61 protein-coding genes (2 of these 61 running past the window's edge) are annotated in these 54239 nt (G+C 58.8%); 20 read left to right on the forward strand and 41 right to left on the reverse strand.

The genetic code is table 11. From position 1 onward, the window contains the following. From C4J84_RS07775 to C4J84_RS07890, 25 genes are all read right to left on the reverse strand, one after another. A protein-coding gene (locus C4J84_RS07775; protein WP_256681398.1) for a phage tail tape measure protein crosses the window boundary here: on the reverse strand, positions 1-2172 show its 5' portion. Its footprint begins 1515 nt before the window's first position; 2172 of the gene's 3687 nt are visible here — the first part of the coding sequence; it begins with the start codon at positions 2170-2172; the stop codon falls past the left edge of the window. Beyond that, positions 2162-2281: a GpE family phage tail protein gene (locus C4J84_RS07780; RefSeq protein WP_082430453.1), complete on the reverse strand. Its 120-nt coding sequence runs from the start codon at positions 2279-2281 to the stop codon at positions 2162-2164. Before C4J84_RS07780 ends, C4J84_RS07775 begins: the two co-directional genes overlap by 11 nt. A gap of 8 nt (positions 2282-2289) precedes the next feature. Further along, complete coding sequence (locus tag C4J84_RS07785; protein ID WP_124435139.1) at positions 2290-2625, reverse strand: phage tail assembly protein; 336 nt, start codon at positions 2623-2625, stop codon at positions 2290-2292. A 49-nt stretch (positions 2626-2674) separates the two neighbouring features. Next, a complete protein-coding gene (locus C4J84_RS07790; protein ID WP_124435140.1) occupies positions 2675-3190 on the reverse strand; it encodes a phage major tail tube protein in 516 nt (171 codons plus the stop codon). Positions 3191-3247: 57 nt separating this feature from the next. Then, positions 3248-4417 carry a phage tail sheath protein gene (locus C4J84_RS07795; protein WP_124435141.1) on the reverse strand — a complete coding sequence of 390 codons (1170 nt, stop codon included), beginning with the start codon at positions 4415-4417 and terminating at the stop codon, positions 3248-3250. A 105-nt stretch (positions 4418-4522) separates the two neighbouring features. Beyond that, positions 4523-4867 carry a phage tail assembly chaperone gene (locus C4J84_RS07800; protein WP_124435142.1) on the reverse strand — a complete coding sequence of 115 codons (345 nt, stop codon included), beginning with the start codon at positions 4865-4867 and terminating at the stop codon, positions 4523-4525. 55 nt (positions 4868-4922) lie between these two features. Next, positions 4923-6809: a phage tail protein gene (locus C4J84_RS07805; RefSeq protein WP_124435143.1), complete on the reverse strand. Its 1887-nt coding sequence runs from the start codon at positions 6807-6809 to the stop codon at positions 4923-4925. Further along, positions 6806-7507, reverse strand: coding sequence for a phage tail protein I (locus C4J84_RS07810; RefSeq protein ID WP_057704559.1), 702 nt, complete (start codon positions 7505-7507; stop codon positions 6806-6808). Before C4J84_RS07810 ends, C4J84_RS07805 begins: the two co-directional genes overlap by 4 nt. After that, on the reverse strand, positions 7507-8418 hold the full coding sequence (locus C4J84_RS07815) for a baseplate assembly protein (protein ID WP_057704558.1): 912 nt from the start codon (positions 8416-8418) through the stop codon (positions 7507-7509). Before C4J84_RS07815 ends, C4J84_RS07810 begins: the two co-directional genes overlap by 1 nt. Beyond that, on the reverse strand, positions 8415-8759 hold the full coding sequence (locus C4J84_RS07820; RefSeq protein ID WP_057704557.1) for a GPW/gp25 family protein: 345 nt from the start codon (positions 8757-8759) through the stop codon (positions 8415-8417). Before C4J84_RS07820 ends, C4J84_RS07815 begins: the two co-directional genes overlap by 4 nt. Continuing rightward, the gene (locus C4J84_RS07825) at positions 8756-9334 is read right to left on the reverse strand and encodes a phage baseplate assembly protein V (protein ID WP_057704556.1); all 579 of its coding nucleotides are present in this window, start codon (positions 9332-9334) and stop codon (positions 8756-8758) included. Before C4J84_RS07825 ends, C4J84_RS07820 begins: the two co-directional genes overlap by 4 nt. Positions 9335-9395: 61 nt before the next feature. Then, complete coding sequence (locus C4J84_RS07830; protein ID WP_057704555.1) at positions 9396-9854, reverse strand: phage virion morphogenesis protein; 459 nt, start codon at positions 9852-9854, stop codon at positions 9396-9398. Further along, positions 9844-10326 (reverse strand): phage tail protein, encoded by a 483-nt coding sequence (locus C4J84_RS07835; RefSeq protein WP_057704554.1) that lies wholly within the window; start codon positions 10324-10326, stop codon positions 9844-9846. Before C4J84_RS07835 ends, C4J84_RS07830 begins: the two co-directional genes overlap by 11 nt. Continuing rightward, entirely contained in the window at positions 10323-10517 is a 195-nt protein-coding gene (gene lysC, locus C4J84_RS26340) for an Rz1-like lysis system protein LysC (protein ID WP_256681399.1), read from the reverse strand. The genes C4J84_RS07835 and lysC overlap by 4 nt, the downstream gene beginning before the upstream one ends. Then, the gene (lysB, locus tag C4J84_RS26390; protein ID WP_057704553.1) at positions 10423-10866 is read right to left on the reverse strand and encodes an Rz-like lysis system protein LysB; all 444 of its coding nucleotides are present in this window, start codon (positions 10864-10866) and stop codon (positions 10423-10425) included. Before lysB ends, lysC begins: the two co-directional genes overlap by 95 nt. Further along, positions 10863-11066 (reverse strand): hypothetical protein, encoded by a 204-nt coding sequence (locus C4J84_RS07845; protein ID WP_057704552.1) that lies wholly within the window; start codon positions 11064-11066, stop codon positions 10863-10865. Before C4J84_RS07845 ends, lysB begins: the two co-directional genes overlap by 4 nt. Then, positions 11063-11908 carry an N-acetylmuramidase family protein gene (locus C4J84_RS07850; protein WP_057704551.1) on the reverse strand — a complete coding sequence of 282 codons (846 nt, stop codon included), beginning with the start codon at positions 11906-11908 and terminating at the stop codon, positions 11063-11065. Before C4J84_RS07850 ends, C4J84_RS07845 begins: the two co-directional genes overlap by 4 nt. Continuing rightward, positions 11905-12183, reverse strand: a complete 279-nt coding sequence (locus C4J84_RS07855; protein WP_057704550.1) for a phage holin family protein — start codon at positions 12181-12183, stop codon at positions 11905-11907. The genes C4J84_RS07850 and C4J84_RS07855 overlap by 4 nt, the downstream gene beginning before the upstream one ends. A gap of 1 nt (position 12184) precedes the next feature. Beyond that, the gene (locus tag C4J84_RS07860) at positions 12185-12538 is read right to left on the reverse strand and encodes a putative holin (protein WP_019818195.1); all 354 of its coding nucleotides are present in this window, start codon (positions 12536-12538) and stop codon (positions 12185-12187) included. A gap of 27 nt (positions 12539-12565) precedes the next feature. After that, a complete protein-coding gene (locus C4J84_RS07865; protein WP_057704549.1) occupies positions 12566-12778 on the reverse strand; it encodes a tail protein X in 213 nt (70 codons plus the stop codon). Beyond that, positions 12778-13239: a head completion/stabilization protein gene (locus tag C4J84_RS07870; RefSeq protein WP_057704548.1), complete on the reverse strand. Its 462-nt coding sequence runs from the start codon at positions 13237-13239 to the stop codon at positions 12778-12780. The genes C4J84_RS07865 and C4J84_RS07870 overlap by 1 nt, the downstream gene beginning before the upstream one ends. Beyond that, entirely contained in the window at positions 13236-13532 is a 297-nt protein-coding gene (locus C4J84_RS07875; RefSeq protein WP_057704547.1) for a hypothetical protein, read from the reverse strand. Before C4J84_RS07875 ends, C4J84_RS07870 begins: the two co-directional genes overlap by 4 nt. A gap of 98 nt (positions 13533-13630) precedes the next feature. Next, on the reverse strand, positions 13631-14332 hold the full coding sequence (locus tag C4J84_RS07880; RefSeq protein WP_057704546.1) for a terminase endonuclease subunit: 702 nt from the start codon (positions 14330-14332) through the stop codon (positions 13631-13633). A 4-nt stretch (positions 14333-14336) separates the two neighbouring features. Continuing rightward, complete coding sequence (locus C4J84_RS07885) at positions 14337-15359, reverse strand: phage major capsid protein, P2 family (protein ID WP_057704545.1); 1023 nt, start codon at positions 15357-15359, stop codon at positions 14337-14339. 40 nt (positions 15360-15399) lie between these two features. Then, positions 15400-16230 (reverse strand): GPO family capsid scaffolding protein, encoded by an 831-nt coding sequence (locus C4J84_RS07890; RefSeq protein WP_057704544.1) that lies wholly within the window; start codon positions 16228-16230, stop codon positions 15400-15402. Between the two features lie 155 nt (positions 16231-16385). Between C4J84_RS07890 and C4J84_RS07895 the strand changes: the two genes are divergently transcribed. From C4J84_RS07895 to C4J84_RS07905, 3 genes are all read left to right on the forward strand, one after another. Beyond that, positions 16386-18143, forward strand: a complete 1758-nt coding sequence (locus tag C4J84_RS07895) for a terminase ATPase subunit family protein (protein WP_124435144.1) — start codon at positions 16386-16388, stop codon at positions 18141-18143. Then, on the forward strand, positions 18143-19192 hold the full coding sequence (locus C4J84_RS07900) for a phage portal protein (protein WP_124435145.1): 1050 nt from the start codon (positions 18143-18145) through the stop codon (positions 19190-19192). The genes C4J84_RS07895 and C4J84_RS07900 overlap by 1 nt, the downstream gene beginning before the upstream one ends. A 157-nt stretch (positions 19193-19349) precedes the next feature. Beyond that, positions 19350-20144 (forward strand): DNA adenine methylase, encoded by a 795-nt coding sequence (locus C4J84_RS07905; protein WP_054919850.1) that lies wholly within the window; start codon positions 19350-19352, stop codon positions 20142-20144. On the opposite strand, the gene C4J84_RS07910 is transcribed toward C4J84_RS07905, so the two are convergent. Next, positions 20141-20821 carry an SOS response-associated peptidase family protein gene (locus tag C4J84_RS07910; protein WP_057704541.1) on the reverse strand — a complete coding sequence of 227 codons (681 nt, stop codon included), beginning with the start codon at positions 20819-20821 and terminating at the stop codon, positions 20141-20143. The genes C4J84_RS07905 and C4J84_RS07910 overlap by 4 nt on opposite strands. A gap of 83 nt (positions 20822-20904) precedes the next feature. On the opposite strand from C4J84_RS07910, the gene C4J84_RS07915 reads away from it, so the two are divergent. After that, complete coding sequence (locus C4J84_RS07915) at positions 20905-21114, forward strand: hypothetical protein (protein WP_256681400.1); 210 nt, start codon at positions 20905-20907, stop codon at positions 21112-21114. Here C4J84_RS07915 and C4J84_RS07920 read toward each other — a convergent pair. Continuing rightward, positions 21093-21818 (reverse strand): hypothetical protein, encoded by a 726-nt coding sequence (locus C4J84_RS07920; protein ID WP_057704539.1) that lies wholly within the window; start codon positions 21816-21818, stop codon positions 21093-21095. The genes C4J84_RS07915 and C4J84_RS07920 overlap by 22 nt on opposite strands. A gap of 1249 nt (positions 21819-23067) precedes the next feature. Here C4J84_RS07920 and C4J84_RS07925 point away from each other — a divergent pair. Then, positions 23068-23286 (forward strand): hypothetical protein, encoded by a 219-nt coding sequence (locus C4J84_RS07925; protein WP_124435146.1) that lies wholly within the window; start codon positions 23068-23070, stop codon positions 23284-23286. A gap of 167 nt (positions 23287-23453) precedes the next feature. Here C4J84_RS07925 and C4J84_RS07930 read toward each other — a convergent pair whose 3' ends face one another. Continuing rightward, a complete protein-coding gene (locus C4J84_RS07930; protein ID WP_124435147.1) occupies positions 23454-25223 on the reverse strand; it encodes a hypothetical protein in 1770 nt (589 codons plus the stop codon). 960 nt (positions 25224-26183) lie between these two features. Beyond that, entirely contained in the window at positions 26184-27326 is a 1143-nt protein-coding gene (locus tag C4J84_RS07935; RefSeq protein ID WP_124435148.1) for an ImmA/IrrE family metallo-endopeptidase, read from the reverse strand. 520 nt (positions 27327-27846) lie between these two features. On the opposite strand from C4J84_RS07935, the gene C4J84_RS07940 reads away from it, so the two are divergent. Then, the gene (locus C4J84_RS07940) at positions 27847-28212 is read left to right on the forward strand and encodes a DUF6124 family protein (RefSeq protein ID WP_124370057.1); all 366 of its coding nucleotides are present in this window, start codon (positions 27847-27849) and stop codon (positions 28210-28212) included. Positions 28213-28358: 146 nt separating this feature from the next. Then, on the forward strand, positions 28359-28577 hold the full coding sequence (locus C4J84_RS07945) for a hypothetical protein (RefSeq protein ID WP_124419530.1): 219 nt from the start codon (positions 28359-28361) through the stop codon (positions 28575-28577). Between the two features lie 99 nt (positions 28578-28676). On the opposite strand, the gene C4J84_RS07950 is transcribed toward C4J84_RS07945, so the two are convergent. Beyond that, on the reverse strand, positions 28677-29864 hold the full coding sequence (locus C4J84_RS07950) for an MFS transporter (protein ID WP_124435149.1): 1188 nt from the start codon (positions 29862-29864) through the stop codon (positions 28677-28679). A 425-nt stretch (positions 29865-30289) separates the two neighbouring features. Between C4J84_RS07950 and mqo the strand changes: the two genes are divergently transcribed. Continuing rightward, on the forward strand, positions 30290-31936 hold the full coding sequence (mqo, locus tag C4J84_RS07955; protein WP_124435150.1) for a malate dehydrogenase (quinone): 1647 nt from the start codon (positions 30290-30292) through the stop codon (positions 31934-31936). Positions 31937-31999: 63 nt separating this feature from the next. Here the strand turns inward: mqo and C4J84_RS07960 are convergent, their stop codons facing one another. Continuing rightward, complete coding sequence (locus tag C4J84_RS07960) at positions 32000-32836, reverse strand: LysR family transcriptional regulator (protein ID WP_124435151.1); 837 nt, start codon at positions 32834-32836, stop codon at positions 32000-32002. 97 nt (positions 32837-32933) lie between these two features. Between C4J84_RS07960 and C4J84_RS07965 the strand changes: the two genes are divergently transcribed. Both C4J84_RS07965 and C4J84_RS07970 read left to right on the forward strand, forming a co-directional pair. Then, positions 32934-33833 carry a DMT family transporter gene (locus tag C4J84_RS07965; protein WP_124435152.1) on the forward strand — a complete coding sequence of 300 codons (900 nt, stop codon included), beginning with the start codon at positions 32934-32936 and terminating at the stop codon, positions 33831-33833. 132 nt (positions 33834-33965) lie between these two features. Continuing rightward, positions 33966-34295 (forward strand): YXWGXW repeat-containing protein, encoded by a 330-nt coding sequence (locus C4J84_RS07970; RefSeq protein ID WP_124435153.1) that lies wholly within the window; start codon positions 33966-33968, stop codon positions 34293-34295. Between the two features lie 27 nt (positions 34296-34322). Here C4J84_RS07970 and C4J84_RS07975 read toward each other — a convergent pair whose 3' ends face one another. From C4J84_RS07975 to C4J84_RS07990, 4 genes are all read right to left on the reverse strand, one after another. Then, on the reverse strand, positions 34323-34718 hold the full coding sequence (locus tag C4J84_RS07975) for a PIN domain-containing protein (RefSeq protein ID WP_124361830.1): 396 nt from the start codon (positions 34716-34718) through the stop codon (positions 34323-34325). Next, the gene (locus C4J84_RS07980; protein WP_124366304.1) at positions 34715-34972 is read right to left on the reverse strand and encodes an AbrB/MazE/SpoVT family DNA-binding domain-containing protein; all 258 of its coding nucleotides are present in this window, start codon (positions 34970-34972) and stop codon (positions 34715-34717) included. The genes C4J84_RS07975 and C4J84_RS07980 overlap by 4 nt, the downstream gene beginning before the upstream one ends. Positions 34973-35142: 170 nt before the next feature. Further along, positions 35143-36516 (reverse strand): nucleotide 5'-monophosphate nucleosidase PpnN, encoded by a 1374-nt coding sequence (gene ppnN, locus C4J84_RS07985; protein WP_124361832.1) that lies wholly within the window; start codon positions 36514-36516, stop codon positions 35143-35145. Positions 36517-36665: 149 nt separating this feature from the next. Further along, positions 36666-37490, reverse strand: a complete 825-nt coding sequence (locus tag C4J84_RS07990) for an aspartyl/asparaginyl beta-hydroxylase domain-containing protein (RefSeq protein WP_124435154.1) — start codon at positions 37488-37490, stop codon at positions 36666-36668. 273 nt (positions 37491-37763) lie between these two features. Here C4J84_RS07990 and fabV point away from each other — a divergent pair, with 273 nt between their 5' ends. Continuing rightward, positions 37764-38957 (forward strand): enoyl-ACP reductase FabV, encoded by a 1194-nt coding sequence (gene fabV, locus C4J84_RS07995; RefSeq protein ID WP_124435155.1) that lies wholly within the window; start codon positions 37764-37766, stop codon positions 38955-38957. Between the two features lie 60 nt (positions 38958-39017). Here fabV and C4J84_RS08000 read toward each other — a convergent pair whose 3' ends face one another. Then, the gene (locus C4J84_RS08000; protein ID WP_124435156.1) at positions 39018-40220 is read right to left on the reverse strand and encodes an anthrax toxin-like adenylyl cyclase domain-containing protein; all 1203 of its coding nucleotides are present in this window, start codon (positions 40218-40220) and stop codon (positions 39018-39020) included. A 210-nt stretch (positions 40221-40430) separates the two neighbouring features. Between C4J84_RS08000 and C4J84_RS08005 the strand changes: the two genes are divergently transcribed. Then, entirely contained in the window at positions 40431-41054 is a 624-nt protein-coding gene (locus C4J84_RS08005; protein ID WP_124435157.1) for an HAD family phosphatase, read from the forward strand. On the opposite strand, the gene C4J84_RS08010 is transcribed toward C4J84_RS08005, so the two are convergent. After that, positions 41051-41956 carry a LysR family transcriptional regulator gene (locus C4J84_RS08010; protein WP_124361837.1) on the reverse strand — a complete coding sequence of 302 codons (906 nt, stop codon included), beginning with the start codon at positions 41954-41956 and terminating at the stop codon, positions 41051-41053. The genes C4J84_RS08005 and C4J84_RS08010 overlap by 4 nt on opposite strands. Positions 41957-42059: 103 nt before the next feature. On the opposite strand from C4J84_RS08010, the gene C4J84_RS08015 reads away from it, so the two are divergent. After that, entirely contained in the window at positions 42060-43229 is a 1170-nt protein-coding gene (locus C4J84_RS08015) for an aspartate aminotransferase family protein (RefSeq protein WP_124435158.1), read from the forward strand. Between the two features lie 29 nt (positions 43230-43258). On the opposite strand, the gene punR is transcribed toward C4J84_RS08015, so the two are convergent. Beyond that, entirely contained in the window at positions 43259-44173 is a 915-nt protein-coding gene (gene punR / locus C4J84_RS08020; RefSeq protein ID WP_124435159.1) for a DNA-binding transcriptional activator PunR, read from the reverse strand. A gap of 122 nt (positions 44174-44295) precedes the next feature. Here punR and punC point away from each other — a divergent pair, with 122 nt between their 5' ends. After that, on the forward strand, positions 44296-45474 hold the full coding sequence (gene punC, locus C4J84_RS08025; RefSeq protein ID WP_124366311.1) for a purine nucleoside transporter PunC: 1179 nt from the start codon (positions 44296-44298) through the stop codon (positions 45472-45474). A 233-nt stretch (positions 45475-45707) separates the two neighbouring features. Here the strand turns inward: punC and C4J84_RS08030 are convergent, their stop codons facing one another. Then, positions 45708-46541: a nucleoside-binding protein gene (locus tag C4J84_RS08030; protein ID WP_124370068.1), complete on the reverse strand. Its 834-nt coding sequence runs from the start codon at positions 46539-46541 to the stop codon at positions 45708-45710. A 157-nt stretch (positions 46542-46698) separates the two neighbouring features. Between C4J84_RS08030 and C4J84_RS08035 the strand changes: the two genes are divergently transcribed. Then, on the forward strand, positions 46699-48201 hold the full coding sequence (locus C4J84_RS08035) for a nucleobase:cation symporter-2 family protein (RefSeq protein ID WP_124370069.1): 1503 nt from the start codon (positions 46699-46701) through the stop codon (positions 48199-48201). A gap of 37 nt (positions 48202-48238) precedes the next feature. Here C4J84_RS08035 and C4J84_RS08040 read toward each other — a convergent pair whose 3' ends face one another. Both C4J84_RS08040 and C4J84_RS08045 read right to left on the reverse strand, forming a co-directional pair. Beyond that, entirely contained in the window at positions 48239-49171 is a 933-nt protein-coding gene (locus tag C4J84_RS08040; RefSeq protein WP_124366314.1) for a proline iminopeptidase-family hydrolase, read from the reverse strand. Between the two features lie 92 nt (positions 49172-49263). After that, complete coding sequence (locus tag C4J84_RS08045; RefSeq protein ID WP_124370070.1) at positions 49264-50028, reverse strand: LuxR family transcriptional regulator; 765 nt, start codon at positions 50026-50028, stop codon at positions 49264-49266. Between the two features lie 183 nt (positions 50029-50211). Here C4J84_RS08045 and C4J84_RS08050 point away from each other — a divergent pair, with 183 nt between their 5' ends. The 5 genes in view from C4J84_RS08050 to C4J84_RS08070 are tightly spaced (at most 3 nt apart) and all read left to right on the forward strand, a layout consistent with a single transcriptional unit that may run on beyond the window. Continuing rightward, entirely contained in the window at positions 50212-51099 is an 888-nt protein-coding gene (locus C4J84_RS08050; protein ID WP_124366316.1) for a proline iminopeptidase-family hydrolase, read from the forward strand. A 3-nt stretch (positions 51100-51102) separates the two neighbouring features. Next, complete coding sequence (locus C4J84_RS08055) at positions 51103-52050, forward strand: ABC transporter permease (protein WP_124370071.1); 948 nt, start codon at positions 51103-51105, stop codon at positions 52048-52050. Next, positions 52047-52898: an ABC transporter permease gene (locus tag C4J84_RS08060; protein ID WP_124370072.1), complete on the forward strand. Its 852-nt coding sequence runs from the start codon at positions 52047-52049 to the stop codon at positions 52896-52898. Before C4J84_RS08055 ends, C4J84_RS08060 begins: the two co-directional genes overlap by 4 nt. Then, positions 52895-53851 carry an ABC transporter ATP-binding protein gene (locus C4J84_RS08065; protein WP_124370073.1) on the forward strand — a complete coding sequence of 319 codons (957 nt, stop codon included), beginning with the start codon at positions 52895-52897 and terminating at the stop codon, positions 53849-53851. The genes C4J84_RS08060 and C4J84_RS08065 overlap by 4 nt, the downstream gene beginning before the upstream one ends. After that, positions 53848-54239, forward strand: partial view of an ABC transporter ATP-binding protein gene (locus C4J84_RS08070; RefSeq protein ID WP_124370074.1) — the 5' portion only. The gene runs 628 nt beyond the window's last position; only the first 392 of its 1020 coding nucleotides appear in the window; its start codon is at positions 53848-53850; its stop codon lies off the right edge, out of view. Before C4J84_RS08065 ends, C4J84_RS08070 begins: the two co-directional genes overlap by 4 nt.

Raw genomic sequence — 54239 nt, forward strand, 5'->3', positions numbered from 1 at the left:
TCCGATTAGTTGCGCTTTGATACTGCCCAAGCGAATGCCGAACATCGCCATGCCGTACCGCAGCACTGCGAAGGGGCCGAGCATGCTTGCCATGGTCAAGGCCAGTGTGCCGAACACCACCGCAGCAGCTGCTACAGCGGCCACAACTTTCACCAGGCCTGCGGCCAACTTCGGGTTTTCTCTAGCCCAAGTTCCAACCCCGTTGGCAAGTTCGCCCAGGGTGCTAATGAGGATCTTCAGCTCGGGAGCAACAGCAGCGCCGAACTCTGCCTGGGCGTTGGTGAAACTGCCCTCGGCGGCTTCCATGATGTTGGTTAGAGTGCCGAGCTGTTCGTTGACGCGGGTACGCAGATCAGCCTGGGCTTGCAGCTTTTGCTGGGCTTCTTCGTAACCCGCCAGACCCTTATTCCTCATGGTGTTCAAAACACGCATGGTTTCGGCGTCATCACCGAACAGCTCCTTAACAATCGCTTTCCGGTCTTCGTCATTGAACGCTTTGAGCTTTTCTACTTGCGCGTACAGGTTTTTCAAACCTGCGAAATTGCCCTTGTCATCGGTAAATTTGAGTGAAATATCCTTGCCGCTGGATTTCGCAATGTTGTTGGCTTTTTCGACCTTGTCCTTATTAAGGCCCGCGTCGAAAATCTTGCGGAAAGCGTTACCGGCTGAGCCTCCCTCCATGCCTACCTGGTCCATCATGACGAGTAGGGGGGCCAACTCCTTGGCTGCATCGAGCCCTGCCTTTCTGATGTTATCCATAACAGGGGCGATGTTGCCGAACCCCTGCAGCATGTTGCCCGGGTCAACGCCGGCGTAGAAACCGCGCTGTATGGTATCCATCAGGGCCATCATGTCTTTTTCGGCGGTTCCGGTAGCGTCCTGCATCTTGGCGGCGAATTCCGCTGCCTCTGTCGCTCCCATGTTCAGCTGCACACCCAGGTACGCAGCCGCTTCACCAGTGCCGCCCAGGATGCTCTTAGCACTCAGGCCCTGGCGCCGAAGCATCGTCATCATGTTCTGGAAGTCTGCCGTGGTACCTGGCAGGCGGTCGCCCAGCTTGGTGGCCAGGTCTGTGATCCTCTGAAAGTCCTCCGAGACCTTGCCGGTGTCGTCCATCATCGACACCTTGAGCTGAGTGGCTGAATCCTCATTCGGGGCAAAAGCTTTGATTGCCGACACCACTGGGCGGCTGGCGGCATAGCCCGCGCCAAGGCTGGTGGCGCCGGACACAGCAACACTGCCAGCCAGGCTCTGGGTTTTATCGTAGGTGGCGCGGGCCTTCGCCAGGCTGTCCTGCTTGTGCTTCAGCGCATCCAGTTGGTCCATCTGCAATTTCATAGCCTGGGTGGCGGTGTCGATATCGCGCTTGAGCTTCAGCTCGTGCGCGCCCAGGGCATTGGTGTTTATGCCGGCGTTTTTGAGCTGCTCGCCGAGGTTGGCAAGCTTTACCCGCTGCTGGCCGTACTGCTCGCCCAAGCGTTTCGACTCGGCGGTGTGCTGTTTCAGCAGCGCGAGCTGATCCTTGAACGGGCTTTCCAGGCGGCGGATCTCGTCGCGCAGACTGGCATGGCCGGCACGACTGGTGCGCAACTGCGCGTTGTTAAGTGTGAACCGGTCAGCCAGGGCCTTTTCCTTGGCTGCGAGCTGGTCCAGCTGGGTCTTGCGCTCCCGCTGTGCGGCCGTGAGGCGGGTGTATTCGTCGTGCTGTGCTCGGGTCAGGGCATTGCCCTTTTGCATCACGGTATTGAGGGCAGCGATCTGGCTGGCTGATTGGCGGTGTTCGTCGCTCATCAACCCCAGGGCATTGCGTGTCCCGGTGAGTTCGCGCTTGAGGTCGGTCTGACTGGTTTTGAGCGCGTCGACCTTCTGCCGCGACTTGTCGAACAGCGCCTGAGTCGGCGCGAGCTGCTGCCGGACTTTGGCCGTTTCGCGGGCGAGTTCGCCTACCTTGGTGTTGTTGGCGGCGAGCGCCTCGGATGTCGCGCGGGTGGCGGCCTGCAGTTCGCGCCAGGCGCCGACGTCGCGTTGCTGGGTGTTGAGTTCTTTCAGGCGGTCGCGAGCGGCTTTGAGGGCTCGGGCGGTTTCCTTGCTACCGCCCGTGATTTTGTTCAGCGGACCTGTGGCTTTGTCGATGGCGCTGAGCAGCACCTGAAGTCTCAGATCATTCGCCATCGTTGGAACTCCGCACCCTGGCGCGCTCGCGCCAGTCCATCAGGTCTTGCAGGCCCAACTGATCCATATCAGCCGGTGCCCAGTGAAAAACCACGGCCAGATCAGCCATAGCGTCCTCTACGCGACGAGGGATGCATCCGTCTTCGCCGACTTCTGCAACAAAAAACCGGAGACTTTGCTGCTCAAGGCCAGCAGGTCGGCCGGGTCCATGCCGGCAACTTCGATGGCGCTGATGCTTGGCGAGCTGATGCGCGGCAGAACCTTGATCAGACTGCCAACGTCCATCTGCAGCAGCTCCACCAGGCTCACGCCCCGCAGCTCGCCCGAGTTCGGTTTGCGCAGGGTGATGCTCTCGATGTTAGTGGTGCCGCGACGGATCGGCGTGTCGAGGATGACGGTGTTGTCGTCGGCCAGCTGCTGCACGTCGGGCTGTTCGATGGGTTCGTTCTTCATGGGATTTGCTCCTGGTAATTAAAGTGTGAGTCTCGATCGAACGGACGGGTCAGATGCCCATGGCGGTGCGATGCTTCTCCAGCATGTCCACGCCGTTGACCTTCTCGACGAAGTTGAGCAGGTCGATTTCGATGATTTCTTCGCCATCTACCGTCAGCTTGTAGTAGCTGCAGGTGGTGGTCATGGAGTGCTCAGTGTCCTCACCGGGCTGGGCGTCGCCCATTTCGATGGTTTCGTGGCGACCGCGCACAACCACTTCCACACTGCTGACTTCGCCCGTGTCGTCCTGCTGATACGGGCCAGAGAATCGCAGGGCCACGCTGGAGGCGTTGACCGCGCCGAACTGGCGCAGAGAGATCAGATCGAGGCCGCCGGTCTTCCATTCGAACTGGATGCCGTCGTCGGACATGCCCAGGTCAGCCTTGACCGGGCCATTCATGCCGCCGCCGCGATAGGCTTCCATCTTGCGGCCGAGGGAGGGCAGGGTGAGAGACTTCACCAAGCCGAGGTAGCTGTTGCCGTCATTGAACAGGTTGAGGTTTTTCAGCTTGCGTGGCATTGCCATGGCGGTGTTCTCCGGGATACGGGGTCAGGGTGAACTCCCCTTGCGGGGAGGCCCGGTCTAGCTGTTGATGCCCTTGGCGAAGTCGATCAGGTAACGATCGGTGATTCGCTGGCGGAAGGTGAGGTCTTCAAGCGGGGGCACAGGGGTATAGTCGTAATCGACCCACAGCTTGCCGGCCTTAAGGGTGTCCTTGGTGTTGACGTCGTCGGGATACCAGCAACTGCCGCCGATCAGATAGCCCTGGGACTTCAGCTCGCGCATCTTGGCGTTCACGCCTTCGACCAGGTCGCGTACCAGGGAGGCGTGCATAGGCCTGTCGATAGCCCACATGTGCGCTTCGCCCATGGTGTCGGCGATGATTTGCGCGGTGCGGGTGTAGTTTTCGAAGGCGAACAACGGATCATCGCTGCAGGTGCGGCTACCCCAGAAGCGGAAGCCGTTGGCGTTGATCAGGGTGGTGACGTCGTTGCTGTTCAGGTAGTTGGCGTCCGTGGCCGGGTTTTGCAGATCCCAGAACACGTCGGCGCTGATACCGGTCACGCCGCTGACGGCCACGTTGGACAGGGTTTTATGCCAGCCTGTCTCCTGATCGATCTTGGCGCGCAGGCCAAGCGCACGGGCCACAGCCGAGGCGATGGTGGTCTTGTTGGCGACGGTGTCCCAGTTCTGGAAGTCCGGCCAAATCACCATCATTTCGCGGGCGCCGAAGTTCGCGCGGTAAGCGACCACCTCTTCCTTGGTCTTGCAGCCCCAGGCGCTGACGTAGGCAAAGGCGCGGAGGTCTTTGGCGATGGCGCCGAGTGCGGTGGCCACCTGCAAACTGTCCAGGCCAGGCACGCCGAGGATGCGCGGGGCCATGCCCACGCGAGACTTGGAGGCGAGCAGGGCTTTCATGCCGGTGTACTGGCCGGTCGGTGTGGTGCCGCCGATCAGGGCGCTGGTAGTGGCCGCTTCGTCGGCACCTTCTTTGACCCGCACGACGATGACATAGGGCTTGGTCTGGTCGGCGATGCCTTGCAGGCTCGCCGCCAGGGTGCCCTTTACGCCGGCTTTGCCGACGGCAGTCTGCACGTTGGTGATCAGGACGGGCGTGTCCAGAGGGAAAACGAGTGGGTCCGCATCTTCAGCCGTGCAAACCATGCCGATAACTGCGGTGGGAATAGTGCGAATGGGGCGGGTGCCGTCGTTGAGTTCGATGACCCGCACGCCGTGGAGATAATCGGCCATGTGTTGGTGCCTGCGCTGTGATGGAATGACAGTGCAGAGGTTGCCGCGCGCGCGCCGGCTGGGCGAGCGCGGCACCTTGTAGGGGCCGCGTTTACAGGGGGAGTTTTATCGAGCCTGGTCTTTAATCCAGGCTGGTGGTACTGGACGTTTGCCGGTATCGGGGAAGTTGTCCGATTGAGGCCAGTCGCGCAGCTGCTGCATGTAGCTTAGCAATTCAGCGTATTGTTCGGCGGTGAGCGTTGTGTCGGCGCCCATCTCCGCCTGATCACGGTGGCGATCTCGCAGCCAGACGAGGTCAAGTAGCTCTGAGTCTCGCCAGCGCCGCTCTTCATTGGCCGCTTCTTCAACAGTCGATTTAGGTAGCGTCTGCCCCCCATCGGCAACCCATTCTAAGTAGGACACCCAGTCCTTGTTGCCCATGTCGTCCGGGACAAACACCAGGTCGGGCATTCGCTGAACGCCGGCTACCGTAAATCTGTACGCAAGATCATTCATTGTCATTACCTCAAAGTTCCGCGTCGGCGGTCCACTCGATCTGAAGGGTGAAGCCGGGGACAGAGCCGCTTGGCGGCACGCAAGACAATGCGAAGCCTGTAGCCCATAAGCTCTGGATATTGGTCTGCGTGCAGGGCCTGCCGAGCGATTGCGCCCACACTTCAGAGGTCTGCTCACCAGGGGAGAACAATCTCAACGTAGGCACAACGCGTTTCACTTCCCTGAAGTCCATACGCAAAGCCGACTGTGAGGACTGCGCTGCTGCGGATTGCGTGAAGCTGGCGATGCAGGTGGAAGGACCGTTGTTCGACTTAAGGGGGTGGTCCTGCAGGAACGACTTTTCGAAGTAGCGCAGGCATGCGCGGTACTCCTCCTGGTGCGTCCTGTAATCGTACGGAGTCGCCACGCTGCCGGACTCGATCTGAACGTTGGTAATGTCCGTGTAATGGGCACCAGTTCCCCAACTGGCAAAGATAACTTCCAGGAAGTCATTGGCGACGCCCTTGTTCTTGTTCACCACGCCGCCCAGGTCGAGGGTGACGACGTATTTTTTATATACCGTTGTCAGCTCCACCGAGGTGCCCACATCGACGTTCGGCTCGGTTGAGTTCACTCCAAAGTTCTGGCGAAGAATCACCGCACACGTATGTGGAACGCTGGTTTTCATATAAAACGAGACCGTGACCTTCCCGCCGGCCAGTGTTTCGACGTTTTCGATACGCTGACTGAGGTTCCAGCCCTGGCCTTCACCCTGGCGCGAAAGTCTCAGGGCAAATTTTGCTTCGTTGATATTGGCGTCCTGCTCGAGGGGCAGTTGGCTCCAGTTACAGGTTGCGTTTTTTGGGCTGTAAATCATCCAGCGGTCCGGGCCGAACGTGCTTTCGGGGTCACCGTTGGCTTTTCCGACGACGCCTGACTTGCCCCGCTGCCAAATCTGGAATGCACCGTTGACCAACCGGTTCTTGCGGAATACGTGCACTGGGAACTGCTGGAGTGGGCTCTCGATCTGGTTGCGCACTGTCTCGGTGTTCGCCACCCGCTTCGATCGGTCATTAACCGGCGGGGTTGGGGCGTTCTGCCCACCTGCCCATTGAAACGAGAGAGGCGTGGTGCCCAACACAATCGGCGCGTCGGTGATCAACTGCCAGAGCGTGTCGCCATTGGCGGCGCCGCGCTCAACGTGAACCAACAAACCAGGTGTCACCTCCGCGCCGATATCAGCATCCGCAGTACGGGTCCAGATTTCGGCGGTGGTGAGGTATAAGCCATTGTCTTTGCCCTGGGCCTGGTCTTTCACCAACACCCGCGAACCCACCGGCACTGCCACGCCGTCGATGGTCTGCGCACCGGCCAGGACTACTGGGCCGGTGGTCGCTACCAGCACCGACTGCTTCACATCCTGCTGATTGATGGCGTCAGTGATGGAGTCCGTCACGAACTTGCGAGTGGCGAGCACGACTGCCGGATCGATCATCAGCACCACGTTTGCCGCGCTGGATACGATGAAGTTCATGCGTATCACCTGTGTCCGACCGGAGCCTTGGGACATCAGGGGCTTATAGGTAGGTGCGCAGTTCGCCACGGCGACTAAGTCGCCATCAGCGTCATAGAGCCCGATCTCGTTGATCCACCACCCGCCATCTTCCGCCGGGATGATCTGCTCGGCGATAAGGATGTTCGGGTTGGCCGGGTCAATTGTGAGTTTATTCAACGGCCTCCGGCGTCGTTCGTTGATTAACTTTTTTTGGTTGCGATCCGGTACTGGATTAGTTTCGTTTGCGTCACCAACCCCCATGTCCGTTAGCTTCCAAGGAATGCCGAGCGCGTCCGCATTGGCCTGCTTGGCTTCACCTATGGCCGTGAGAATCGCAAAAAACTGAGAGTTGGAGTTGATCATGGATAGATGTCCAAGGTGTCGATGGAATGTTCACGACCCGCCACGCCGACGTAGCACGCAAGGTCGATAGCGCCTGGGATCGGCGGATAGGTTTCGAGGGTGTCGATGGTGTGTTCCCGACCCACGGCACCGATAACGCCCGTGATCTCGATGTCGCGAAGGACCGGCGGATAGACGTCGATCTCGTCGCCGTCGTAGGTGCTCGCGAAAATGTGGATGCTTCCTGTGGTCTCGAGACTGATGGCAAGGCCGGTAAGATGGCGCGTAACTGGCCTGGCATCATCAATGAGCCAGGTCAGTTCCTGGTACATCTCTTCGGTAATGCCGGTTTCCAGCACACCCACCTTTATGGCGAACGTGCCCGGTACGCCGTTCGGCGTGGTTTGCCACCACTCAAGCACTTCAATCAGGTAGCCGAGTGGTTCCACCACGCGACGCAGAGCGCCGATGGTGCCTTTACGTGAATGAATGTAATGCGATGACCGGATGGCTGCGCGTTTAGCTGCCTCGCTCCATTTGCCGTCCCACCGGTCGACCGAAAAGGCCCATGCCAGATAAGGCAGCAGCTCCACCGGGCATGTATCCGGGTTGCACAGTTGACGCAGGGGGATCGGCACGCGCTGGATCTGCGCGAGCGCCTGAGCCGCCTGGCGCTCCAGCGGCGTGGAGTTCGCCGGAAGCAACTGTTGCGCTGCCATTACTCGGCGCCCCGGTTCAATGTGATGCCGGTGCAATAAGGCGCTTGAGCCTTGGTCGCGACGATGTCCACCCAGTCCTCCAGTTCGACTTTGCGCACGCCTTCGACGTGGAGCGCAGCATGGAGGGCCGATTCCGAAACCTCCATGCCCAAACGCCGCCGTTGATGAACGTAGGCCTGCAGCCGCTGTTCTGCAGCAGCCAGGATAGGTTCAGACTCGGGGCCGCTCGACAGCAAATAGAGCTTGGCCTTGACCTGGTAATTCAGGATCTGCGCGCCCTGGACAGTGAGACGGTCGGCCACCGGCCGGCGGTCATCGTCGCTCAAGTAAGCGTTGACGGCGGCAAGCAACTCGGGGGGCGCCGTGCCATCGCCCAGCAATGACTGAACCGTGACCACGGCGACGGCAGGCGAGGGGCTTTCGGCGGTGGCGTCGGCTACCCGACCGTCCGCTGCCCTGGCGTGGAAGATGTAGCTGTTGCGCGGGCCGGCAGTGCTCAACCCTTCCCAGGCCATCTGCGCGCGTTCGCGCAGGCTATCGTCGCCTTCCATCAGCTTTGGGATCGGAGGCACAGCGTTGGCTTTGCTTTCCTGTATCACCAATCGCTTGACGTTGAAGTTTGCAGCTAACTGTTCCAGGTCAGTGCCCCGCGCGGTGGCGAGCAGGTTGGCAAGCGACGCTTCGTTGACCCGCTGACGCCATACGGTCTCGCGGTAGGTGTTTTCCTGCAGCAGCTTGGTGAGCGGCTCCGACTCTATCTCCAGGCGTGCCGCGATCTGGGCCTGCTCTTCGGCCGGCCAGAGGCTGATCATGTACGCCTTTCGCTCGGCCAGAATCTGTTCGAAGTCGATCTGCTCGACGATCTGCGGCGGTGGCAGCTGGCTGAGGTCGATGGCGGCGAAACTGTTCATACACTGCCTCCCAGCTGCAGCGGCACGCTGAGGCTCAACGGCTCATTGGTATCCACCACAGTGCCCTCCAGATCGATCGAGGCCTGGCCCTCCATATTTGCTCCCGCGAACTGCACACGGCTCAGGCTGATGCGGGTTTCCCAGCGCATAAGGGCCATGACGGTGGCCGCGTAGACGCGCAGACGGTTGACGTCGTTGAAGGGGTGGTCTACCAGCTCGGGCACCAAGCTGCCGTATTCGCGGCGCATTACCCGCGTGCCGATGCGGGTGGTCAGGATGTCGGTGATCGCCTGACTGATGTGCTCGCGCTCGCTGATGGCGCCGCCGGTGTGTCGATTCATGATGGGATGGGCACCCCGGATTGGTCGCTACCGGCCTTGACGCCGGCGTGCGGGTGTTTGACCAAGCTGACGCCGGCTGCGACCACGTCAATTGACACGTCAACCCGACCGGTGACGGTCTGATTCCCGGTCTGGATGTAGTCGCCTTTGTGTGTGATGTCGCCGACCAGATTGATGCCCCCGGTACTGATCAGATTGGTGGTGCCACCGTCGGCCAGTGTGGCGTTGAGATGGTGGACCACGCTGTCGTACTCGATCACCGTGCCGTCCGCGTAGGTACGACGGTGCAGGCCTTCGCGGTTGCCGTTGGCGGGGATGTGGTCACTGAATACGCCTGTCACGGCTATCCCGTTGGCGAGCTGGCCGGATGGGCTGAGCAGGATCACCTGTTCGCCGATAGTGGGCGGGTCCCATTCACGGTCTGCTCCGGCGCGCCATGCAAGCCAAGGTAGCCAGGCGGTGGTCAGCTTTCCGGTTGTTACCTGCACGCGCGGTGGCTCCATCTGCACGGCGGCGATGACGCCGAAGCGGATGAGGTTTTCGAGCAGGCGGGCGAGGGCGGCTAAATCGTTCATGGCGCCGATGGTGGCGCCACGCGCGTGCGGGCGCAGCTACGGCGCCTTGTAGGAAGGGGGCTTACAGTGTCAGGTGGGCCAATAAGCTGTCGCGTATCAAATCGAGGTCTTCGTCCGTAAAGCCCAATACCTCACGCTGTTCATAGCGCACTTCGGGCGCGTCTCGCTCCGCGCGGTCCTTCAATCCGAACTGGTGAACCCTAGCGATGCGGGAGATCCGCCCGGTAAACCCCACCGTCACGGCATTGCTGTCGCCTCGGGCCTTCATATAGGTCGCGGTGCGCAACTTTTTGAACATCTCAACCTTACGCCGGATACGGCCTTGCTTGCCGCGCAAGTCCCGCTTTTTCCGTGGTGCGAACTTGCTGCCATCCGGGTTTTGCTGTGTCAGTACGCGCTTTTGTTGGCTGCGCCGCAGTTCCTGGCCGATGGAGCGTGCGAGTTGATTGCGGGCGCCTGGCTGGAGCTGTTCCAACAGGCCGGACGCCCAGATCTCTAGAGCTTCCAGCTTATTTGTCATCGGGAACCGTCCATTCGCTGGCGTTGCCTTCGGAGCCTGGTACCCAATTAGGATCGAGGTAGCCCGCAACACGTTGCGGCTCGCCGGCATGTTTAACGGTGGTGTTGCCTTGAGCGTCTTTGCCCACCACCACCCGTTCCGTCAGGCGCAATGTGAGGCCGAGATCAACTTTTTCTTTATCAAGAATGTCGGCCTCGAACTGAATACCGGTCTGCATTTTTTCGTAGTTTTCCAGCAGCTCCGGTTGGTTGATGCTGATCCAACCCAGTACGGGCAGCATGACGCTGTCAGGGTGACCCGCAAAGGCGGTCAAGATGATCTGAAGATCGTAGCTGTACTCAAAAGAAAGGGTCGCCGCAGCGGTGCAGCGCACCTTGCCGTTGTCGATGAAGATCAGCAACAGGTCGGGGTTGTGCTTCAAGTCGGCAACGGTGGCCAGCAGGTGAGCGCGCAGGCTTTCGTGCTTGTTCATGGTTGGGCCTGCTGGTGTTTGTAGACCATGTCGACTTGGGCTGCGCACTCGGCCCAGGCGGCTTCGACGCGGTCCTGGTCGGTCAACTGGTCGCCATTAACGAGCGGGCTTGTCGCCGGCAGCTGGCACGGCACCACGGCCGGACAGCCAGTCACGGTAAGCTGCGGCGCCTGTGAGGGCGGGGCGTTCACGCAGCCGGCGAGCAGCGTCAGGGAGAGGCCGAGCAGCCCAGTCGCGTAGTTCGTCGTTTTCACGTTTCAGTTCCTCTATGGTTCGTGCGCGCTTTGCCAGGGCCTGGCGCAGCTGGTCCTGCTGGGCGCGCAGAGCGGACTGGCTTTCGCGTTCCTGCTGCAGGGTGGTGGTGAGAGTGTTGACGGTGGCCAGGTTACGGTTCGCGTCTTCGCGGGCTGTTTTGGCGGCGTCATTTGCCCGCGCGGCTTTGCCCTCGGCGGCGTCTATGCGCTGTTGCTGGCCCCAGATCAGCAGCGCCAGGGCACCGAGCAGCGCAATGCCGTACAGAGCCTGGCGCAGGGTGCTCACGCCCGGTACCAGCCGAGTTTGTTCATGGCAGCGGTGTCGAGCTGTTTAATCGGGCCGCGTACGATTACTGCCCTTGCGTTGTTCATCAGCTGGATGCACTCGGCCAGCCGCACCATGTCTTCCTGTTCGGTCGATTCCGGCACCACCAAAAGGTCACCGTCCTGCACCCTCAGTTTTTGAACCGCTTCGAAGTCGATCATGCCGCCACCCCTTTCCCGCACTCGCAGTTGGCGTGCCGCTCGTACGCTCGCTGAAGCTTGGTGTCGTAAAGGTTCCGCAGATAGTCCGGCCCGTTGTAGAGACGGGCGAACTCGGCCCATTTGCGGGCCTTCAGGGCCTTGTGCAGCGTCGGGTCCGTCTCGATGAAGCGGGTAAAGGCGTCGAATTGCTGCGATTCGCCGGCGCTCATTGCTGCCACAAATTCCTGCACGCTGGCGTAGCCAAGACGTTGCCAGTGGTAACCCATGATTTGAAAGGCGCCCCAGGACGCCGATTCCAGTGCGGCCGTGTCGTCGATCTGGCGGGCCATGGCCAGGCGTTGGTGCTCGGCGGTACCGCCGATGTAACCACCGGCCTTCGGGTTGACCAGGGCGGGATTGGTTGCAGCGAGTTCATCGGCGTGACGCTTGATCTGCGCCGGGTCATCACCGGTGTGTCGAACCTTCGCGAGCTGGCGGTACATGACGTGCCGTTCGAACAGGATCACCGGCTTGCCGTTTTCCAGGAAGCCTTTGCCTTTCGATTCCACTTCGTTGACGGCGTAGATAGTAGCCAGCGGCACGCCGAGGCGTTCAGCAGCGGTTACCAGGTCGTGGTTGCGCAGCAGTTGGGCACAGTCGCCGCCTGCCAGGCTGGATTGGGTCTTGGTACCGGCAACGCCATCGGCTACCAAGCCTACTTTCAACTGGTAAGCGCGTACGGCAATCTCGGTGGCGTCACCGTAGTGACCGTCCGGCACCAGGTTGGCACCGTACCTGTTGAGGTTCTTTTGCAGAATAAGCACCGCCTGCGAGCGGTCGCCGTGGCGAAGGGTGGTGGTCATGCACTGGGCCTCAACAGGGCGGCGACGTTGCCGCGTGAACGGAAAATCAGGATGCAGAGCAGCACGATGGCTGTGGCCTGGCCGAAGCTCGTCGGCTGACGGTCCAGTAGGATTTCCAGACCGCAGATGCAGAGCACTCCGCCAAACAGGCTTGCCAGCAGGGAGATGCTGCGCCGGTACCGCGCTTCACCTCGGGTGTAACAGGCCAGGCGCAGAGCGCTCAGCAAGTAGGCGATTGCCGCGATCAACTGCACGGCCAGTTCGATGTTCGGCATATCAGGTGCCCCCTCGGATGCGACGCCAGATGTCCCAGATATCCGCCTTTTCCACCCACACCATCAGTTTGATGCTGATCGGGATGACCACCAGGGCACAGAGGAAAGCGCTACCGCCGCTGGTGATGAACGGGATTGCTTGCAAGGCCATGGGGGCGAACAGGTATCCCACCCCGGCCGATAGGAACAGAGAGCCCAGGCGCTGCCAGACCTTGAGGTCGCGCTTGGTGCTGGTGACCAGCCAAGCGCCGAGGATGGCGCCGAACAGCGCCCCGTCGTCGATGACTGGCGTGACGCTTGCCAGGCCCAAGCCAATGAGCAGGCCGGACACAACGCTGGAAGTCGGATCAGCCATGGTGTGGGTTTCCTTGGTAGCAGTGGGTCAGTCCCATAGGTTCACCATCTGCCGTTGTGGCGCGCTGGTCTGGGCTTCGGGCATGTTGATAACGAGACCTTGCGGCAGGACGGGGCCGTTGTCTGCCAAGCCGGGGTTCGCCTGCAGCACCGCTTCGGTGACGCCCGCGGTTCGGCCGTAATACCGCCAGCACAGGGCGTCGACGGTGTCGTTTTGATTGGCGCGGACGGCGACGGCCATCAGATCAGCTCCACGGTAGTGCGGCTTTTCCTGAGAAAATCACGGATGGCCCAGCGCAGGTCGCGGCGGTAGTCGTCAATGGTGGGTGCGACCTCTTCGGCCTGTTTGTTGCCGGTGTTGGTGGCGCTGTAGTCGCGGTAGCGCTCGCATACTTCGGCACCAGTTCCTGCCTCGATCGCACGACGATAGAGGTGGGCCTGTACTGATACGTCTTTGATGCGATCACCTGGGACCTCTTCCAACGTGGTGTAACCGGCGGCTTGCTGAGCCGTTCGCCAGTCGCTTAACTCGCGGTTGAGGTTGATGGCGGCAGCGATCACGGCGGTTTCCAGACGAGCTGGGGTGACGCTGGAGTCGATGCGCAGGGTGGCGCGCAGGCTATCCAGATCAATCGACGGCCAGAACGGGTCGGTGTTGACGTGGCCGCTGGCGACGGTGCCGCTGGCTACAAATGCGCTCATAGGGAAGGACCCCGGCTGTCCGCGCGGGTAATCTCACGCCGGATCTGCTGCGTTGTGAATTCGGGATGTTGCGTGCAGAGGTAGCCAAACGCCCGCACAGCGTTGCGATTCGAAAGGCCCCGTTCGTGCGAGTTGGCAGGCATGATGGCGCCGCGTATGACGGGGCCAGTGCAGACGGTGCGGTCGTATGCCTCTGTTTCAGCGACGTACTGTTCAGCCGCTGCAGACATGCGTCGTTCGGATTCCGTAGGGGTGAAAGCACTCTGGTAGGGATTGGCAAAGGCGGTGTTCATGACGGCTCCGATAGATCGCCGGTGGTCGGGGCTTCACGTTCAGGAGGAGCGGCCTGGCCGATCCGCCCCGAGCCGGCGGGGTGCGTGGGGACGCTCGGTTAGCTGCCGGTGGCAGCGTGTTTTTTCAGGAGGCGTTCGGCGCCGTCCAAATCTTTTTTGCCGCCGCATCCGTCGTGCAACTCGATGGCGCGCTTGAGCAAATCAATGCCCGCCTGGATCTGCCCCGGTTGACCGGGTTCCTCGGCGGTGATGCCATTCAGGGTGGCGCGGCCGGTCGCCAGGAACAGCTTGGCGCGGGCTTGGTCGGGCATGTCCTCGTCTTCGGTCAGCTCTACCGTGCGGTGCAGGATCGCCAAGTCGAAAGAACCATTGGCCTTTTGAGCTTTCAGTGCTGCAGTGGCGATTTCTTCCGCCACCAGGCAACCGGTAGTGCGTTCGAAACGGTCCGGCATGATCAGCTTGTGCTTGAGCACGTAGTCGGCAATGTCCAGGGCGCCTCTGTAGTCCTCGACATCGATGCGCCAGATCATGACGGTAGTCATCACGTCGTCCTGGGCGCCGTTGCCAGCCTGGAGCACACCCTCTACATACGGGATGTACTCAGGCAGCAGTTGCAGTTTGAGTGCGGCCTTGCCTTCGTTGGACTGGATGGCCTTCAAGCGCAAGCGGTCCTGCAGCAGCTGATTCAGTTGGTGCTCGTAGGCGGTGGCACCGGCCATGGATTGCTGTGGTGCCGTTTTAGCTGCCTCCATGGCCGCGCGTGCGCGGCGCTGGTGGGCTTGAGCGATGCTGAGTGCCATGGGGTTAACCCTCGCTGCCGGCTTCTTCGACTGGGGTGATGTTTTCCAGCAGGCAACCAAGGCCGTATTCCTCGACCACATATGCCTCGTTCGACGATTCGAAGTTGCTGACGCGGTTCCACTCCGGCTCCTCTTTGAGGTAGCGGCGGCGCCCACCGATCTGCCAGTACACCGACAGGTTGGCGAAGGTGGTGATGAGGATGGCGCCTTCCGGCATATACGGCACTTCGTACAGGGGCAGGCCACCGACGCGGCGTTGCGAGATGATCAGATCGCTCGCCAGGGTGTTGGTCGCGTCCTGGTCCTTATTGACCAAGGCCAAGAACTTGTCGTGGACCAGCTCGCGACCAGTCAGCACTACCAGGCCGGGGTTACGGCGATACCAGGGGTCAAGCAGCTGGATGGCGTCGTAGACCAGGGCGTCGATGTTCTTAAAATCACCGGTTTTGCCGATAGTGATCTTGCCGGCGACAGCACCTTCTTTCAGCACTCGGTCAGGCGCGTGAGTGCGGTACTGCTGGAGCCAACCGATGTTGACGTCTTCCAGCAATGGGTGCGCGGTGCGGTCGGTTTGTTCGGCGGCCGAAGTGCCGTAGAAACCGATTTGGATACGGTCGAGCGCCTGACGTTGGGCAATTGCGCTGGCAAGACGAGTTTGGAAGTCAGGGAACTTCGCCCAGGCGTCGAGCTGCTTGTAACTGACGTAGGTGTCAAAGTCGGTCTGCTCTGCCCGGTATTTGTCGCTGGACAGGGTGCCAATGCTGCTGGGCTCACGCTTCTTGACCTTGGTGTTGGTGCGGCTGGCAACGGTGCCGCCGACGCCTAAACCGACCTTCTCGCCTTCCTGTTCGTCGACGCCGATGACGTTGACTTTGGTCAGGAACTCGCTCGATTCCTGAATCTTGGTTTCCAGGCGCTGCTGGATAGTCGGGTCCACGCTAAACGTGGCGGTGGCCGATTCGACGCCGTTGATCTGTGCCACTTGGGCGAGGTAGCCGGTGAAGAGTTTTCGAGTGTCGTTACGCATGGGTGTCTCCGATAGGGGGCTGGGCGGTTGAGGCCGCAGGTCAGAATTCAGCCAGGGCTTGTTTGCCGCCGCCGGTTACCGGTGGGCGCTGGGCTTGGGAGTGGTCTTGTGTGTTGCCGAGGGTCGTTTTCAGCTCGACCAGGTCTCTGCTGAGCTGCTCGACCTTGGTGTTCAGTTCACCGGAGAATTTCTTCTCTGCGGCAATTTGATCCGGCAGGTCTTTGACGTGGTCGGCGATCGCTTCGACGGCCTGGCCGATCTGGGCGAACTCTGCATCGTCCCTCGCCTGTTTACCGCCCAGCAGCGCCTGGACCTTGCTGAAAAGCTGGGCGCTGAGGCTGGGCTTGTCTTCGACTTCTTCAAACCGCAGTTCCGTTTCAACGGCCTCGGTGAACATCGACGTCGCCGAGTAGTGGCGGTCTTTGAATGGGCTGGATTCTGGTTTCTGCGCCGAGAAGGACAGCACGTCGGTGCCCAGACTGGCCGGGGAATCGGTCACAGCCAGGCCGACGATGTACGCCTCGCCCGTATCCGAGAAGCTGTCGTCGATTTCGATGGAGGTGTAAATCTTCTGCTTGGCCTTGTTCATAGCGATCAGGTCGGGCGTCGGCTCGACCTGTGCAAACAGGGCCAGCTTCTTCTGACCGTTGATTTCCACTTCTTCGGTCTTGACCGCGAGCACGTCGCCGTAGGCTTTGAACGGGCTGTCTGGCAGCAAACTGCGGAAGTGCTCCAGCCAGATCCGGGCGCCGTAGGTGGATGGGTTGAAGTTTTTCGCCGCCTGTTCCAGCCAACTGCGTTTGATGGTGCGCTTGTCCGAGGTAGCGCCCTCGACGGCGACACGGAACCAATTACTGCGAAATTTCTTCATGCCTGGAATCCTCAATGCGTTGGGCGCTAAGTGCGTTGCAATGAGGGGCATGGTCGTGACGCGCGCGAGTTGCGGCAACGGGACGAGATTGTAGAGGGCGGATCTACAAGGGGCGGCGCTACTGAGTCGCAGGCCAGAGCGGCAGCATCGCGGCCATGACTACGACCGAACTGCTCCCCATCGATCCCAGACGCCAATCCAAGTTCCTCTATTGGATGGGTTGGCGTATCTGCGAGATTGCCGAGGCTACGGGCGAAAAGGAAAAAACGCTACACAGCTGGAAGGCCCGTGACGAGTGGGACCGGGCCGACAACGTTGAGCGGATTGGGGGCGCACTGGAAGCGCGCCTGGTGCAATTGATCCTCAAGGAAGGCAAGAGCGGCGGTGACTTCAAGGAAATTGACCTGTTGCACCGGCAGTTGGAGCGCCAGGCGCGCATTCAGCGTTTTCAGGGGGGCGGTACCGAAACCGAACTCAACCCCAACCTTGCCAAGCGCAACGAAGGGCCGAAGAAGAAGACGCCAAAAAACGACATCAGCGAAGACCAGATCGAGCTGCTGCGCGAAGCGTTTATCGATGGGTGTTTCGACTACCAGAAAGATTGGTATCGGGCGGGAAACCAGCGCACTCGCGTAATCCTCAAAAGCCGGCAGATCGGCGCCACTTACTACTTTGCTCGCGAGGCGTTCATTGATGCGCTGGAGACCGGGCGCAATCAGATATTCCTGTCGGCTTCGAAGAACCAGGCTTACCTGTTTCGGGGATACATCCAGGCGTTTGCCCGCGAGGTCATTGGTGTTGAGCTGACCGGCGATCCCATTGTCTTGCCCAATGGCGCCGAGCTGTTTTTTCTCGGTACCAATGCGCGCACCGCCCAGGGCTATCACGGCAATTTCTACTTTGACGAATTCTTCTGGACGTTCAAATTCGAAGAGCTGAACAAAGTCGCGTCGGGTATGGCGATGCACAAGAAGTGGCGCAAAACCTACTTCTCGACGCCCTCGACCATGGCTCATGAGGCCTACACATTCTGGACTGGCGAGCGATTCAATAAGGGCAAGCCGGCGGCGCAACACACCAAGGTTGATGTTTCCCATGGTGCGCTCCAGCAAGGGCGATTCTGCGAGGACCGGTTGTGGCGCCAGATCGTCACCATTCTCGACGCGGAGCAGGGCGGCTGCGACCTGTTCGATATTGAGGAACTGCGCCGCGAGTACAGTCCCGAGGCGTTCGCCAACCTGCTGATGTGCGAGTTCGTTGACGACGGGGCGAGCATTTTCCCGCTGACGGTGCTGCAGCCTTGCATGGTCGACAGCTGGGTCGAGTGGGCCGAGGACTACAAGCCGTTTGCCATGCGCCCGTTTGGTGATCGTCAGGTGTGGGTGGGCTATGACCCTGCGGAAACCGGCGACTGCTCCGGCCTGGTGGTGGTCGCGCCGCCGCTGGTACCGGGCGGCAAATTCCGGGTGTTGGAACGTCACCAATTCCGTGGGATGGACTTCGCGGCGCAGGCCAGCGTGATTAAAGCCGTCTGCGACCGCTACTGGGTGACGTATATCGGGATCGACGTCACCGGCCTGGGCAGCGGCGTGGCGCAGCTGGTGCGCCAATTCTTCCCCAATGTCACCACGTTCAGCTATTCGCCCGAGGTCAAGACGCGCCTGGTGCTGAAGGCTTACGACGTGATCCACCGGGGCCGGCTGGAGTTCGACGCTGGCTGGACCGACATGGCGCAGTCGCTGATGGCGATCCGCAAGACCATCACCGCAGGCGGTCGCCAATTCACCTACACCGCCGGCCGCAACGACAACACCGGCCACGCCGATCTGGCATGGGCGCTCTTTCACGCATTGCACAACGAACCGCTGGAGGGGCAGACCTCTGCCAACACCGGGCGGATGGAGATTTTTTGATGTCGAACCGCCGCAGAAATAACAAGCAACTGGCTCAGGCACCCGGCGTGGTAACGCAAGAGTTTATCCCGCGCAGTGATAGCAAGATGGAGGCGTTCAGCTTCGGCGACCCGTCACCCGTACTGAGCGGTCGGGAGGTGTTCGATTATCTGGAGTGCTGGTTTAACGGGCGCTGGTACGAGCCCCCGCTGTCTTTGGATGGGCTGGCACGGTCGGTGGGATCCAGCGTGCATCTGCACTCGGGCTTAATGTTCAAGCGCAACCTGTTGAGCAAGACCTTCATCCCGCATCGGCTGCTATCGCGCGCGGCGTTCGAACAGTTCGCCCTGGACTTCCTGTGCCTTGGAAACGGTTATCTGGAGGCCCGGCGCTCAATGCTTGGTCCGGTGCGCGAGCTGGTGCCACCCCTGGCGAAGTACATGCGCCAGGGCAAGGACGGCCGGCAGTTCATGGTCCAGGGCTGGAAGCAAGAGCATGAATTTGAGCCAGGCACCGTTTTCCATCTCCGGGAGGCGGATCTGCACCAGGAAGTCTACGGCCTGCCCGAGTGGATCAGCGCCCTGCAGTCGGCATTGTTGAATGAGTCAGCCACGCTTTTCCGTCGCAAGTATTACGAGAACGGCAGTCATGCCGGTTTCATTCTTTACATGACCGACGCCGCGCAGAACGAAGCGGACGTCGACTCCCTACGCAAGGCGTTGAAGGACTCCAAGGGGCCTGGCAACTTCCGCAACCTGTTTGTGTACTCGCCCAACGGCAAAAAAGACGGGCTGCAGATCATTCCGGTCAGCGAAGTGACAGCCAAGGATGAATTCAACTCGATAAAAAATCAGACCCGCGATGACGTGCTGGCCAGCTTGCGTATTCCGCCGCAGCTGATGGGCATCGTGCCGCAAAACGCGGGTGGGTTTGGATCAATCAGGGAAGCGGCGCAGATCTACGCGGCCAATGAACTGGAGCCGATTCAGGCGCGTATGGCGCAGGTGAATGAGTGGCTTGGGGAGGAGGTCGTGCGCTTCAAACCTTATGAAATTCCCGTAGGGGCTTAAAACCCCCTGCGCAGTAAACGAGGCGACGAACCGGTGCGTCAACATCGGTTCGACGCTGAGTCACTCGAACACGCCGAGTGCTCCAACCAAGGCCTCGCCCCACTGCGCAGGGGGTGCGAAGCCTAAGCGAATCCAATTTTCAAAACAAGGATCACTTATGAGCACACCAATTATCCCTTGGATGGGCGGCAAGCGCCGCTTGGCAGATCGTCTAATACCACTGTTTCCACCCCATGAATGCTATGTCGAGGTTTTTGCTGGTGGCGCCGCGCTTTACTTCATGCGGCCCCAAGCTGCGCCGGTTGAAGTTCTCAACGATATCAACGGCGACCTGGTGACGCTGTACCGCGTCGTGCAGAACCACCTGGAAGAGTTCGTGCGCCAGTTCAAATGGGCGCTCAGCTCCAGGCAGGTCTTTGAATGGCAGAAAATGACCCGGCCCGAAACCCTTACCGACATCCAGCGCGCGGCCCGGTTCTTCTACCTGCAGCATCACGCTTTCGCCGGGAAGGTCAGTGGGCAAACTTTCGGTACCGCAACGACGGGGCCGGCCATCAACCTGCTGAGGATCGAGGAGAACCTGTCTGCAGCCTGGCAACGCTTGTCCGGTACCTACGTCGAGAATCTCGGGTGGCTTGAGTGCGCCGAGCGCTATGACCGGCCACATACCTTCCATTACATGGACCCACCGTATTGGCAGACCGCCGGCTATGGCGTGGACTTCCCCTTCGAAAACTATGAGCGGATGGCCGAGTTCATGCGGCGTTGCAAGGGCAAGGTGATGGTGAGCATCAACGATCACCCCGATATCAGGCGGGTGTTTGAGGGATTCCACTTCGAAACGGTGGATATTCGATACAGCACGGCCAATCAACGCCAGGCGAAGGCCGAAGTTAGCGGCGAGCTGGTGATCATGAACTGGGAGCCCAACGCCTTCGGCGGACTTTTCTAACTCAAGGGCTGGATCAAACCGGCCTGTTTGTTCTTCACGTTGCCCACCGCGACGTCAACCTTGAACCATTCAAAGGACTCGGACGGCTCGCCCTGGTGCAACACCATCTGCTCGGCACGCTCCTTGGGCGTTGCCGGGTCCAGCCATTCACGGGCCAGGTCCGGGGTCAACACCACGGGCCTTCTGTCGTGAATGTCCACCATGCCGCCGGCACTGTCGGCAGTGATAATCACGAACCCGTCATGCTCGCCTGGCCCCTCATCGGGGTCAGGTAGCTGGCCGATGGATGCACATAGCACCGGCGCGCCATCCCGTCTACGGATCAGGTAGGGCTGTTTTTTTGGCCCGCCTTCATCGACCCATTCAAACCAGTTATCTATTGGCGCGATTGCGCGATGCGGCCAGATCGAGCGGAAGAATGGCCCATGAGCGACCTTCTCAACTCGGGCATTGATTGGCGCGGCTCGGTCCTTTGCCCAGTGCGGTCGCCAGCCCCAGCGCACTGGGTCGGCGTGAAGCAGCTCGCCCTGCAAATGCAGTAGTGCAACCTGGGTCGTAGGAGCGACGTTATAGCGGTCAAGCGGCAGATCCCCTACGGAATTAACCAGCGCGTTGGGCATGCTTAATGCCGCGACGAAGTCGTGGATGCCGCTGTACTGCGAGAGCCTTCCACACATATCTATTTCCGTTCGTCGATTTCAATGAACGGCCGCGCCCCGACCCCTCTCTAGAATTTTGACATCAAGCAGGGAGATTCGTCATGGCGGGGTATATTCTGAAAATTAAAGAGATTGGGGTTTTTGGTGGAAGCCGCAAAGCTTGCTCCTTTTTTTCGGCCACGCCGGAAGAAAGATACGATTTTCGTTGTCTTGTAGCCGATCACCTTGCTCAGCGAGGCCTTGTCAGCAAGGTAGAGTGGCGCGAGTTAAGCGAGGAGGCGGCTGCTGCCTACGCCGATGAGCTTGGCTGATTTGGGTTCCTAGATAGAAAACCCTGACCTGAACACTTCAGGCAGTCTTCTCGCAGCACGAACTGGTCCAAACAAGCGGCGCACTTGGTGAATTGGGCGCATTGCAGTAGGGGCCTGGCCTTGCGGTAACTTTCAAAATCATGCTCCTCCAAGGCGACCTGGGCGCAATCTACCACCGCCCGGTAGGTGTCAGCGTCGCAGATGATTGGATAAACCTTCCCATTGATAACTTGTGCAGTCTGCACCAAGTCGTACAGCTCACCGGATGGTGCGATAAGCAGCAGCCCCTCTATAGCCCAGGCTTTATTGCTATTGCGAAATTCCAGGCGACGGTCACGGTTGGTGCCAACCACCTTTCCATCAAACCCACAGGCACCAGGGCCGGTGACTGAATAGTACGTGTTGGACATTATCTGCCCAATGCACTCCGATCCGGCTCTGCGCACTACATCGTAGTGTCCACCAAACATGTATCCCTCAACGTCGGTAGCCAGTTCTTCGACGGCATGCCAATAGGCCGCGTCAGCCAACTCGTCCATTTCCATCTTTTCCATTTGATCAATCACCCCTGCCTCCAGCATGCCCTTGGTTTCCCACCTGCACATAGATCTGTGAGCCTCGGGGTTATCCATTCGGCTAAGGCCGTCGTCAAGAATCAGACGCCATTTGGCGAGCCAAGCCGTTTTGAGTTCTAAGAGGGTCATGCTATTGACTGCTTATAAATACTGTATGCGCATACAGTAATCGAGGTTTGCAACGTACGCGATTTGAGGCGACGAGCTGTAGGCAGTGAGGCGGCAGGGGAGGAAAAAGTGAGCGGGGGGAGGATGAAAGTTTGCGCTTTTACGACGTGAAAAAACCCATCCCAACATAGCATTTTGGTGACGGCACGGCAATCGAAAGCAGGGCTTCAGCCAGTAAATACGGGGCCTTGACACGTTGGCCGGCGTGTCGTGGCTCGGCGGCGTCAGGGCACGTCGCCGGGCCGATGCGCACGCCTACGGTGCGGGGGTGTGGCGTGCCACAAGTTGCCGGGGAAGTGACGTGCTACAGGCGGTCGGTAGGATGGTCTGCACCTGGCGCGCGCCGTCGTCCCCCCACCTCGCCTGCGGGCTAAATGGGTCGTTTTTTCTGCGGCCCTGCGGACGGCCCAACGCGGCACTGGCCGGGGGGCTGCTCGGCGTTATGGGGTGGTCAAAAGCCTGCGGAACCCTGCACCGAGGGGGTATTTCGTTGAATGCGTTTAAACGCTCTGGTGTTGAGGGGGAGGGGGGGGAGTCTCAAAAAGAGTAACTTCAGTAATCGCCCCACCGAAACGGCCTGGAGGCCACGTATTCCGCGGGATTTGAGATTACAAAAAGGAGTAACAGAGAAGTAATTGAAAAAGTAATTTACCACCAACCTATTGATTTTAAAGGGCTTTATGAAAGTAGAGAATTACATTTATAAAGAGTAATCAGATTACTTCAATATTACTTAAAGATTACCTTTTGCTAAAAACATAAAACCCTTTGATTTCAATGGCTTGAACGTAGAAAACGGTCAAGATTACTTATGTTACTCTTTTTTTTGCCCCCCTCCAGACCCCGGCCGTCAGGCCCCTATACGTGTGATGCGCACGCGTACAAAGATGCATGCTGATGCCCATGGGAATGGCGTGGGAATGCTTTCGCGCAACTGGCACCGCTGGAGCCCTTGTATTCCGGGGCCTCGGCTGAGCGATCGAGGGTGCGGGTACTTTCGAATCTCTCCTTCATCGCCACAAGTGGTAAACGCAAATACTTGATTCTCAGAGACGTTCGGGTGTTTTCTATTTCTGAGGTCTGAAAAAGGGCCCAATGGGACAGATGCACCATCTGGTGTGAGAAAAAGTTTGATGAACGAACGTTTAAACCAATGTGTTCCCGATTCCTGGACTAGGCTTTTCAAATCCATCGATCAAGGACCATTTACATGCCTGATAACTCAGACTCCAACGTCGTAACGGCAGATGCGCTGACATTGCTTCTGCACAACCAGCACGCCCTGGCGGCGGCAATAGAGGAGGTCACCGTATGGCTTTCAGCGAATGGCGTAGAGGGTGTTGCAGATAACGCAATCGCAGCCATGGAAACCTTGGATGCAAACGCCAAAGCGCTTACAGAGGCGATTATGCGACTACGGCACTTCTAGGCAGTCACCTTAGCAGCCAGCGATCGGCAAATAGCGGACTTGCACCTGACCAAGATGGTACGGCTACAGACGTCAGTTTTACCGGGTCAACTTTTAATCGTGCCGCACTGTATCATCGCATGATCTTCCCACCAGGGATCGATACGCTGCCTACACTGGTCATACAGTTAGAGTCGATAGGAATCATTGTCTCGCATGCACATGAAAATAATCCGTGCAAAAGCTAGTATCAATAATCCAGCTAATGTGAGTAATATACCCTGCGTTGCACCATCCAAACTTTCCCAGCGAGTTTTGCTTAGTCGCCTGCCATCAACCCATACCCAATCTGCAACGCCCTGATATATTAGGCTGCCATCTTCTTCAGCTTTTCCAACTATATTTCCGTTGTAAAAAGAGAATTCATGCCCGTCCGTATTATCTACTTTTTCTCCGTTTAGGTGTAAATATCCAATATTGCCGCTAATTGTTAGGCCCTGCATGGCTCCTTGAGAAATTAAGTCTCTTATTCTCTCTGGTTTAATGTTGCTAACTGATAGCCAGCCTTCGAATCCAGTAAGACTGAAAGAGTTTTGCTTAGAAAAACTATACACTTTGCCTGTTCGTGTTTGATGAATCTCAAGACTAATTTTTATTATGCCGGCCTTTGAGACGCTCAAAGGTAAAGTTGATCCGGATAAGTTGAAAGGCGCGCAGATACTGGGCGTGGCTTTCGACTCTATAGGCTGGAATGTGAGCGAGTAAATCTTTCCGTTTATATTAAGCTTTATTGTCTTTTTTTCGGTTGTTATTTCGGAAGCGTCGTTATTGGTCAATAGTGGAAATTGAATTATGAACTTTTTTGATGTCTCATTTGACCAGTATTCAGTCAAGTCAGTAGTCATCAAAAATCGATTAAGTTCGTGCCCCTTGTCATCCTTAAAATGCCATGTGGGAGCTATCATTGAGTGAGGGGCTTTAATATTTCCCTCACCTGTTTTAGATCCTAAGATTACCACACCCTTATCTAGGGTGATGGAGAGCTCTCTTAACTTTGTAATCTTTAAAGCTTTCGATGCATCTATACTTGTTTTCAATAAATCACCAAAAGTGCAACCGTCAAATGCAGCAATGGTAACTTCAAACTCATCAGAGTTAGTGGCTCTCCACCCCAATATTGCATTGTCTGCATTTCCTTGAAAGGTAAGGCTTCCTTCAAACTTACCGTTCATAAATTCAAAATCACTTTGAGTGTTTTTTTGATGTTCGCAGTCGCATTCGGCCGCAATCTTTTGAAGATGCCGCTCTTTCATTTCTTGATTTATAATATAGCCGGCGCCGGATCTTGGTGATGTTTTTGCCTCTATGTTAGTGGGGGTGGGGTTGAATACCAAAGTCAGCGCGTAGTATTGAAATAAGAAGATGATTAGCCCCAAAACTCCCGGTAATAATGAGGACAGAAGTTCCGCTAGTTTCACATGCTCGACCATGCTTTTCTTAAAGCGCTCTGAGCTCCAAAGAATTACGACCAAAAGAGATGATGTTAATGGGGCGCCCACTATATTGCTAGCTATACTTTCTAGAAGATGAGAAACCGTGAACGTCTTGTGCCAAAAGAATGATCCTATATCTAAGAGGGACATGAAGCCGAACGAAGTGACGGAGGTCAAAATGATTGCTCCCCGCATCGAGTGACTTACATAAATACTTATCGTCAAGGCGGCAGCCCCAACACTGTAAAGCAAATAGTTATTTCCGAAGATCCAATCTTTAAAACTAGGAAAACTTATGAGTGCATCCTTATACACGCTTTGATAAAGACTTGAGCTAGGACTAGTTAATAAAGCTAGTCCATGTTGTTGAAATGAGGGGCCTAAAGTAAGCAGGAGAAGTGCGCAAAAGAAAATTGACACTAAGGTAGTATATTTTGTTATTTGATTAAATTTAATTGTCAGCAATTTATTCTTGAGTCCGTTCAGGATGCGAGTAGGACCTCGCAGGGGTCAGGCAAAGCATATCTTACGGGCATGGAGTCCGGCGGAAAAGTATTCCGGTTCGGAAGTAGTATCGTCCCACATGGTCCGAGTGGCCGCTAGGGTTTTGAGCAAAGGTAACCGCAAAATTAGGTTGAATGGGAGCAAGGCGGTTGTGCAGCAATTTCTTTGAAGATAATAAATACTCGCTTGCCATGGCGAGCGACTTCTTGTTTAAAGAAATCAAGCATAGAAATGACAGCTCTCGTATTTGCTAAAGCCAGCGAAAAGGGGGCAGGGCGTCAGTGCGCGGGAGTAGTGCTGGTACGAAAGTTATACAGGCGGGAGACAAAAGTGCTGCCGTACCCGTGCTGTAAAGCCTGTAAGGTTGAGCGTTCCAATCCGTGATGGTTGATGGGTACGTTGTTACAGAATACCCATCTTTAGCTGAGTACGAACGGTTCCAAGCCAATCTTCGCTGAAATGGTGCTGTAGATTTTGGAGTTGCCTACCTCCTACTCCAGCTTTATCGGCTAGCTGCTGGAGGGAGACGACTCGATCCACCAATTTTAGGACATGAGTTGCGCGAACCGCTGCTCTATCTGCGGTGGAAATAGCACTGATAACTGCTTCAGCCGGATTTGCGTGCAGCCATGCCATCATATGGAGCTCGCCTGCGTCAATCGCAGGCAGATCGGGACAATCTATGGCAAGTGAGATAAGCATAATGTCGTCTACACTGTGCACCTTTGACAAACCTGCCAATAGTTCCTGTGTTGGTATCGGAACGCGACCAGGCTTCAGCGGGTCCCCAGCGGTACACTCATCAACACAGCACTGAACAGCTTCGACTTCATAGTATTGACACAGAGCTTTCCAGCAATTGATGCGGAATGCCTCAATGATAATGCATGTATCGACAAGTACCCGCTGCTTAGCCATTGTTTAGTCTAAGTTCGCAAACGGAACAGACTTATCGTACTCATGCATTAGCGATGCTAGTTGTTCTAATGTCATAGACAATGCTTTTGCCGCTTTACGAGCAGACACATGGCCGCGAGCTATCCCATCATGTAGAAGCGTTACAAAAGTTTCAGAAAGCAGTTTTGGCTCATCATTCTGAAACTTTGGAAGCTTTAGATTTCGCAATTTATCGCAGGTTGGCTTATCAATCATTTTTGCATTGAAGAGGCGGAATGCTAAAGCTCCTGTGGAGACTTGCATCTGATGCGCGATCTCAACTAAATAATCTGCATCACCAAAACGCGCAGGATCGATAAGCTTCGTTAGACTCGACGTTGGCATTAAAACTGCAGCAGCGAAGTTGTCAGCCAATTTCTCGATTCGTTTGTGCCTGCGTGCTTTAGGATCGGAATTTGGATCTTCCCTGTGCTCAGGAGGCAATGCATCCCACGTTAATGCGTGGAACAACTCATGCGCAACATCAAAATGGCGCCGCCAGAGCGTTTCGCGGCGATTGATTACGATTACGCCTAAATCGGGTAATCGACACATCGCCCCGGAAATACCCTCCGGGCTTGAGCCAATTTCATCGTCGATAAAAAGGATAGGTAAATCAAGTTTGCTTTCTATACGCTCAACAAGATTATGAGTAGGGATAAGCCCTAGCTCAAGCTCCTGCGCTATAGCCTCACCCCAGCCCCATGCGTCTTCAAATGTCGGGTTGGCCGGCATCCGTAGCACCTTAGAGAGAGCTTTCGACGGTCCTCGGACAGCTACCTTTAAAAATCGCAGAAGCCCAACAATCTGGCCAATACGCGATTCGAAATCGTTAAGAGACTCATTTGAAACGGTTGGTGAAACTCTCCAGGAGAAGTTGGCTGCACCGGCAACGACAAAGGGGTCGATGAACCAATCAATGGGTCTTTTGAGCTCCTGGCTGATGCGCACCAGCTCAGATGGTTGGACGCGACGTTCACCGGTCTCAATAGTGGAAAGAGTTTGTCGGTCTGCAAATCCGACTGAGCTGGATAATTGCTTTTGCGTCAAGCACAGGGCTTCACGGGCGGCGCGAATGCGTTCGCCAATTGCGCGGGCGCTTGCAGAGGTCTGATCAAGTGATTTCATGCGCCAATGCTAATCTTGCAATTGCACAAATGCAAGGAAAAGCATGATGCTAAATCGCTTTCCAGCAGTGAAGTTCTGATTTTGCTTGGTACATTTGTGGTACGCATAGATCCCAAATACGCTGAAAGAGCCGTGCGGTGCGGCCTGTAGCATCAGTCGTTCCAATCCATCATCGGAGCGACGGATAAAGCGATAGAACGATTGGGGGGCAGGCGCAAGCCTCTAGGAAATATCCCACACCTTTCTCAGCTTGTCCCTCAGACCACCCCTAGCTAACCTCCTCAAGCCGCTGCCAACCCAGCGGCCGGATGTGGAAGTCCGACCAAGCTGAAGGCGCTCAATCGCCCATAAACACCTGCCGACGTTTTTTTACGTCTGTATGATTGCTTATGGCGGCTGTGCGCGGGGCACTTCGGTGCGCCGGGTCCTTTAGCCCTGGTCTTCCACACCTGCGTACAGCTGCCACCCCCTCATGTGGAAGTGAGATAGGCAGTTCCTTAAACGCTAAAGGAGCTTCGCCATGTGCAAGGTCACACCTAATCCGCCTTATGCTTCAAACACTGCATCCTCTGACCCCAAGCTTCAAGCCGCAGCCCAGCGGGCAATCAATCATCACTTGCCCCCATCCGACGACGCTGCACCCGCCGAACGCCCAAGCAACAACCTCTTCCTCGTCAACCCAACCCTCGAGCCCGAAACCCTCCTGGCCAACGCCGCCGAAAACCTCGCATCCGCCAACGAAATGGCCGCCACCCTGGCGTTCGACCTCGACGACTCCCAACGCGCCATCGCCCTGGGCATTCAGCAGTTAATCGAGTTGAGTTCGCTGCTCGTAGACCGAGCCCAAGAACAAGTTGCGCCTGTAATCAAACCAGTCAAAGCCTGACAACCAACCCTGCCGCCTTACCCCAAGGCGGCAACCTGAACCCATGCTGTCCCGCAGCTAAGTTTCATAATTCCCTGCGGCGCTGAGGTCTACGATTCTCTGCAAGAGAGGACCCCAGCGCCTCCAGCCCACAGGGAACTGAAACTATGATTTCGAACCTCGTCAAAGTCGTGATGATCACCGGCACGTTGTTATTGAGCGCTTGTTCATCTTCGCCGGCCGTGAGCAGCGACCCGTGCTTTTCAGGGGGGTGTCAGGCATTTGGTGACCACAGCCCCAGCAAAGCCGCCAAGATGAATTTTGGTGGCAGTGGGCTGGGGAGTAGTTATGGGGAGTATGGGGCGGGGTTGTTGCATGATGATTGATGAGTGGTGGGTCAGCCATTGAGGTGGTGACTGGCCTATTGCTATCGGGGGCAAGCCCCCTCCCACATTGGATCTGTGGTGGGGGCAAGATTGTGGGTGTTACTGGCCGCCTTTCATGCGCCGGGCGATCAGGTAGAGGCCCAATCCTATCAGGGCCGTCACCGCGCCGATGTAGCCGGTGCTGGTCCAGCCAAACCCAGCGGTAATCGCCATGCCGCCAAACCACGGCCCCAGCGCATTCGCCAGGTTGAACGCGGCGTGGTTGGACGCTGCTGCCAGGCTGGGGGCTTCGTGGGCGATGTCTATCAGGCGGATTTGTAATGGCGCCGCCAGGGCGATCATGGTGCCGACGAGGCCGATGCCCAGCAGTACGCTCCACAGCGAACTGGCGGCGAAGGTGAAGAAGATCAGTACGGCCATCGACCACACCAGAATCCAGCCCACCGCGCGAAATTGCATGCGATCAAACAGCTTGCCGCCGGCAATGTTGCCGATGATGCCGCCCATGCCAAACGCGGCGAGGCCGAAGGGGATCCATTGCGGTGAAACCTTGGTCACTTCCAGCATGGTCGGCGCCAGGTAGCTGAACACGCAGAACATGCCGGCAAACCCGATCGCGCCGATGGACAGCGCCATCCACACTTGGGGTTTGGTGAAGGCGCGCAGTTCCTTGCGCGGGTCACTGCGTTCTTCATCGTGGCGGTGGGGCACAAATTGCCAGACCAGGGCGATGGTGCACAGGGCGATCACGCTAACCAGGGCGAACGCCGAGCGCCAGCCCAGGTGTTGGCCGAGGAAGGTGGCGATGGGGTTGCCGAGCAGCATGGCCAGGGTCAGGCCCATCATCACTCGGGCCACGGCGCCGGCGCGTTTGTCGCTGGGCACCATGCTGGAGGCAACCACGGCGGCGATGCCGAAGTAGGCGCCGTGGGGCAGCCCGCTGATAAAGCGGAAGGCTACCAGCGAGCCGAAGGTGGGGGTGAAGGCGGTGGCGAGGTTGCCCAGGGCATAGAGGCCCATCAGCAATAACAGCATGTGTTTGCGCAGCAGCTTGGCGCCGAGGATGGCCAGCAGCGGGGCGCCGACCATCACGCCCAGGGCGTAGGCGCTGATGGCGTGGCCGACCTGCGGTTCGCTCAAGCCCAGGTTCTGGGCGATGTCGGGCATCAGGCCCATGATGGCGAATTCGCCGGTGCCGATTGCGAAAGCGCCCACGGCCATGGCCGCTTCCATTTTGGCGGCACTGCGCGCGGGCAGGACGTGCCCGGGTGTTGGGTGGGTAGACATGAATTGCTCTGTTTGGATGAGGTGTACGAAAGACAATCGCCGATGCTACGCATGGGACGGTGAGGGTGTCTAGAACAGCCAGGCGCATGAGAGTTCCGGGCCTGTGACCCCAGGTCGCGGCTGGCAGCCTTGACACCTGCGCGATAAAACCTGCGATTTAAAGGTGTCAATTGGCCAAACGGCGCATAAACGCGGTTTGGCGTGATATTCTGCGCGCCGTCTTGGTCTAGTCTTTCCCTGGTGCGTACACCCGTATACGTCCCGGCGGTTGGCTGTCGCCCAGGTAGCTGAAGCCAATAATGATAAGAAGTCAGCGCAGAAGGGACAAAAACAGTGAGGTCGCTACGTCGGCCTTGTGTGCCCACCCTACGGCCTGCAGAGTCAGGGGCGGTAGGGCGGATGGCGTTTTATCATAGGTGCTACTGATGTTTAAGAAAGTAAACACTGCCCTGCTGGGGCTGGCTTTGTCGATGGGGATCACGTCCGTTCACGCGGAAGAGGCAAAGAAAGTCGATGTGCTGCTGATCGGCGGCGGCATCATGAGTGCAACCCTGGGTGTCTGGCTCAACGAGCTGGAACCGGGCTGGTCGATGGAAATGGTCGAGCGCCTCGATGGCGTGGCCGAAGAAAGCTCCAACGGCTGGAACAACGCCGGTACCGGTCACTCGGCCCTGGCTGAGCTGAACTACACCCCGGAAGACAAGAACGGCAATGTTGAGATCCCCAAAGCGGTCGAGATCAACGAAGCGTTCCAGATTTCCCGTCAGTTCTGGTCCTGGCAGGTCCAGCAGGGCGTGTTGAAGAACCCGCGTTCGTTCATCAACTCCACACCGCACATGAGTTTTGTGTGGGGCGATGACAACATCAAGTTCCTGAAAAAACGCTACGAAGCGCTGAAGGCGAGCCCGCTGTTCGCCGGCATGCAGTACTCCGAAGACCCGGCCCAGATCGCCAAGTGGGTTCCGCTGATGATGGAAGGGCGTGACCCGAACCAGAAAATCGCGGCCACCTGGACCCCGATCGGCACCGACGTGAACTTCGGCGAGATCACCCGCCAGTTCGTTGCCCACCTGCAGACCACCCCTAAGTTCGACCTGAAACTGTCGAGCGAAGTGCAGGACATCACCCGTAACGAAGACGGTTCGTGGCGTGTGAGCTACAAAAACCTCAAAGATGGCACCAAGACTGAAACCGACGCCAAGTTCGTGTTCATCGGCGCCGGCGGCGGTGCCCTGCACCTGCTGCAGAAATCCGGTATTCCGGAAGCCAAGGAATACGCAGGCTTCCCGGTAGGTGGTTCGTTCCTGGTCACCGATAACCCGACTATCGCCGAGCAGCACCTGGCCAAGGCCTACGGCAAGGCATCGGTCGGTTCGCCGCCAATGTCGGTTCCGCACCTGGACACCCGCGTGCTGGATGGCAAGCGCGTGATCCTGTTTGGCCCATTCGCGACCTTCTCCACCAAGTTCCTGAAAGAAGGCTCGTACCTGGACCTGCTGACCAGCACCACCACCCACAACATCTGGCCAATGACCAAAGTCGGTATTCGTGAATACCCGCTGGTCGAGTACCTCGCCGGCCAACTGATGCTGTCGGATGACGACCGCTTCAAGGCGCTTCAGGAGTACTTCCCGAACGCCAAGCAGTCCGACTGGCGCCTGTGGCAAGCCGGCCAGCGTGTGCAGATCATCAAGCGTGACGAAGAGCAGGGCGGCGTCCTGAAACTCGGCACCGAAGTGGTCAGCTCCGCCGACAACTCCATTGCCGGCCTGTTGGGTGCATCGCCAGGCGCGTCCACCGCGGCTCCGATCATGCTGACCGTGCTGCAAAAGGTGTTCAAGGACAAGGTTGCAAGCCCGGCCTGGCAGGAAAAACTGCACCAGATCGTGCCAAGCTACGGCACCAAACTGAACGACAGCCCTGAAGCGGTTGCCAAGGAATGGGCCTACACCGCCGGTGTGCTGCAACTGACTCCACCACCAGCCATTCCGCAACTGGCGGCTCCAAAGGCCACCGAGTCTGCCAAGCCTGCGGCTGAGCCAGGCAAGCCGGCGTCTGATCTGGCGCTGTAAGCAACGCTCAAGTAAAAGCCCGCTGAACCGATGACGGTCAGCGGGCTTTTTTGTGCGCGGCGTTCAGACCCTGAAGTGTCTGACTTGCTCGTACAGATGCAGGGCCAGCGCGTTAGCGGTGTCGCACAGCAGATACAGATGCTGTGCGGGGAGGGCCGGCAGTTGCGTGATTTGCCTCAGCCCTTCGCCCATGCGGCTCTCCTCCATCAGGCCCACGGCCACGCCGCTGCGCACGCAAGCTTCTACCGCTGATGAGTTGGGGCTTTCCAGCAGTACGCGATGGTAAATCCCGTGATCTTTCAGCGCCTGTAACGCCGCCGCGCGGTACGGGCAACCGGCGATAGGCACGGTGATCGGCAGCGGCGCGCTGGGTGGGTAACTGAACTGCTCGGCGGCGACCCACAGCGGTTGCACAGGCCCCAGGCGCTCACCCTGTGCCAGTGGGTGTGCGCTGACAGTGATGACCAGGTCCAACTGGTTTGCCGTGAACAGATTCAACAGTTCGCCACTGGTCCGCGCCTCGATTTCCAGTTCCAGCAGCGGGTTGTCGGCGATCAGTCCTGGCAGGAATTTGTGCATGAAGGCGGGTGCGTAGGTGTCAGGCACGCCCAGGCGGATCTTGCCCTGCATGCGCTGGGGCATCAGCGAGATCAGCAGGCGGTCGTGGCTTTTGAGGAATTCGGTGGTTTCGCCCAACAGTTTCCTGCCGTACAGCGTCAGATCCACGCCCTGGTTACTGCGGCTGAACAGGCGTTGGCCGACTTGGTCTTCCAGCTTCTGAATCTGCGTCGTCACGGTGGACGCGCTGCGGTGCACATGCTCGGCCGCTTCGTTGAAGCGGCCAAAGCGTGCGACGGCGTGAAAGGTGCGCAATAGATCAATATTCAGTTGTTTGGCCATGGTTCTACTAATGCGGATTGGTAATGCAGGTTATTCAAATATACAGAAGAGTCCTCCTTCCTTAGCCTTGAAGTCAACTACACAGGCTGGAGGCTGCATGAAGCGATCAACCCTGGGATTGCTGCTCTTACAAGGGGCGTTTGTTCTGTCATGGAGTTCGGGCTATATCGGCGCGAAGCTGGGCACCCAAGGCAGCGGTGCGTTCAATCTGCTGTTCTGGCGATTTTTGTTGGTATCGCTGTGCCTGGGCCTGTTCTTGAACGTCAGGTTGCTGAAGGTGACCTGGGCGCAGATCCGCCATTACGCCATCATCGGCTGCCTGTCGCAGTTTCTGTACCTGAGCTGCCTCTATGTGGCGATCCAGAACGGCTTGCCGCCGGGCATTGCGGCGATCATCGCGGCGTTGCAGCCGTTGATGACCGCCGCATTGTCGACAGGCAGTGCAACTGAGCGCAACGGCGGCTGGCAATGGGTGGGGCTCATGGTCAGCTTTGTCGGCGTAGCGATCGTGATCGCCGGGCAGTACAGCAACAGTGGCAAAGAAGTTGGCCTGGCCATGTATGTGCTGCCATTGGTGTCGGCGCTGGGGCTGACGCTGGCGACCTTGTACGAGCGCCGTTCGCAGCAGAGCACGCAGGCCGGCTTGCTCATGCCGCTGTTTATCCAATCGCTGCTGACGTTAATCGGCTTCACCGGCGCGGTTCTTTATACCGATACCTTGAGCATTCCACATGACGCCGACGTACTGGTTTCGATTGTGTGGCTGACGGTGTTTTCCACCTTTGCCGCCTACTTGAGCCTCTGGCGGCTGCTGCGCGTGATGACGGCTACTCGGGTTGCGGCGTTGGTCTATCTGGAGCCTCCGGTCACCCTGGTATGGGCGGCGCTGATGTTCGGCGACGAAATCCATGTTTCGACCTATGCCGGCATTGCCGTCGTGATTGCCGGGTTACTGTTGTTGCGCCTGAAGCGACCGACCGTCGCCTGTACGACCTGAGGCCTTGAGGGTTCAGCAATCTGACAGACATCTCCTGTTAAAAAATAACTCAAGCCCAGGCAGGAGCCCGGCTGGAACACAGGGGATTTCTTTCTGATGCAAGTACAGGGCGTTAACGCCCGAGGGTTTTGTATGTTGCTACGTTATGCAGCAATGGCGGCGGTAGTCGTCGCGGCATCCGGGTGTGTGCAAGAGCGCGTCGTGCATGAGCGCCGGCCGGTACAACGTGAGTATGTGGAAGTCGTGGCGCCGCAACCGCCGCCGGTGCAGGTGATCGAAGTCGAGCCGCCGGTGCGCGAAGGTTATATCTGGTCACGCGGTTACTGGCGCTGGGAAGGTGGGCGCTATGTAGCGGTGCACGGCCATTGGGAGCCGGTACGCGTGGGCTATCGCTATGTGCATCCGCATTGGGTGCAGCGCAACGATGGTTATCATTGGCAGGGCGGTGGTTGGGTTCGCTGAAAGAGCGGCCTCTCCCCAAAAGACGGCCTAGCCGATCCGTTTCATGCCCGCTGCCTTGACTGCATTCAGGTCGAAGGTGGCGGTGTACTCGCAGCCGGCCGCGTGGGCGCAGCGTTCGATCAGGCAGTCGGCGAAGTCTGCTTTGTTCGCAACGAACTTGCGAAGTGCCTGCCAGACGACATCGGCGTGCTCGACAGTGAGCTCGCGCGTATGCAACAGGGTTTCCAGCACCATCACCACATCGCTTTTGGCCGATTGGTAGCAGGCCTGCAGCACCCATACCAATTCCACAAGGGTCACCAGGCTGACAAAGCCCGGTGACGCGGCGCTCAATGATTCGATCAGTCGCGACGCCTTGGCGGATTGAACGGGCTCATCCTGGGTGACATAGCGCACCAGCACGTTGGTATCCAGGCCGATCATCCCGCATTTGCTCCCTGTGCCGCGATGGCCCGATTCATGTCCTCGATGGACACGGCAGTGGCAGGCTTGCGAATCAGCCCCTTGAGGTCGGTGACGGTTTTACTCGCGGCGATCATGGAAAACTTGCCGTCTTCCATTTCGACGAACTCCACCCGGTCACCTGTTTCCAGGCCGAGGGCCGTCCTGACCTGGACAGGGATGGTGATTTGCCCTTTTGAAGTAAGTGTGGCGGTTGCCATAGTGAAGACCTCCATCGTGATGCTCCTTACCTTAGGGTAAGGAGTGATCGAGGACAATATCCGTTGGTCCATAGGGTGCTCGCAGAAGTGGGTGAGTCGGTACTAAAACCCTAGTCCGAACTCTCGATCCCCACACCTTTGATCACGCGCCAAACCGATACAAACTATGACGGCTCGCCGCTGGCTCACTGCACCACGCGGTAACACGGCACATACGCTGCTCCGCCCGGCAATTTCATCCGGTGCTGGGCGACGAAGGCCTTTAGCAGTTCATCCAGCGGTTTCATGATCGCCGGGTCGCCGTGGATTTCGTACGGGCCCTTTTCTTCGATCAAACGAATGCCTTTGTCCTTCACGTTACCCGCCACGATCCCCGAGAACGCGCGACGCAGGTTGGCCGCCAGTTCATGGGGCGGCAGCGCATGGGTCAGTTGCAGGCTGGCCATGTTTTCGTGGGTCGGGTCGAAGGGGCGCTGGAAGCCTTCGTCGATCTTCAACAGCCAGTTGAAGTGAAATGCGTCGTTGCGCTCGCGACGGAACTGTTTGACCGCCTTGAGCCCTGCGGTCATCTGGCGCGCGACTTCGGCCGGGTCGTCGATGATGATCTGGTAATGCTTCTGCGCCGCTTCGCCGAGGGTCGCGCCGACGAACGCATGCAGTTGTTCCAGGTAAGGCGCCGCATGTTTGGGCCCGGTCAGCACGACCGGGAACGGCAGGTCGCGGTTGTCCGGGTGCATCAGGATGCCCAGCAGGTAAAGAAATTCCTCGGCCGTACCGGCGCCGCCAGGGAAGATGATGATGCCGTGGCCGACACGCACGAAGGCTTCGAGGCGTTTCTCGATATCCGGCAGGATGACCAGCTCGTTGACGATCGGGTTGGGCGCTTCGGCGGCGATGATGCCTGGCTCGGTCAGGCCCAGGTAGCGGCCGCCGGTGATGCGCTGTTTGGCGTGGGAAATAGTCGCGCCTTTCATCGGACCTTTCATCACGCCGGGGCCGCAGCCGGTGCACACGTCGAGGCTGCGCAGGCCCAGTTCGTGGCCGACCTTCTTGGTGTATTTGTATTCTTCGGTGTTGATGGAGTGGCCGCCCCAGCACACGACGATCTTGGGTTCGACACCCGCACGCAGCGTACGGGCATTGCGCAGCAGGTGGAACACGTAGTCGGTGATGCCCTGGGAGTTGCTCAGGTCGATGCGCTGGCTGTCCAGCTCGTTCTCGGTGTAGACGATGTCACGCAGGGCGCTGAACAGCATTTCACGGGTGCTGGCGATCATTTCGCCATCGACGAAAGCATCGGCCGGGGCGTTAAGCAGCTCCAGGCGCACGCCGCGATCCTGCTGGTGGATACGCACTTCGAAGTCTTTGTAGGCGTCGAGGATGGTCTTGGCGTTGTCGATATGCGCGCCGGTGTTGAGGATCGCCAGGGCGCATTGGCGGAACAGGGCGTAGATGCTGCCGCTGCCGGCTTCACTCAGTTGCTGGACTTCACGTTGGGACAGGGTTTCGAGGCTGCCCTTGGGGCTGACGGAGGCATTGATCACTTGACGTTGGGGCATTCTGGTTCCTTGAAAGCACAGCCATCGCGTCTACAAAAGGCGCAATGGCTTGAGAATGATGCGCGCCGTATACGGTCGCACGAGACGGTTATTTACCTCACGCACAAGGCTGAGTGCAAATACCGTCCAGCACCATCATGCCGCAGAACTTACTGGATCAGCTTCCAGTTTTTGTAGAAAACCCGACGCAGGGTGAACACCAGGCCGGCAAACCCCGAGATCACGGCGTTCAACACGGAGGGCACCGGGGTCGGTCGCACAATATCGATGAACAGGCAGTAACGTTTCGCATCGTTCTTGTTAAAGGATGCATGCATCAGCGTGTCATCGAAGATGAACAGCGGGTCGTCGTGCCAATAGTGCTTGTGCTTGCCCACCTGGATATACACACCCTCGTGATGCGGCGCCGGCGCCATGTTGTAGAGCACGCGGAACATCATGCGCAACGGGCCGAAATGGAAGGACGTCGAGCGGTTCTCGTTGAACACCGACACGCCGATGGTCTTCACGAATGGCAGTTTCTTGCGCAGTTGCGGGATGTCCAGGGCGGTTTCGATCGGACGACCGTACCACTGGAAAAACAACATGCCGCGTTTCTTCTCGGCCATGCGTGCGTCCAGGTAACTGATGATTTCTTCCTTGCGGGCCATGGCGTCGTTGATGACCTGTTGCAGGTCTTCGCGCCAGGCGAGCGGCAAGTCGCCCATCGTGTAGACATGACGGTTACGGCGGCTCAGCAGGTCGAACAGGGTGTTGAACGGCGCCAGGATCCAGGTGTTGCGGCCGTTGCCGATGAAATATTTCTTGAAGGTAGCGCGGTCATACAGGCCATTACGCAGGAAGTCATACACACCGCAAACCACCACCAGCAGTAAAAACGCCAGGCTGGTGCGCGGGAAACAGGCAATAAACAGTAAAACGCCGAGCACCCAGGCGAGGGATATCAGCTTTTTACCCACGGCATTTTTGCTCATGAAACGCGGCTCCAGGCCTGAAACATAATGAAACAATTTCGTCATGATAGAGCTTTATGGCGCGCGCAGGCGTTTTAAATAGTTCGAAAATTGTGAAGTCGCTGCACAATTTGTAACCGGCCCATCGGCAACCGGTTTTTGCTGGATTGAATTTTGCGAACAGAAGATTTGCGACTATCGTGACGCTTCGGTTTTTCAGACGTCATAGACCGGTACGATTGAAGTTGAATGGCCACCATTGGCCTTCGGCACCTTGGAAGAGGCAGAATTTTTATGATCATCAAACCGCGGGTTCGTGGCTTTATCTGTGTGACCGCTCACCCTGTTGGCTGTGAAGCGAACGTCAAGGAACAGATTGACTACGTGACTCAACACGGCGCCATCGAAGGCGGCCCTAAAAAGGTGCTGGTCCTCGGCGCTTCCACCGGCTACGGCCTGGCCGCGCGCATCAGTGCCGCGTTTGGCTGCGGCGCCGACACCCTGGGCGTGTTTTTTGAAAAAGAAGGTGAAGAAGGCAAGCTGAGCTCCGCTGGCTGGTACAACAGCGCGGCGTTCGAGAAGTTTGCCGTGGAAAAAGGCCTGTACGCCAAGAGCATCAACGGCGACGCGTTTTCCGATGAGATCAAGCGCCTGACCATCGACACCATCAAGAAAGACCTGGGCAAGATCGACCTGGTGGTCTACAGCCTGGCCGCGCCACGCCGTACCGACCCCCAAGGCGTGGTGCACACCTCCACCCTCAAGCCGATCGGCAAGGCCGTGACCCTGCGCGGTATCAACACCGACAAGGGCGTCGTGGTCGACACCACCCTCGAGCCTGCCACCCAGGAAGAAATCGACGGCACCGTCAAAGTGATGGGCGGTGAAGACTGGCAGCTGTGGATCGACGCCCTGCGTGACGCCGATGTACTGGCTGAAGGCGCCAAGACCACCGCGTTCACCTACCTCGGTGAGAAGCTGACCCAGGACATCTACTGGAACGGTTCCATCGGCGAAGCCAAGAAAGACCTCGACAAAAAAGTCCTGACCCTGCGCGACAACCTCGCTGCGCTCAAGGGCGATGCCCGCGTGTCGGTACTCAAGGCCGTGGTCACCCAGGCCAGCTCGGCGATCCCGATCATGCCGCTGTACCTGTCGCTGCTGTTCAAGGTGATGAAAGAGCAGGGCACCCACGAAGGCTGCATCGAGCAGGTCTACGGCCTGTTCAAGGACAGCCTGTACGGCAAAGAGCCCAAGCTTGATGCTGACGGCCGCCTGCGCGCCGACCTGGCCGAGCTGGAACCGAAGGTCCAGGACGCCGTGGCCGCGCTGTGGAACCAGGTGACTGACGACAACGTTAACGAAATCAGCGATTTTGCCGGTTACAAGGCTGAGTTCCTGCGTTTGTTCGGTTTTGAAGTCGACGGCGTGGACTACGACGCGGACGTGAACCCGACCGTCAAGATCAACGGTCTGGTCCAGGCATAAGCGCTATCACTGTGGCGGCTTGATAATCGACTTATCAAGCCGCTTTTTGCTGCTCAGCTGTCAGGCTTGCCTGGAACCAGACAGGCGCTGTTTTGCCAGGGTGAAGTCTGACCGCCTCACATTCACCACCTCCTTCTCCCATAGCGGATTGAGCGGCACGTGATAACCGCTGTCCTTGGCGGTCTTTATCAGCTCAGCCATTTCCCTGCTGTCATGGATGATACTGATCTCATCGAATCTACCTAGCTTTGCCGGCAGGAAGAAAGTCGCCGGGTAGTTTGCTGCCACGTCCGTTGCAGGGCTGCCTGAGTCTGCATTGTGATGGACCACCCGCTCCGCGTCGCCGACCAGCTTTCGATTGATGATTCCGATCATTTCCTCTATTCGCGGCGTGATATTGCCGAGATCGGGGTTTTCCTTGCGGTAGAAATGGGCGGCATTTTCAAAGTCCGCCGATAATTCCCGTGGAACTTGCTGGTAGTGGCTAACCCGATCCCTGAAGACACTGTGGGCGATATCGGGTACCGGCAGCTTATCCTGAGCGCCAAAGTCACTTAGGTGAGGCGCGATCATGTGCAGGTCATAGTCGGCGGTCAAGGCCTTGCCCTCTAGCTGCTTGGCCAGCACATGCAGCGCCTTGCCGTTGTGCGTGATCAGATAGTTGTCGTCGCCAGGCGAGGCGGGATGGGCTTGGAACTCATAATGCTGCTGACTTGGCCCGCGAGCGCTCAATTGCAGCGTGCCATCACTTCCGCGAGCTGCCCGCCCAGTGATTTGGCCAAGTTTTACCAGCTCGTCAATGCGATGACGCGAGAGTTTCAAGGGGATCGGGACTGCATGGCCTTGCTCGATGCAGTCCAGGATCTGCGCGTTGGCTTTAGCCACCGTTTCCGGTGATTTGTGCGCGAACTGTTCGAGCTTGCTAAATGCCTGGTCCGTACAGATCAAGCCGGACTGTGGCCCCCAATTGGCACTTTTGCCTTTGATATGAAAGTCCTTGGTGGGGTGCCCAGCTTCTATCAGCCCTGTGGCCACGGATTCGACCGGGCGTATGCCGATGATGGAGTTGGTGGCTGCCGCTATCCTTTGCAAGGGAGCGAGGTGGCTCGACACTATTCCGGTTCGCGCTTTTAACTGGTCGATCAGTGCATGCGGGGCACCGACCTCCGACGTAGTGCTGGCCTGCACAAGCGCCTGGTTGCGCTGCAGTACTTCCAGACTGAGCGCGGAAGGTGATGTTACAGCGGTAATCATGGCAATCATTGGAATACCTCTACGTCACGTTTTTTTGCGACCGCATTGATGATTCCTTTCAGTCATGAATTTCCCTGAGAGCGAAGCTCACCTTAAACGATGCTTTCGGCGATGTGAGTGGGCGTTTCACTTTTCAGAACGGTCCTACCGTGGCTTACCTTTTGCTGTTTGCTCCGGCATGCAAGACTGCGTCATCCATGTGCGCAAACAGGAGGACCCATGACGATTCGTGCAGTCGTGTTTGATTTCGGCGGTGTGTTGTTTGACTGGAACCCGCAACATCTGTACCGCAAGCTCATTGCCGACGAGCAGGAGCGGCAGTGGTTTCTCGACAATATCTGCACCCAGGCCTGGAACACCGAACAGGATGCTGGCCGCACCCTCGCCGAAGCCACCCGCCACCTGATTGAGCAACACCCCGAATATCAGCGCCTGATCCAGGCTTATTACGAGCGCTGGCACGAGATGTTGCGTGGCGAATTGCCAGAAGGTGTCGCAATTCTCACTGCGTTGCACCAAGCGAATATGCCGCTGTTTGGGCTGACCAACTGGTCGGCGGAAACCTTTCCCTATGCCCGCGAGCACTATCCGTTCCTGCAGTTTTTCCGCGATATCGTCGTCTCGGGCCAGTTGAAACTGATCAAGCCTGACCCTGCGATCTACCATGCCAGCCTCGCTCAGGTGCGCGTTCATTTGCCGGATGTCCAGCCTGGCGAAGTGGTGTTTATCGATGACGTCGCGGGCAATGTCGAAGCGGCTGTGGCCCTTGGCTGGCAGGGGATTCACCATGTGTCGGCCGAGCGTACCGCCGCACGTCTGCGCGAGTTGGGGGTGGGCTTCTAGCGCGCCCACTTCTCCATGGCAAAGTCGACGAAGGCGCGCAGCTTGGGCAAGCGGTAACGGTCTTGGCGATACAGCAGATGCATGGGGCGGCTGGACAGTTGATAGCTGGTCAGCAAGGCTACCAACTTGCCGCTCTCCAGGTCTTGCTGCACCAGGGCATCGGCCAGCATGCTGATGCCCATCCCATTGACGGCCGCCTGGCGCAAGCCCTGCGAGCTGTTGATGGTCAATGAGCCGGAGACCGGAACCTCTACCTCGCCGTCCTCGTCGGTCATGCGCCACAGCTTGTCGGTGTCGCGCCAGTTGTCGTTCGCCGGATAGGCGAACGCCAGGCAGTTGTGGTGCCGCAAGTCATCGGGCGTCGACGGCGTGCCGCGTCGCGCCAGGTAATCAGGCGACGCGCAGAGGGTCAGGGTGTAATCCTGCAGTGGCCGGGCGATCAGGCTGGAGGTTCCCAAGTCGCCGAGACGGATTGCCACGTCGAAGCCGCTGTCGACCAAGTCCATCCGCTCATTGCTCAGCACCACGTACAGGTCGATCTGCGGGTAGCGCTGGGAAAATTCGCTCAAGGCCGGCACCAGGCGTTCGCTGCCGAATACCGGTGGCACGGTAATACGCAGGCAGCCTTTGGGCGTTTCGCTGTGGATCTGCTCCGCCAGCAGTTCGGAGTCGGCCACCAGCCCGAGCACCTCAAGGCAGCGCTGGTAGTACTCCCCGCCGAATTCCGTGAGGCTTTGTTTGCGCGTGGTGCGCTTGAGCAGGCTGACCCCCAGGCGCTGCTCCAGCGCGCGCAGGTGATTGCCGACCATGGTGGTCGACATTCCGCATTCCTGTGCGGCGGCAGTCATGCTGCCGGTCTCCACGACTTTCACGTACACCGACATTGCCTGGAACACATCCATTATCAAGCCCTGGTTCAAAGTCATTGCAGGAATGCGCAGTTTATCCAGCAGGAGTGGCTAACGATACTGCACTCATCCTCACGATGCACTGGAGCTTGCCACCATGACCGCCGCCTGCCTGATGACCACGTATCAACCCTTGGCCCTGAGCTTCACCCGTGGCCTGGGTACGCGCCTGTGGGACCAGCAGGGCCGTGAATACCTCGACGCGGTGGCCGGTGTGGCGGTGACGAATGTGGGCCACTCCCACCCAAGGCTGGTGGCGGCGATCCGTGAGCAAGCGGGCCTGCTGCTGCACACCTCCAACCTCTACAGCATCGATTGGCAGCAGCAGCTGGCCCGGCGCCTGGCTCAGCTATCCGGCCTGGACTGCGCGTTCTTCAACAACTCCGGCGCCGAAGCCAACGAGACGGCGCTGAAACTGGCACGCTTGTATGGCTGGAAAAAAGGCATTGAAGAGCCGTTGGTGGTGGTGATGGAGAACGCCTTCCACGGGCGTACCCTCGGCACCATGGCGGCCAGTGACGGGCCCTCGGTGCGCCTGGGTTTCCAGCGTTTGCCGGGGGATTTTCTCAAAGTCGGGTTTGGCGATCTGGCGGCCCTCGAGGCCATTACTGAACAATTCGGCACGCGCATAGCGGCCGTGCTGCTCGAACCGATCCAGGGCGAAAGTGGCGTGTTGCCCGCGCCCCCCGGCTACCTGAAAGCCCTGCGCGATCACTGCACGCGCCACGGCTGGCTGATGATGCTGGATGAAATCCAGACCGGCATCGGCCGCACCGGCGCTTGGTTCGCCTTCCAGCACGAAGGCATTACCCCGGACGTGATGACCCTGGCCAAAGGCCTCGGCAACGGCGTGCCCATCGGCGCCTGCCTGGCCCGGGCCGCCGTCGGCCAGTTGTTTACCCCCGGCAGTCACGGCAGCACCTTTGGCGGCAACCCCTTGGCCTGCCGGGTGGGCTGCACGGTGCTGGACATCATTGAAGAGCAAGGCTTGCTGCAGAACGCTGCGCAACAAGGTGCACGGCTGCTGGCGCGGTTGCGGGTGGAATTGAGCGAGCATCCGCAGGTAGTGGCGATTCGGGGGCAGGGCCTGATGATCGGCATCGAACTGGCTCGCCCGTATCGCGAGCTGGCCCACCGCGCGGCGCAGGAGCATGGGCTGCTGATCAACGTGACGCGCGGCAAGATCATCCGCCTGCTGCCTCCGCTGACGCTGGATGCCAAGGAAGTCGAGATGATCGTAAGGGCGATCACCCGCCTATTGGACTGAAACCCTCCCACAGGGGATTTGCGTCATTTTCAGAGATCATTGCCATTCAGCCATTCCTGGTTCATGGTTTCGGTATCACCCAGGTATTCCAACAACCACGCCATGGCCGGCGACAGTTTGTTCTGCGCCCACGCCACGCACGACGGGCTGGCGGGGAAGGGCCGGTGCAGTTGCAGCGCCACCAGCTCACCGCTCTCGATCCACGGTAGCACCTGATGCGCCGGGGCCATGCCGACGCACAAGCCATCGCGCAGGCAATCGAGCGCCGAGGACCAGTTGGGCACCACCAGGCGCCGCTGGTTATCCAGGGTCCAGGTGTCCCGCTTGGGCAGGTTGCGTGAGGTGTCGGTCATGCACAGGGAGGCGTATGGGCGCAGTTGATCGTCACTGAGCAGGCCTTCTATCGCCGCCAAGGGATGCCTGGTGCTGACCACGCACAGCCAGTTCAACAGGCCCATGTCGCGGAATGTGAAGTGGCTGGCCACCGGAACCGCGCTGGTGGCGCCGATCACAATGTCGGTGCGCTCATCCGCCAGGGCGTCCCACACGCCGTTGTACACCTCATACTCCAGCAGCAATTCCACTTCGGGAAACTGTCGATAAAAATCCAGCACCAGTTGCCGACAGCGCTGCGGCTTGACGATGGAATCCACTGCCACCTTCAATTGCCCGCTCCAGCCATTGGCCACCTGCTGGCACAAGCGCCGTGTGCCGAGCATTTTTTTCATCACGCCGCGGGCTTCGTCTATAAACAGCCGGCCTGCGGGCGTCAGCTCCACGTCACGGTGGCGCCGTATGAACAGCGGCACCGCCAGCCATTCCTCAAGCTGACGCACCGTATAGCTGATGGCCGACGGTACGCGATGCAGTTCCTGAGCTGCGGCGCTGAAGCTGCCGTGGCGTGCGACGGCATCGACCACATCCAGGGAGTATTCTGACCACATGGCGGCTGCCTTCAAAATTATTGATAAGAGTGTCCAATTATTATCGCTTCACAGGAAAACTGTCAGCTTCATAATGGGCGCCAGTCAGCAAATAGTTTGATGGCAGGATCTACAAGGCTTCAATGAAAAATTCTTTTGGTTTCACGTGGTATCTGGCGGGGCTGAGCATGCTCGGTTATCTCGCCATGGACATGTATTTGCCGGCGTTTGGCGCCATGGGCGCGCAACTGCAGATTGGCGCCGGGGCCGTGGGCGCCAGCTTGAGTATTTTCCTCGCCGGGTTTGCGCTAGGGCAGTTGCTGTGGGGGCCGTTGTCCGACCGCCTCGGACGCAAGCCGGTGCTGCTTACGGGACTGAGCCTGTTTGTACTGGGATGCCTGGGCATGTTCTGGGTGCAGACCGCGCCGCAGCTGTGGGCGCTGCGTTTTATCCAGGCGATCGGTGTGTGTTCCGCCGCCGTGAGTTGGCAGGCGCTAGTGATTGATCGCTACCCGGCCGACAAGGCGCACCGCGTGTTCGCCAGCATCATGCCGCTGATGTCGTTGTCGCCGGCCCTGGCGCCGTTGTTGGGCGCGATGGTGTTGAATCACTTTGGCTGGCAGGCGATTTTCGGCGTATTGCTGGGCGTGTCGCTGCTCTTGCTGCTGCCGACCGTGTTCCTGCGCAGCGCGCCGAAGCGCCAGACGGACGCACCGGTGCGCCTGGGCTATGCACAGCTGCTCACTTCACGGGTATTTACCGGCAACGTCATGATATTTGCCGCCTGCTCCGCCAGTTTCTTTGCCTGGTTGACCGCTTCGCCATTTATCCTCGGCGGCATGGGTTACAGCCCGAATGACATTGGCCTCAGCTACGTGTTGCCGACCCTGGCGTTTCTGGTCGGTGGCTACAGTTGCCGCAGCGCCTTGCAACGTTTGCCGGGCAAGACCCTGCTGCCGTGGCTGCTCGCGTTCTATTGCCTGAGCATGGTGGCGCTGTATCTGGTTGCAACCCTGACCGTGCCGACCCTTACTACCTTGCTGATTCCGTTCTGCCTGATGGCGCTGTGCAACGGTGCCAGCTACCCGATCGTGGTAGCGAATGCACTGATGCCCTTTGCGGAAAATTCCGGCAAGGCGGCGGCACTGCAAAATACCCTGCAATTGGGCTTGTGCTTTCTTGCCAGCCTGTTGGTGTCATCCATGATCGAGCAGCCGTTGTTGATTACGGTAATCGTGATGCTGGCGACCGCGCCGCTGGCTGTGCTGGGTTATTGGCTGGCGCGACCGAAGGGTAATGCTTCCGAACTGGCCAGCGCCTGAGCTGACAATGCGGTAAAAATGTGGGAGGGGGCTTGCCCTAATGCCAGTCAGTTAAGGCTTTTTGTAGGAGCGAGCTTGCTCGCGAAAAACTCACAGGCACCGCGTTCATTCAGAAAGCACGCGTTATCGTTGACGTTTTTCGCGAGCAAGCTCGCTCCTACAGACGGCGGTGTACGCTTAACTGACTGGTATTAAGGCTTGCCCCCTCCTACATTTGTATTGTGTTTCTTCAGTTAGAACGTCACTTCCAGATTCACCGTCGGCGTTGATGTGCGGCTACCCCGGCCACCGTCCACGCCGAATTTGTTATGCCAGTACTCGTAGCCCACGCCCAGGTACAGGTTCGGTTTGACGCTCTTGCCCGGCCGCACCGCCACCATCAGCGCGGTGCGCATCAGGGCTTCCGGCGCAGTATCGCGGCCATGATAATCCTCGCCTTTCTCCCCCACGTAATTGATGAAGCCCTGGAATTTCGCCGCGTGGTTGGCGATCTCGAACGGGCGCATCCATGTCAGGTTGAGCATGTAAGTGTCGTCAAAGGTGTGGTTCGATTCCCGCGCGCCGGGAATGCCTGTGTGGTTCTTTTCCTTGTAGTACATCAGGCTCAGGTCCAGCACACCGACGGTATTGAATTTCAAGGTGGGGCCGATCACCAGGGCGCGCTTTTTGGCGGAAGCGAGGTTGTTGTTGCGGTTGGCGTCGAAGCCCAGCGTCAGCGCGTAGTCCTTGACCAGCCCGCTACCCAGCGGCGTATCGAAGACCCGTGAGGCATACAACTGGTGCCGGTACACCGCGTAGACCTCGCTGCCACCGTGGTCGGTGCCCTTGCGCGGGTCCTTGCTGTCGGAAAGGAATACATCGAGATTCAGAAAATTGCTGCCGTACTGGTAGCCGCTGGCGTGGGTGAAGCTGTAGGTGCGCTTGCTGAAGTCTTCGGGGTTGTTAGGGTTGGTGAAGTGCTGACCGTAGCGAAACCCCAGGCTGTTGTTCATCCATTCCACTGCGACAGCCTCGCCACCGCCGAGGAGGGTCAATGCGACGGTTGCGCCCTGCAATGCCTTTTTCATTCTGTTGGCTCCTTTGGCGTTCTGGCTCATGACGGCCGGATTGTTTTTGTAACGCCGCGGCAGGGTATCTTGTCTGAACGATTGTATACAACTCTATGGACATACAGTCTGAACATTGCATACAGTGAGCGCACAACAAAAACAGAGACCCCTCACTATGACTATCCCGAAGGCGTCACCGCAGCGGCCCGAAGATGAAAATCTAGGCGTCGCCGCCAACATGGCTTACGGCCTGCAGCATGTGCTCACCATGTACGGCGGCATCGTTGCTGTACCGTTGATCGTCGGCCAGGCGGCCGGGTTGTCACCTGCGGATATTGGCCTGTTGATCGCCGCGTCACTGTTCGCCGGTGGCCTGGCCACGCTGTTGCAAACCCTTGGCCTGCCGTTCTTCGGTTGTCAGCTGCCGCTGGTGCAGGGCGTGTCGTTCGCGGGTGTGGCGACGATGGTGGCGATCGTCGGCAGCGACGGGGCAGGGGGCGTGCCGGCGATTCTCGGCGCGGTGATGGCCGCGTCGTTCATTGGTTTGTTAATCACTCCGGTGTTCTCACGCATCACTCAGTTTTTCCCGCCGCTGGTGACCGGTATCGTGATTACCACCATCGGCCTGACCCTGATGCCCGTGGCGGCGCGCTGGGCCATGGGCGGCAACAGCCGCGCGGCGGATTTCGGCAGCATGTCGAATATCGGCCTGGCTGCACTGACGTTGGTGCTGGTGTTGCTGTTGAGCAAAATCGGCAGCGCAGCCATCTCGCGCTTGTCGATTTTGCTCGCGATGGTGATCGGCACAGTGATCGCGGTGTTGTTGGGTATGGCCGACTTCTCCGCCGTCACCCAGGGGCCAATGTTCGGTTTTCCCACGCCCTTCCATTTCGGCATGCCGACCTTTCATGTGGCGGCGATTATTTCCATGTGCATCGTGGTGATGGTCACGCTGGTGGAAACCTCGGCGGACATCCTGGCGGTGGGCGAGATCATCGACACTAAAGTCGACTCCAAACGCCTCGGCAATGGCCTGCGCGCCGACATGCTGTCGAGCATGTTCGCGCCGATCTTCGGTTCCTTCACGCAAAGCGCATTCGCCCAGAACGTCGGCCTGGTGGCGGTCACCGGGGTGAAGAGTCGGTTTGTGGTGGCAACGGGCGGGGTGTTCCTGGTGGTGCTGGGCCTGCTGCCGTTCATGGGCCGGGTGATTGCCGCCGTGCCCACATCGGTGCTTGGCGGGGCCGGCATTGTGTTGTTCGGCACAGTGGCCGCCAGCGGTATTCGCACGCTGTCCAAGGTGGATTATCGCAACAATATGAACCTGATCATCGTGGCCACCAGTATCGGTTTCGGCATGATCCCCATCGCTGCCCCCAGTTTCTATGACCAGTTTCCCAGCTGGTTCGCGACCATTTTCCATTCGGGCATCAGTTCGTCGGCGATCATGGCGATCTTGCTGAACCTGACGTTCAACCATTTCACCGCCGGTAACTCGGACCAGCAATCGGTATTCGTGGCAGGCACTGAGCGCAGTTTGTGCTTTCGCGACGTGGCGGCGCTGCGCGATGGGGATTACTACCGAGGTGGGAAGTTGTTCGATGCCGAGGGTAAAGAGATTCCGTTGGTGGCGGATACTTTGAGAAAAGCATCAAAGCCTGAGCCCACCGAGGTCTAAATGTGGGAGGGGGCAAGCCCCCTCCCACATTTGGAATCTAGCCAGCTTTGAGCGCCGTGTGCTGCATTGAGCACACCTCATCCAGAAACTTCACCACTGTCCCCATGCACGCCTGGCGTTCTTCCACATGGGGCATGTGGCTGGAGTCTTCGAACAGCGCCCAGCGTACGTCCGGGATTTCATCCAGGAACGGCTTGACCACCAACGGCGTGGCTTCGTCATGGCGACCGGAAATCACCAGGGTCGGCACCTTGATGGCTGACAGTCGGCCAATCACATTCCAATCCTTCAAGCTGCCAATCACATGGAACTCAGTCGGGCCGCTCATGGCGTGGTACACCGTCGGGTCGGCATCGACCTGGGCGAAGGTGCGCGCCACCTCTTCCGGCCATGGGTTGACGCGGCACACGTGCTGGTCGTAGAAAATCCGCGAAGCCGCTTGGTATTCCGGGTCCTGGTAGTTACCGGCGGCCTCATGCTTGAGCAGGGTTTCATGCACACCTTCGGGCAACAATTTGCGCAGCCGATTGGCCTCGCTGACCCAGGTGCGCATGCACGTCGGTGAGTTGGCCGGGATAAAGGCGCGCAGGCCCTTGGGTTGCAAAATGGCATGTTCGCTGCCAAGCATGCCGCCCCAGGATTGCCCGAGGATCGCGTAGTTATCGCTGATTTGCAGGTGGTCGAGCAGGTTGTTCAACTCGTCGAGGAACAGGCCGATGGTCCAGAACGAAGAAGGCTTGTCAGGTAAATGCGTCGAGCGGCCATTGCCCAATTGGTCGTAGTGAATCACCGCATGGCCACTGGCGGCGACATCCTTGAATGCGTCGACGTAATCGTGGGTGCAGCCGGGGCCGCCATGGATGATCACCAGCGGTGTGCGGCCTGTCGCCAGTTCACCGGTGATGCGATACCACGTCTGATAGGCGCCGAAGGGTGCGTAGCCTTCGCGGACTTTCTCGATGAATTCCATTTCGTACCCTGCTCTGAAAAAAGGATCAGGGCTACGATAGTCTGCACGCAACGTTTAGGTAACTAGCAAAACAGCTAGGTTTTGCCTAAGGATCAATCGTCCAGCAACCGGTAGTGCGTGGCTCGCACCACCGCCTGCACGCGGTTCTTGGCGCCCAATTTGTGCATGGCCGACGCCAGGTGCAGGGTGACCACCGCCAGCGAACGGCTCAATTGCGCGGCGATCTCGGCCGCAGTCAAGCCATCGGCGGCCCATTTCAGGCACTCGCGCTCGCGTTTGGTCAGGTGGATATGCGGGTAGGTGCGCAACGCTTTGTTGAATAAAGGGTAAGCCGCCTCCTGTAACGCATGGCTGATCACGCTGAAGTCCGACAAGGTTTGCTGCGCATCCTTCAATACCGTGCTCGCCGTGCCGGTGCGCAGGCCGGTCAACGAGGCGAAGCCACCGCGGGGCAGGTGGATCGGTACGCTGACGCCGCAGGTCAACTGCTGTTCGTGCAGGTAGGACGAAACGGGTGCATGGCAGGGGTCGATGATCGTTTGCAGGGCAGTCTCGGCCTTGGCCTCATAAGACCAGACAAATGGCGACACACTGTTCAAGGCCAAATGTTGCACCGGGTCGATCTGGTAGAACCCTTCGCTGCACCACAAGGCGTGCCAGTCGGTCGGCGTGTTGCGCAGTTGCAGCACCGAGGGCGTGATCAGCGCACCGTTGAGGTCGATAGGCACTGGCGTGTAGTCATACACCAGCGCATCGAAGCCCAACTGTTGGGCGAGGATAAACGTATTGTCCATCTGCTCGTCCAGGCTCCTGCCCGGCATCAGACGACTATTGAAGGCAGTTAGCTTGGCCAGCATCCGTTCTGCTCCCGAATTCATTTGAATCTCGACTTGCTGCAAGTAGAATGCCACGCCCCGGCGAAGGACTGCCAGGCCAAACCTATAAGAAACGCTAGGTTATGGACGCGCGGCATCCTCGGTAGTGTTGACGTGATAAACGGCCACTACCTGCCAGGCCGATACAACACAAGGAATGTATGCATGTGGCGTGAAATAGCCCCCGACCAGCGGTACAACGTGCAAGTCGACGGCCATAATCTCGTGGTCTACAGCTTTGGCGAAGGCGATGAGGTGCTGCTGTGCCTCAACGGCGGCCCGGGCCTGCCGTGTGACTATTTGCGCGACGCCCATGGCTGGCTCAAAGAACATAACCTGCGAGTGGTTGCATTCGACCAGCTTGGCACCGGCGCATCAGCCAGACCGAACGACGTTTCCCTGTGGGAAATCCGCCGTTATGTCGAAGAAGTTGAAACCGTCCGCCAGGCCCTGGACCTGGGCCGTGTGCACCTGCTTGGGCATTCCTGGGGCGGCTGGTTGGGCATCGAGTACGCCATTCATTATCCCGATGCGCTGAAAAGCCTGATCCTCGAAAACACCGTCGGCGATATTCCGCACCTGTCCCAGGAGCTTGAGCGCCTGCGCGGCGCCCTCGGCAGCGAAACCGTGGCCATGATGCAACGTCATGAGGCCATGGGCACCCTCGACCACCCGCAGTATCAAGCCGCCATCACCTTGCTCAACTATCGCCACGTCTGCCGCCTGGATGAATGGCCGGAGCCGGTCAAACGCTCCCTCGGCGATTGGAACATGGGCCCCTACGAAACCATGCAAGGGCCCAACGAATTCCTGTATGTCGGCAACCTCAAGGACTGGAACCGCATCGCCGAAATGGCCGACTTCAGCATGCCGATGCTGATCACCACCGGCCAGCACGACGAACTCACCCCGGCCTGTGCCATGCGCATGAAAATGGCGGCCCGGCACGCCGAATTGCACGTATTTCCCAACAGCAGCCATATGCCGTTCTACGAAGAACCCCAGGCGTATTTTCCGGTGCTGCTGGACTTTCTCGCCCGCCACCGAGGCTGATGGATGAACCTGGCCCGCTACCGTTTCGTGTTGTCCCGGCCCCTGCAGTTGTTGCCGGTGCTGTTGGGCATCAGTTTGATCACCTTCGTGCTGGTGCGCTCGATCCCGGGCGATCCGGCGCGTGCGCTGCTGGGCTCGCGCAGCACGCCGGACGCGTTGCTGAAAATCCGCGCCCAGTACGGCCTTGATGAGCCGTTGTGGCTGCAATACTTCTATTTCCTGAAGAACCTGCTCAAGGGCGACCTCGGCCAATCGCTGTTGTACAAGGTCGACGCCCTCAAGCTGATTGTCACCCGTATCGAACCGACGTCGGTGCTGGTGCTCGGCAGCGTGGTGCTGGCGCTGTTGATCGCGCTGCCGCTGGCGACACTGGCGGCGCGCAATAAAGGCGGCTGGCCCGACACCCTGATTCGCGTGTTCACCACGGTCGGCCTGGGCATGCCGGCGTTCTGGCTGGGCCTGATGCTGATCCTGTTGCTGAGTGTGCAATGGGGCCTGTTTCCGGTGTCCGGTTATGGCCGCACCTGGTTGGACAAGGCCCACCATATGCTGCTGCCGTGTCTGACCATTGCGCTGGCGCTGTCGGCGGTGCTGGTGCGTAATCTGCGCGCGAGCATGCTGGTGGAACTGCAGGCCGACCATGTCACCGCGGCACGGGCGCGGGGGCTGTCTGAAGCCGCCGTGTTCCGTCGCCATGTGGTGCCCAACTCGCTGGTGCCGGCGGTTAACCTGCTGGCAGTGAATATCGGCTGGCTGATCAGCGGCACGGTGGTCATCGAAAGCCTGTTCGCCATTCCCGGCATCGGCCAGTTGCTGGTGCGCGGTATTTTTACCCGCGATTACATGGTGGTGCAGGGCGTGGCGATGGTGCTGGCCTGTGCGACGGTGGTGGTCAACTTCGTCGCCGACGTGGTGACGGTGGCCCTCGACCCACGGGTGAAGATGCAATGAACGGCCGCCCATTGGTCGCCCCCTGGCGCCTGCGCCTGGGTTTTGGCAACGGTCGCCTGACTGCCGCGTGGGGCCTGTTGATACTGTTTGCATGGTTGACCCTGGCGCTGTTCGCGCCGTGGATCGCCCCCTACGACCCCATCGCGCAGAACACCGAGATGAGTCTGCTTGCGCCCGGCATTGCGCACCCGTTCGGCACGGACAACTACGGCCGTGACATCCTTTCACGGGTGATCTGGGGCGCGCGCATCGACCTGCAACTGGCGATTGTCGGGGTGATCTTTCCGTTCATGATCGGCACCTTCGTCGGCGCGGTGTCCGGCTATATCGGTGGGCGCTTCGACAGTGTGTGCATGCGCGTGATCGATGTGGTGCTGGCGTTTCCGTTCCTGGTGCTGATGCTGGCGATCATGGCCATTCTCGGGCCTGGGCTGCAGAGCTTTTACATCGCCATGGCGCTGGTGGGCTGGGTGTCGTATGCGCGGTTGATCCGCTCGCAGATTCTGGTGCTCAAGGAAAGCGAGTTCGCCCTGGCCGCCAAGAGCCTGGGGTTTGGCCATGGGCGCATCCTGTTCCGGCATTTGCTGCCCAATGCGCTGTTCGGCTCGATTGTGTTTTCCATGTCCGACGCGGTGCTGGTGCTGCTCAACGGTGCGGCCGTGAGCTACCTGGGCCTGGGCGTGCAACCGCCCACCGCCGAATGGGGGACGATGGTCGCCGAGGGCCAGGCCTTTATCACCACCGCCTGGTGGATCTGCACCTTTCCAGGGGTGGCCATCGTGACCCTGGCCATGGGCTTCAGCCTGCTGGCCGATGGTGTGGCGCAAGTGTTGGGGGATCGTTCATGAGCCTGCTGCAGGTGCGCGACCTTAGCGTGATCGCCAATAACGCCGGGCGCGAGTTGTGCCTGGTCGATCGCGTGTCGTTTGACCTGGCCGAAGGCGAGATCCTGGGGTTGGTCGGTGAAAGCGGTTCGGGCAAGACCCTGGCCTGTCGCGCGCTGATGCGCCTGTTGCCGTCGCCCAACCTGCGCGTACAAGGCGGCGCAGTGCAACTGGCCGGCCAGGACCTGTTGCGCTTGGATGAAGCCGGCATGCGTACCATCCGGGGCGGGCAGTTGGGCATGATTTTCCAGAACCCCAGCAGTCACCTGGACCCGTTGATGCGTATCGGCGAACAGATCGCCGAGGGCATCCGCCTGCATCAGGGCGCCTCGAAAAAAGACGCGCGCCTGCAGGCCATCGACGTGCTGCGCCAAGTGGGTATTCCCGACCCGCAGGCGCGGGTCGACAACTATCCCCATGAATTTTCCGGCGGCATGCGCCAGCGCGCGATGATTGCGGTAGCCCTGGGGTGCAACCCTAAGGTGCTGATCGCAGACGAACCCACCACCGCCCTCGATGTGACGGTGCAGGCGCAAATCCTGCGGCTGTTGCTCGACCTTCGCGACAAGCGTGGCCTGTCGATCATCATGATCACCCATGACCTCGGCGTGGTGGCGCAAAGCTGCGACTCCATCGCGGTGATGTACGCCGGGCGGCTGTGCGAACACGGCAGCAAATACGAACTGCTCGCCCACCCCCGGCATCCGTACACCGCCGGGCTGATCGATTGCCAGCCGGCCCACAGCAGCGGTCATGCATTGCTGCGCACTATCCCTGGCCAGCCACCGCTGCTCGACGCATTGCCTGACGGCTGCCGTTTCAACCCCCGCTGCCCGCAGGTCGGCGCCCTGTGTACGGCGCTGTTGCCGGAAGGCGCACGGGTGGCGTGTCACTATCCCCTCGGAGAACGCCCATGAGTCTGCTGCAGATCAAGGACCTGGAGGTGCGCTTTGCCGCGTCCGGCACTGGCCTGTTCGGGTTGAACAAGCAGTGGGTGAGGGCGGTGAACGGGGTTTCACTGAACCTGGCGGCCGGTGAAACCCTCGGGCTGGTGGGCGAGTCCGGCAGCGGTAAAAGTACGTTGGGGCGGGCGATTTTGCACCTTAACCCGATCAGCGCCGGTCAGGTGTTGTTTGACGGTGTCGACATGGCCCAGGGCAGCGCCATCGATATTGCGCGGTTGCGCCAGGAAACCGCGATGATTTTCCAGGACCCTTACGCCGCCCTGAACCCGCGCCTCACTCTCGGCGAAACCCTCGCCGAAGTGTTGCGGGTGCAGCGCAAGGTCGCCCCGGAAAACATCCG

This window comes from Pseudomonas sp. R11-23-07 (genome assembly GCF_003852295.1).
Lineage (GTDB): Bacteria > Pseudomonadota > Gammaproteobacteria > Pseudomonadales > Pseudomonadaceae > Aquipseudomonas.

What these genes read in the sequence shown, in the direction of transcription:
- C4J84_RS07780 (WP_082430453.1), bottom strand. Translation starts at nt 2,281, where the DNA reads ATGGCTGATCTGGCCGTGGTTTTTCACTGGGCACCGGCTGATATGGAT.
- C4J84_RS07785 (WP_124435139.1), bottom strand. Translation starts at nt 2,625, where the DNA reads ATGAAGAACGAACCCATCGAACAGCCCGACGTGCAGCAGCTGGCCGAC.
- C4J84_RS07790 (WP_124435140.1), bottom strand. Translation starts at nt 3,190, where the DNA reads ATGGCAATGCCACGCAAGCTGAAAAACCTCAACCTGTTCAATGACGGC.
- C4J84_RS07795 (WP_124435141.1), bottom strand. Translation starts at nt 4,417, where the DNA reads ATGGCCGATTATCTCCACGGCGTGCGGGTCATCGAACTCAACGACGGC.
- C4J84_RS07800 (WP_124435142.1), bottom strand. Translation starts at nt 4,867, where the DNA reads ATGCCCGACCTGGTGTTTGTCCCGGACGACATGGGCAACAAGGACTGG.
- C4J84_RS07805 (WP_124435143.1), bottom strand. Translation starts at nt 6,809, where the DNA reads ATGATCAACTCCAACTCTCAGTTTTTTGCGATTCTCACGGCCATAGGT.
- C4J84_RS07810 (WP_057704559.1), bottom strand. Translation starts at nt 7,507, where the DNA reads ATGGCAGCGCAACAGTTGCTTCCGGCGAACTCCACGCCGCTGGAGCGC.
- C4J84_RS07815 (WP_057704558.1), bottom strand. Translation starts at nt 8,418, where the DNA reads ATGAACAGTTTCGCCGCCATCGACCTCAGCCAGCTGCCACCGCCGCAG.
- C4J84_RS07820 (WP_057704557.1), bottom strand. Translation starts at nt 8,759, where the DNA reads ATGAATCGACACACCGGCGGCGCCATCAGCGAGCGCGAGCACATCAGT.
- C4J84_RS07825 (WP_057704556.1), bottom strand. Translation starts at nt 9,334, where the DNA reads ATGAACGATTTAGCCGCCCTCGCCCGCCTGCTCGAAAACCTCATCCGC.
- C4J84_RS07830 (WP_057704555.1), bottom strand. Translation starts at nt 9,854, where the DNA reads ATGACAAATAAGCTGGAAGCTCTAGAGATCTGGGCGTCCGGCCTGTTG.
- C4J84_RS07835 (WP_057704554.1), bottom strand. Translation starts at nt 10,326, where the DNA reads ATGAACAAGCACGAAAGCCTGCGCGCTCACCTGCTGGCCACCGTTGCC.
- C4J84_RS07845 (WP_057704552.1), bottom strand. Translation starts at nt 11,066, where the DNA reads ATGATCGACTTCGAAGCGGTTCAAAAACTGAGGGTGCAGGACGGTGAC.
- C4J84_RS07850 (WP_057704551.1), bottom strand. Translation starts at nt 11,908, where the DNA reads ATGACCACCACCCTTCGCCACGGCGACCGCTCGCAGGCGGTGCTTATT.
- C4J84_RS07855 (WP_057704550.1), bottom strand. Translation starts at nt 12,183, where the DNA reads ATGCCGAACATCGAACTGGCCGTGCAGTTGATCGCGGCAATCGCCTAC.
- C4J84_RS07860 (WP_019818195.1), bottom strand. Translation starts at nt 12,538, where the DNA reads ATGGCTGATCCGACTTCCAGCGTTGTGTCCGGCCTGCTCATTGGCTTG.
- C4J84_RS07865 (WP_057704549.1), bottom strand. Translation starts at nt 12,778, where the DNA reads ATGGCCGTCGCCGTCCGCGCCAATCAAAACGACACCGTCGACGCCCTG.
- C4J84_RS07870 (WP_057704548.1), bottom strand. Translation starts at nt 13,239, where the DNA reads ATGAGCGCATTTGTAGCCAGCGGCACCGTCGCCAGCGGCCACGTCAAC.
- C4J84_RS07875 (WP_057704547.1), bottom strand. Translation starts at nt 13,532, where the DNA reads ATGAACACCGCCTTTGCCAATCCCTACCAGAGTGCTTTCACCCCTACG.
- C4J84_RS07880 (WP_057704546.1), bottom strand. Translation starts at nt 14,332, where the DNA reads ATGGCACTCAGCATCGCTCAAGCCCACCAGCGCCGCGCACGCGCGGCC.
- C4J84_RS07885 (WP_057704545.1), bottom strand. Translation starts at nt 15,359, where the DNA reads ATGCGTAACGACACTCGAAAACTCTTCACCGGCTACCTCGCCCAAGTG.
- C4J84_RS07890 (WP_057704544.1), bottom strand. Translation starts at nt 16,230, where the DNA reads ATGAAGAAATTTCGCAGTAATTGGTTCCGTGTCGCCGTCGAGGGCGCT.
- C4J84_RS07895 (WP_124435144.1), top strand. Translation starts at nt 16,386, where the DNA reads ATGACTACGACCGAACTGCTCCCCATCGATCCCAGACGCCAATCCAAG.
- C4J84_RS07900 (WP_124435145.1), top strand. Translation starts at nt 18,143, where the DNA reads ATGTCGAACCGCCGCAGAAATAACAAGCAACTGGCTCAGGCACCCGGC.
- C4J84_RS07905 (WP_054919850.1), top strand. Translation starts at nt 19,350, where the DNA reads ATGAGCACACCAATTATCCCTTGGATGGGCGGCAAGCGCCGCTTGGCA.
- C4J84_RS07910 (WP_057704541.1), bottom strand. Translation starts at nt 20,821, where the DNA reads ATGTGTGGAAGGCTCTCGCAGTACAGCGGCATCCACGACTTCGTCGCG.
- C4J84_RS07915 (WP_256681400.1), top strand. Translation starts at nt 20,905, where the DNA reads ATGGCGGGGTATATTCTGAAAATTAAAGAGATTGGGGTTTTTGGTGGA.
- C4J84_RS07920 (WP_057704539.1), bottom strand. Translation starts at nt 21,818, where the DNA reads ATGACCCTCTTAGAACTCAAAACGGCTTGGCTCGCCAAATGGCGTCTG.
- C4J84_RS07925 (WP_124435146.1), top strand. Translation starts at nt 23,068, where the DNA reads ATGCCTGATAACTCAGACTCCAACGTCGTAACGGCAGATGCGCTGACA.
- C4J84_RS07935 (WP_124435148.1), bottom strand. Translation starts at nt 27,326, where the DNA reads ATGAAATCACTTGATCAGACCTCTGCAAGCGCCCGCGCAATTGGCGAA.
- C4J84_RS07940 (WP_124370057.1), top strand. Translation starts at nt 27,847, where the DNA reads ATGTGCAAGGTCACACCTAATCCGCCTTATGCTTCAAACACTGCATCC.
- C4J84_RS07945 (WP_124419530.1), top strand. Translation starts at nt 28,359, where the DNA reads ATGATTTCGAACCTCGTCAAAGTCGTGATGATCACCGGCACGTTGTTA.
- C4J84_RS07950 (WP_124435149.1), bottom strand. Translation starts at nt 29,864, where the DNA reads ATGTCTACCCACCCAACACCCGGGCACGTCCTGCCCGCGCGCAGTGCC.
- mqo (WP_124435150.1), top strand. Translation starts at nt 30,290, where the DNA reads ATGTTTAAGAAAGTAAACACTGCCCTGCTGGGGCTGGCTTTGTCGATG.
- C4J84_RS07960 (WP_124435151.1), bottom strand. Translation starts at nt 32,836, where the DNA reads ATGGCCAAACAACTGAATATTGATCTATTGCGCACCTTTCACGCCGTC.
- C4J84_RS07965 (WP_124435152.1), top strand. Translation starts at nt 32,934, where the DNA reads ATGAAGCGATCAACCCTGGGATTGCTGCTCTTACAAGGGGCGTTTGTT.
- C4J84_RS07970 (WP_124435153.1), top strand. Translation starts at nt 33,966, where the DNA reads ATGTTGCTACGTTATGCAGCAATGGCGGCGGTAGTCGTCGCGGCATCC.
- C4J84_RS07975 (WP_124361830.1), bottom strand. Translation starts at nt 34,718, where the DNA reads ATGATCGGCCTGGATACCAACGTGCTGGTGCGCTATGTCACCCAGGAT.
- C4J84_RS07980 (WP_124366304.1), bottom strand. Translation starts at nt 34,972, where the DNA reads ATGGAGGTCTTCACTATGGCAACCGCCACACTTACTTCAAAAGGGCAA.
- ppnN (WP_124361832.1), bottom strand. Translation starts at nt 36,516, where the DNA reads ATGCCCCAACGTCAAGTGATCAATGCCTCCGTCAGCCCCAAGGGCAGC.
- C4J84_RS07990 (WP_124435154.1), bottom strand. Translation starts at nt 37,490, where the DNA reads ATGAGCAAAAATGCCGTGGGTAAAAAGCTGATATCCCTCGCCTGGGTG.
- fabV (WP_124435155.1), top strand. Translation starts at nt 37,764, where the DNA reads ATGATCATCAAACCGCGGGTTCGTGGCTTTATCTGTGTGACCGCTCAC.
- C4J84_RS08000 (WP_124435156.1), bottom strand. Translation starts at nt 40,220, where the DNA reads ATGATTGCCATGATTACCGCTGTAACATCACCTTCCGCGCTCAGTCTG.
- C4J84_RS08005 (WP_124435157.1), top strand. Translation starts at nt 40,431, where the DNA reads ATGACGATTCGTGCAGTCGTGTTTGATTTCGGCGGTGTGTTGTTTGAC.
- C4J84_RS08010 (WP_124361837.1), bottom strand. Translation starts at nt 41,956, where the DNA reads ATGGATGTGTTCCAGGCAATGTCGGTGTACGTGAAAGTCGTGGAGACC.
- C4J84_RS08015 (WP_124435158.1), top strand. Translation starts at nt 42,060, where the DNA reads ATGACCGCCGCCTGCCTGATGACCACGTATCAACCCTTGGCCCTGAGC.
- punR (WP_124435159.1), bottom strand. Translation starts at nt 44,173, where the DNA reads ATGTGGTCAGAATACTCCCTGGATGTGGTCGATGCCGTCGCACGCCAC.
- punC (WP_124366311.1), top strand. Translation starts at nt 44,296, where the DNA reads ATGAAAAATTCTTTTGGTTTCACGTGGTATCTGGCGGGGCTGAGCATG.
- C4J84_RS08030 (WP_124370068.1), bottom strand. Translation starts at nt 46,541, where the DNA reads ATGAAAAAGGCATTGCAGGGCGCAACCGTCGCATTGACCCTCCTCGGC.
- C4J84_RS08035 (WP_124370069.1), top strand. Translation starts at nt 46,699, where the DNA reads ATGACTATCCCGAAGGCGTCACCGCAGCGGCCCGAAGATGAAAATCTA.
- C4J84_RS08040 (WP_124366314.1), bottom strand. Translation starts at nt 49,171, where the DNA reads ATGGAATTCATCGAGAAAGTCCGCGAAGGCTACGCACCCTTCGGCGCC.
- C4J84_RS08045 (WP_124370070.1), bottom strand. Translation starts at nt 50,028, where the DNA reads ATGCTGGCCAAGCTAACTGCCTTCAATAGTCGTCTGATGCCGGGCAGG.
- C4J84_RS08050 (WP_124366316.1), top strand. Translation starts at nt 50,212, where the DNA reads ATGTGGCGTGAAATAGCCCCCGACCAGCGGTACAACGTGCAAGTCGAC.
- C4J84_RS08055 (WP_124370071.1), top strand. Translation starts at nt 51,103, where the DNA reads ATGAACCTGGCCCGCTACCGTTTCGTGTTGTCCCGGCCCCTGCAGTTG.
- C4J84_RS08060 (WP_124370072.1), top strand. Translation starts at nt 52,047, where the DNA reads ATGAACGGCCGCCCATTGGTCGCCCCCTGGCGCCTGCGCCTGGGTTTT.
- C4J84_RS08065 (WP_124370073.1), top strand. Translation starts at nt 52,895, where the DNA reads ATGAGCCTGCTGCAGGTGCGCGACCTTAGCGTGATCGCCAATAACGCC.